This is a genomic window from Rhizobium centroccidentale (genome assembly GCF_030182565.1).
Lineage (GTDB): Bacteria > Pseudomonadota > Alphaproteobacteria > Rhizobiales > Rhizobiaceae > Rhizobium.
Window position 1 is genome coordinate 54,652 of sequence record NZ_JAQJCG010000027.1, and the last position, 55,899, is coordinate 110,550.

Consider the following 55,899-nt stretch of genomic DNA (forward strand, 5'->3'; position numbering starts at 1 on the left):
CGATCAAATCTACGACTATACCGAGGAAAAATGGGGTTACGAGCAAGCGGAGGATTATGTCTTCGCTCTGCGTGATCGTTGTCATGCTTTGGTGAAGGGCATCGCACGCGGTCGCAAGGTCAGCGGCATCGAACGAGATTATCTCGCTCTCGCCTCCGGCTCACATTTCATCATCTATAAGGATGGCGCCCAAACGGTCACGATCGTCCGCATTCTGTATCAGCGGATGAATATCGGCGCTCATCTCTGATGCCGTCCTGAGAGGTCCCGCCGCGCTTCCCCTTGCGCCTCACGATAATCTCGCTAAAAGTTCCGCGATACAGCTTTGCGGGCCTTTCCCCTGGTCCGCCTCGAAACGGAACTTATCATGGCATCACATAAAGACGTGAAGAAAGTCGTTCTCGCCTATTCCGGCGGTCTCGACACCTCGATTATCCTGAAGTGGCTGCAGACGGAGCTTGGCGCCGAAGTCGTCACCTTCACCGCCGATCTCGGCCAGGGCGAAGAGCTGGAGCCGGCGCGCAAGAAGGCCGAAATGCTCGGCATCAAGGAAATCTATATCGAGGACGTGCGCGAGGAATTCGTGCGCGATTTCGTCTTCCCGATGTTCCGCGCCAATGCCGTCTATGAAGGCGTCTACCTGCTCGGCACCTCGATTGCCCGTCCGCTGATCTCCAAGCACCTGATCGAGATCGCCAGGAAGACCGGCGCCGATGCCATCGCGCACGGCGCGACCGGAAAGGGCAACGACCAGGTCCGTTTTGAGCTTTCGGCCTATGCGCTGAACCCGGACATCAAGATCATCGCTCCCTGGCGCGATTGGTCGTTCAAGAGCCGCACCGACCTGCTCGAATTCGCCGAGAAGCACCAGATTCCGGTCGCCAAGGACAAGAAGGGCGAGGCGCCTTTCTCCGTCGACGCCAACCTGCTGCACTCTTCTTCCGAAGGCAAGGTTCTGGAAGATCCGGCCCAGGAAGCACCAGAATATGTGCATATGCGCACCATCTCGCCGGAAGCAGCTCCCGATAAGGCCACCATCATCAAGATCGGCTTCGAGAAGGGTGATGCGGTTTCGATCAATGGCCAGCGCCTGAGCCCGGCAACCTTGCTTGCGAAGCTGAACGATTACGGCCGCGATAACGGCATCGGCCGCCTGGATCTGGTCGAGAACCGTTTCGTCGGCATGAAGTCGCGCGGCGTCTACGAGACCCCCGGCGGCACGATCCTGCTCGCGGCCCACCGCGCCATCGAATCCATCACGCTCGACCGCGGTGCCGCGCATCTCAAGGATGAGCTGATGCCGCGCTATGCCGAGCTGATCTATTACGGTTTCTGGTTCTCGCCGGAGCGCGAAATGCTGCAGGCCCTGATCGACAAGAGCCAGGAGCATGTCGAGGGCGAAGTGACGCTGAAGCTCTACAAGGGCAATGTCATGGTCATCGGCCGCGAAAGCCCGAAATCGCTCTATTCCGACAAGCTGGTCACCTTCGAAGACGACCAGGGCGCCTACGACCAGAAGGATGCGGCTGGCTTCATCAAGCTGAATGCGCTGCGTCTGCGCACGCTCGCCAAGCGCAATCTGTCGAAGTAAGATATTGAAACGAGAGAAGGCCCGCTTCCGGTCGCCGGAGGCGGGCTTCCTTTTGCGAGGATGGGCGGCCTGGAATTAATCCACCGGCCTCAATTCCCGTTCGACTTCTGCAGGTGCTTCGGCCTTCTGAAGATTGCTGCGGAAAGCGCAGAGCGCATCATGCAGTTGCACCTGAAGATCCTCGCCGAAGCCCTGCGTCGCGTTACGCTCGACTTCACAGACTTCCTTATCGATCTGCTTCAGCTTGGCGTCGGCAGCATCGGACAAAACGATACGCTTGGCGCGCCGGTCGAGTGGATCGGGTTGGCGTTCGATCAGGCCGCGTGCCTGCAGCTTGTCCAGAAAAGCGCTGACCGTCATCGGCTCCAACCCCATGCGGGAGGCGATGTCGAGCTGGCGACTGCCATTGATGGCGGCGACCTGCATCAGCGTTCGTGCTTCACCCGCCGTCAGCCCGAGCCCGGCGACAAGGATGCGTCGCTCGAAGGCTGCCCTGATCAGTCGGGCGCAATCGCTCACAAGAAAGGCGAGCGAATCCGTATTAATCCTGCTGTTCATAAGCGCTTCCCTACCTACGCTCTTTGATTTTTTAGGCCCCACTACGTTCTTATTGATTTCATCCCACGAACACAACGGCTTCCTGGAACTTAAAACGGCCAGCTGCTTGACCGGGTTCCACGGATTGCTACTCTCGCGTGATCACCAGCGGGATCACTCATCATGACGCAATCGCTCGTTGTCGGCGCCTTCCTCGCCGCGCTTTTCTACGTGCTTATTCCCGGTCCCGCCTTTCTGGCTCTGCTCGGCATCGGGGCCGGCCAGGGCCGCAAGGCGGGTGCATTCTTCGTCAGCGGCCATCTGCTCGGCGATCTCGTTTGGTCGACTCTGGCCTTGGTCGCCATCGTCGGTGCCAAGACCATCGGCACCTTCGTCTTCGATCTGCTCGGTTTGCTGTGTGGCTTCTATCTCGCCTGGATCGGCTGGAGTGCCGTCACCGCCAAGCCGAAGGGTGACGGCAAGGCGCTCGTCAATGTCGACCGACCGTTCCGTCGCGGCCTGATCTTCGGTGTGACCAATCCGAAGGGATATCCTGTTGCACTGGCGACATTCACGGCTCTTGTTGCGGGCTCCGCCGGCGCGTTGACCTTCAGCGCGCTGCCGCTGCTGCTGACGGTTTCCTTCGCGGGTTTCATAACGGCCGACATTATTCTCATCAGTATCATCGGCGCGGGCGCCGTGCGGCGTTTCTATCGTGCGCATGAGCGGCTGATCGTGCGCTGCTCCGGCGTGCTTTTCATGGGATTTGCGGCGCAGGCGCTCTGGCATGCCACACCCGGCCTGCTCGGCTGGCGCAAAGCCTGATTTCGCCACATCAATTTGTTAGGCTTCCGCCATACCAATTCGGCGGGGCTAGCCTTATATCGTGCTTCGGTCAGATGTCTGTCGAAAGGATGCCCTGCATGTCTTCCCCTACCGCCGTCAATCCCGCGCTCACCGAATGGACCGGACATAAGGGGCTGCCGCGTTTCGATGCGGTGAAGGACACGGATTTTGCTCCCGCCTTCGATGCGGCGCTTATGTCGCATGAGGCCGAGATCGATGCGATTGCCGGCAACAGCGAGGCGCCTACCTTCTCCAATACCGTGACCGCGCTCGAAATCGCCGGCGATGAACTCTCGCGCATCTCGGCGCTGTTCTGGAACAAGGCAGGTGCGCATACGAACGAGACCATCCAGGCGCTGGAGCGCGAGATCGCGCCGAAGATGGCGCGGCACTATTCGAAGATCGGGACGAACGCAGCGCTCTTTGCCCGCCTCGATGCGCTTTGGGAGGGCCGCGACGCCCTTGGGCTGACGCTCGAGGAAACCCGTGTGCTGGAGCGGCACTGGAAGGGCTTCGTCAAGTCGGGCGCCAAGCTGCCGAAGGCAGAGCAAGAGCGGCTTTCTGCAATCAACGAGAAGCTTGCCGGCCTCGGCGCGCAGTTCGGTCAGAACGTCCTGGCGGATGAAAAGAGCTGGGCGCTGCTTTTGTCGGAGGAGGCCGATCTCGTCGGTCTTCCTGACTATCTGCGCGAGGCGATGGCAGCGGCGGCGCGCGAACGCGGCGAGGAAGGCAAATATGCCGTCACCCTCTCGCGCTCCATCATCGAGCCGTTCCTGACGTCTTCCGAACGCCGTGACCTGCGCGAGCAGGCCTTCAATGCCTGGGTGGCGCGTGGCGCCAATGGCGGCAAGACCGACAATCGTGAGATCATTCGCGAGACTTTGACCTTGAGGGCAGAAAAGGCGAAGCTGCTCGGCTATGCCAACTTCGCCGAACTCAAGCTTGACAACACCATGGCGAAGACGCCGGCCGCAGTGAACGATCTACTGATGACCGTGTGGGGCAAGGCGGCGGCGCGCGCAGCAGAGGAAGAAAAGGATATTGCGGCGCTGATCGCCGAAGAAGGCCGCAACCACGAGGTCATGCCCTGGGACTGGCGGCACTATGCCGAGAAGATCCGGACCCGGAAGTTCGATTTCTCCGAAACCGAATTGAAGCCCTATTTGCAGCTCGAAAAGATCATCGCGGCTTGCTTCGATGTCGCCGGCCGCCTGTTCGGCATCAAAGCCGTCGAACAGAAGGGTATTCCAGCCTATCATCCCGATGTGCGCGTCTTCGAGATCCGCGACCGCTCCGACAAGCTCGTCGCTTTGTTCCTCGGCGATTACTTTGCCCGCAGCTCGAAGCGTTCCGGCGCCTGGATGAGCTCGTTCCAGTCGCAGCACAAGCTGCCGCTGAAGAACGGCCATGTCGGCGAGCTGCCGATCATCTACAATGTCTGCAACTTCGCCAAGCCGGCGGAAGGCCGGCCGGCGCTGCTGTCGCTCGACGATGCCCGCACGCTGTTCCACGAGTTCGGCCATGCGCTGCACGGCATGCTTTCGAACGTCACCTATCCCTCGGTTTCGGGCACGGGCGTTTCCCGCGATTTCGTCGAACTGCCGTCGCAGCTCTACGAGCACTGGCTGACGGTTCCTGCCATCCTCAAGGAATATGCCGTGCATTATGAGACCGGCGCTCCGATCCCGCAGGCGCTGCTCGACAAGGTTCTGGCGGCGCGCACCTTCAATGCCGGCTTCAATACGGTCGAATTCACCTCCTCGGCATTGGTCGACATGGCATTCCATACGCGCGGTGTCGTCGAGGATCCGATGGCGGTACAAGCGCAGGTGCTGGCCGAGATCGGCATGCCGAAATCGATCGTCATGCGCCATGCGACGCCGCACTTCCAGCATGTATTTTCCGGCGACGGCTATTCTGCCGGCTACTATTCCTACATGTGGTCGGAAGTGCTCGACGCCGATGCCTTCGCCGCCTTCGAGGAAACCGGCGATGCCTTCAATTCGGACATGGCTGCAAAACTCAAAGGCAACATCTATTCCGTCGGTGGCTCGATCGATCCGGAAGGTGCCTATAGGGCTTTCCGCGGCAAGCTGCCGAGCCCGGATGCGATGCTGAAGAAGAAGGGGCTGGCGGCCTGATCGGGCTGCCAGAGTGAAGCTCCGGATAGCGTATGCCTTGCCTAGTGACCGCCGTTCGTCTCCGGTTCGGGCCAAAGCTGTACGAGATAGCGGTCGTCTCCATGAAGTCCGTCTTCGCTGAGGGTGTCGATACCGGACATACACACCCGTATGCCTAGGAGTCCGGCCTTCACAGCAAGACGCGGGGCGTCGGGCTCGTAATCCGTCAATCCAGCCAAAACGAGTTGACCGGAAGGGCAGTCGAGCGTGGCTTCAGCCACATGCTGGTAGATGTCGAGATCAGTCGCCGGGCGTTGATCATGCCATTCAATTTGCACCGGCACAGCGGTATTGCGCGCCGTATGAAGAATGATCGCATTAGGCCCGACAGCGAGGCGGCGTGCAATCACTTCTTCCGTATAATCTTCAGGCAGGTCGGGATGGGCTTCGTCGCGCAGATATATTTGGAAGTAATCGGCAAAGAGATCGCCCTGATACAGGATCTTAAACATGTGTGTCTCGGCGAGCTGGCGGTTGTTTTCAGGCGGAGTGAAATTCGCATATCGGTTGCCCGAAGGCCAGCTTGCCGATTTATGTGACCGCGTTCGATCTGGGCGGGTTTTGCCTTGCGAGTCAGGATTTGCGAGAAAGCAAAGCTAACAGCTCAGCCAATTGGCGGGCTTGCGCATCGTCCAGCTTATCGCCCACATGGCGTTGAAGTGCTGGGGCATAGGCTGCCCACATGCGGCTGCGCATGGCACTTCCTGCTTCGGTGATGACGACCCAGCGTCCTCGGCCGTCCTCGGAAAATATCTCACGGTGAACAAGGCCGGCCTTTTCCATCCGGTCGAGCAGGCGCGACAGATTATGCTGGGCGAGGAGCGTGCGCTCCTCGATCTCATAGGGCCGCAACTTTCCTTCGGCGGCCTGCGTCAGCTCCCATAGCACGTCGTACCAGCCGAGTGGCGGTAGGCCGGCTGCCTTCAAATCCTTTTCGATCGCCGCGAGGACGATTTGTTGCGTGCGCATGAGGCGCACCCATGCTCGCGTGACGGCAGCGGAGGGTTTCGAAGGTGTGGCATCTGAATAATCGGACATGGATGCAATTACATCTATATTGACCAAGCTGACAAGTCCGGATATAGATGCAATTACATCTATCGCGAAGACCCGGGAGATTTGATCATGTCCGACGCTAAACTGATCCTTGTCAGCCATTACCTTTGTCCTTACGTCCAGCGAGCCGCCATCACGCTTGCTGAAAAGGCCGTGCCATTTGAGATCCGCTATATCGACTTGTCGGCAAAGCCAGACTGGTTTCTCGCTATTTCTCCGCTGGGCAAAGTTCCATTGCTGATCGTACGGCAGGCCGACGGGTCAGAAACGGTATTGTTCGAAAGTTCGGTGATCTGCGAGTATCTCGAGGAAACCCAATCCGGCGCTCGGCTCCACCCGGCCGATCCGCTGGCGCGTGCCCGGCATCGCGGCTGGATGGAGTTCGGTTCTTCCATCCTTTCGGATTTGTGGGGATTCGAGACCGCCAAAGACGAAGGAACCTATGAGGCCAAGCGCAAGGCGCTGATCGGTAAATTTGCTCGTGTCGAGGTGGAATTGAGAAACGGTCCTTTTTTTGCGGGGGAGGCATTCAGCCTGGTCGATGCAGTTTTTGCGCCGATCTTCCGTTACTTCGATGTGTTCGACACCATTACATCGACCGGAGTTTTTGACGGGCTCCCGCGTGTCAGGGCATGGCGCACAGAGTTGGCGTCTCGGCAAAGCGTGCAAGACGCGGTGACACACGACTATCCCGAGCGCCTCAAAGCTTTCCTGGTCAATCACGACGCGTTCTTACTGAAGCATACCGCCTGACGGAACTGCACAAATCCTGATAGAGGCGATTGCCTGCATCTGAATTGGCGACGCGCCGGAAGAGAGTTCGGCTATCCAGGCGTGTAAGGCTGAGGGGTGCGGTACGAAAAGCCAGCTTTCAGCCCCTTTCTTGCCTCCCCCCTTTCGCAATCGCGAAAAAAAGGCTATGAGCGCGCCAAATGCAATTGGCGTGTTATTGAAACACTGCGCCCCAGCCTCAGAGATTAAGACATATGGCACTTCGCAACATCGCGATCATCGCGCACGTTGACCATGGGAAAACCACCCTCGTCGACGAGCTCCTGAAGCAGTCCGGCTCGTTCCGCGAGAACCAGCGCGTTGCCGAACGCGTCATGGATTCCAACGATCTGGAAAAGGAACGCGGCATCACCATTCTCGCCAAGGCGACCTCGGTCGTCTGGAAGGATACGCGCATCAACATCGTCGACACCCCCGGCCACGCCGACTTCGGTGGTGAAGTCGAGCGTATTCTCTCGATGGTGGATGGCGCGATCGTTCTCGTCGATGCTGCCGAAGGCCCGATGCCGCAGACCAAGTTCGTCGTCGGCAAGGCGCTCAAGGTCGGTCTGCGCCCGATCGTTGCGATCAACAAGATCGACCGTCCGGATGCCCGCGCCGACGAAGTCATCAACGAAGTCTTCGACCTCTTCGCCAATCTCGACGCCACCGACGAGCAGCTCGACTTCCCGATCCTCTACGGTTCCGGCCGTAACGGCTGGATGAACTATTCGCCCGATGGCCCGAAGGAAGAAGGCCTCGGCCCGCTTCTCGATCTCGTCGTCAAGCACGTTCCCGAGCCGACCGTCGGCGAAGGTCCGTTCCGCATGATCGGCACGATCCTCGAAGCCAATCCCTTCCTCGGCCGCATCATCACCGGCCGCATTCATTCCGGTTCGATCAAGCCGAACCAGGCCGTCAAGGTTCTGGGTGCAGACGGCAACCTCATCGAAACCGGCCGTATCTCGAAGATCCTCGCCTTCCGCGGCATCGAGCGCCAGCCGATCGAAGAAGCGCAGGCAGGTGATATCGTCGCCATCGCCGGCCTTTCCAAGGGCACGGTCGCCGACACCTTCTGCGACCCGCAGGTCAGCGAGCCGCTGATCGCGCAGCCGATCGATCCGCCGACCGTCACCATGTCCTTCATCGTCAACGACAGCCCCTATGCGGGCACCGAAGGCGACAAGGTCACCTCGCGCGTCATCCGCGACCGCCTTTTCAAGGAAGCCGAAGGCAACGTCGCGCTGAAGATCGAAGAAGCCGAAGGCAAGGATTCGTTCTACGTGTCCGGCCGCGGCGAATTGCAGCTCGCAGTTCTCATCGAAACCATGCGCCGCGAAGGCTTCGAGCTTGCCGTCTCGCGTCCGCGCGTCGTCATGCACAAGGACGAGAGCGGCCAGCTGCTTGAGCCGATCGAAGAAGTCGTCATCGACGTCGATGAAGAGCATTCCGGCATCGTCGTGCAGAAGATGTCCGAGCGTAAGGCTGAAATGGCCGAGCTGCGTCCTTCGGGCGGCAACCGCGTCCGTCTCGTCTTCCTGGCACCCACCCGCGGCCTCATCGGCTATCAGTCGGAACTCCTGACCGATACCCGTGGCACGGCCGTCATGAACCGTCTGTTCCATGACTACCAGCCCTACAAGGGCGAAATCGGCGGCCGCGTGAACGGCGTGCTGCTCGCCAACGAAGCCGGTGAAGCTGTCGCCTACGCCCTGTTCAACCTGGAAGACCGCGGCCCGATGATCATCGATGCCGGCGAGAAGGTCTATGCCGGCATGATCATCGGCATCCACTCCCGCGACAACGACCTCGAAGTCAACGTGCTGAAGGGCAAGAAGCTCACCAACATCCGCGCCGCCGGCAAGGATGAAGCCGTGAAGCTGACCCCGCCGATCCGCATGACGCTCGACCGCGCGCTCTCCTGGATCCAGGACGACGAACTGGTGGAAGTGACGCCGAAGTCGATCCGCCTCCGCAAGATGTATCTCGATCCGAACGAGCGCAAGCGTTACGAGAAAGCCCGTCTGGCTTGATTGCTGTACCGCTTCGATGCATCCGACCCCGGCCATGTGCCGGGGTTTTTATTTGTATGTTCGGTTTTTGAGCTCTTGTCCTAAAGGTTAAAAAGTCGTTAATTTTTATCGATCATCCACGGATAAAGCCTGTGGGCAAGTCTGCCATCTTTATGAATGAGGATGGTTAATTCGCGTTGGTAAGACCAGAGTAGACGTTATGAAGACGTTGTCGATTGATGTTCGGCGGGCAGAACCCCATGATGCTCGAGCCATTTCGGAGGTGCACCGCCAATCCTGGCAGTACACCTATGCCGGCATCATTCCGCATCGCGCTCTCGGCCAGATGATCGAGCGCCGCGGCGAAGCCTGGTGGCGCAAGGCGACCAGCGGTCCGGCAACGCTGCTGGTTCTGGATGTCGCCGGCGAGATCGCAGGCTATGCCACGCTGGGCCTCAATCGTGCCCGCGCGCTGCCGCAGGAAGGCGAGATCTACGAACTCTATCTGCGCCCGCAATATCAGGGCCTCGGCTTGGGCCGCATGCTGTTCGGCGAGGCGCGCCGGCTCTTGAAGTCGCTCGGCTGCAAGGGGCTGGTCGTCTGGTGCCTCGAGGAAAATGAGAATGCCTACCGCTTCTATCGCGGGCAGGGCGGTGCGGATTTCTGCGAGGGCATCGAAACCTTCGATCACAGGCAGCTGCGCAAGATCGGCTTCGTCTGGCCCTGAGCGGCAACTAAATCAACCCTGTTGCCCGATGCGTTGTTGCGTTGCGGGATGATTCCTATTATTTGGCTGGCGGCAACCATCCTTATCTAGGGGACAAGTATGCGTATCGACGCGATTTCCATTGGCAAGAACCCGCCCGAAGACGTCAACGTCATCGTTGAAGTGCCGGTCGGCGGTCATCCGATCAAGTATGAAATGGACAAAGAGGCCGGCACGCTGGTCGTCGACCGTTTCCTCTACACGCCGATGACCTATCCGGGCAATTACGGCTTCGTTCCGCACACGCTCTCCGACGACGGCGACCCGATCGACGTTCTGATCGCCAACACCCGTCCGCTGGTTCCGGGCTGCGTCATCAATGTCCGCCCGATCGGCGTGCTGATGATGGAAGACAATTCCGGCAAGGACGAGAAGATCATCGCCGTTCCCGCGCCGAAGCTGACCATGCGCTATGACAAGGTCAAGGAATATACCGACCTACCCGAGATCACGCTGAAGCAGATCGAGCATTTCTTCGAGCACTACAAGGATCTCGAGCCCGGCAAGTGGGTCAAGATCTTCGGCTGGAAGGGTTCGAAGGAAGCTGGCGAACTCATCGTCGAAGCCATCGAACGGGCCAAGAACACCAAGGCCTGATCAATCGACTTCAGTTACGGCGCAAAGCCTCTTTATCAAATCCTCCGGTTCGCCCTCGATCCGGAGGATTTTTTTGCGCGCAGTGTCGCCACCGATAAGGGCAAGCGTGGATTTGGGGATGCCGAGGCTCTTTGAAAGCAGGGCGATCAGCGCTTTGTTGGCCTTGCCCTTTTCGGGTGCTGCCGAAACGCGCGCCTTCAAATAGCATTCGCCATCGGCGGCGGTTTCCAACCCATCGATCGCATCACGCCCGCCATTGGGCGTGAGCCGCACGGAAAGCCTGAGGTGATCCGGAAAGGCCTGCCAGGCTTTGTTCACCGCAGGAACAAGGGGACGATCGAATTCCACATCAGCGAGCGGATGAAGAAGATGATCAAGAGCAGGATGACCGGCGAGATATCGATGCCGCCGAGGTCAGGCAGAATGCGGCGGATCGGGCGCAGGGCGGGCTCAGTGACCGCATAAAGGAAGTTGCCGATGGAGCTGACGAACTGATTGCTCGAATTGATGACGTTGAACGCATAGAGCCAGGAAAAGATGGCGCTGGCGATCAAGATCCAGGTATAAAGATTCAAAGCCAGATCAATGGTTTGAAATAAGGCGAGCATATCCGTCTCCAATTCGCGGTTGACAGACATGTAGACATTGGCGACTAAACGGGCAAGTCCCATGCTCCGAAGCATGTTGAATCATGTTTAAAAGGCCGGCATTTGCGCTAGCGGCCGCATCGGAAAGTCTCGTCCCATGTCGTTCGCTGCCAGCGGAGACCGGTTTGCCGCCTTCAGGCACGTTGCCTATACTTATTTCTTCTTCGCGCGGTTTTTGACGGCCTTTGCCACGCAGGTCGTCAGCGTCTCCGTCGGCTGGCAGATGTATGAGCACACCGGCCAACCGCTCTATCTCGGTCTGATCGGCCTCGTGCAGTTCCTGCCGTCGCTTCTGCTGATCCTGGTAACGGGCACGGCTGCGGACCGCTACAATAGGCGACGGATTTCCGCGATCTGCATTTTCGTCGGCACCCTTTGTGCGGCTGCCCTGCTGTTCCTGACGGTATCCGGCACCTTCGCGCCGCTGCCCGTATTTCTGATCCTCACGGTCTTCGGCATAGAACGCGCCTTCATGACGCCGGCCATGCAGTCGCTGGCGCCCAACCTGATCCCGCCCGAAGACTTGACGAACGCCATCACATGGAACTCGATGTCATGGGATGCCGCCGCCATCCTCGGCCCCGTTGCCGGCGGCCTGCTTTACGGTGTCGGTGCTAACGTCGCCTATTCCGTGGCCGTGCTTTTCTTTGCGGCTGGCTCGATGCTGACCTTCCTGATCCCGAAGCCGCAGCAGCGGATTGCGCATGAGAGGCGAAGCCTCAACGAGATGCTTGCCGGTTTCCGTTTCATCTGGTCGGAAAAAGTGGTGCTCGGTGCGGTCTCGCTCGATCTTTTTGCCGTACTGCTCGGCGGCGCCGTCGCGCTAATGCCCATCTATGCGCGCGATATCCTGACGCTCGGGCCGTGGGGTCTCGGCATGCTGCGCGCAGCGCCGAGCTTCGGCGCAATTGCCATGGGCCTTTTCCTGGCGACCTATCCTATCCGCAATCGGGCCGGCATCTGCATGTTTGCCGGCGTTGCCATGTTCGGCTTGGGAACCCTGATCTTCGGCATCTCGCACACGCCGTGGCTGTCAATAACAGCTCTCGCCGTCATGGGCGCTTCCGACCTGATCTCTGTCTATGTGCGCGAAACGCTGATCACACTCTGGACGCCGGATCAGGTGCGCGGCCGCGTCAATGCCGTCAACATGGTCTTCGTCGGTGCGTCGAACGAGCTTGGCGAGTTCCGCGCCGGCACCATGGCGCATTATTTCGGCGCGATCCCCGCGGTTGTCATCGGAGGACTCGGTACGCTGACAGTCGCCATCCTATGGGCCACAGGTTTCCCGCAGCTTCGCCGGATCGATAGCCTGAACGCGCCCGACCGCGACGGCGAGCCGCAGCCGGCTTGAAGGTTGCGCGATGATAAGGAAGCCGGATCGGTACAATTCGTTTTCGGTGCTTCGCGAGCATGAAACCGAAGGCGTCGATTATCGCATCCATATCGAGGATCGAGCATCGAATGTCGCCGTCATCGTTCCCCATGGCGGCTTTATCGAGCCTGCCACATCCGAGATCGCGCTGGCGATCGTGGATGAGAGGTTCTCCCTTTATCGTTTCGAAGGGCTCGATGCGGCGAGGCTCCATCATGAGCTGCATGTCACCTCCGAAAATTTCGATGAACCGATAGCAAATGGCTTGGTGGCCAAGTCGTCGATCGTCGTCGCCGTTCATGGGCGCACGGATCGGGATGACCCGCTGACGAGCTGGATCGGCGGTCTCGACACGTCGCTTCGCGACCGGATCGCCAGGGCATTGGCGCTCGACGGTTTTGCAGCGACCGCGAGAGTGAAAGGGGAGGCGCTTGCGGGAGCTTCCGCCGGCAATATCTGCAATCGCGGCAATCGGCAGGCCGGCGTCCAGCTCGAAATTCCGAGAGGCGTCAGGGATATTCTCATGAAAGACGCAGAAAAGATGAAGCGATATGCATCTGCGATCCGTGGCGCGATCGATGAATTCGATCGCGTGCTTTCGTCAGGCGAGGGCCTTTAGGCCGCCATTGCCTGCTTGCCCTCGAAAACGAGATTGAGGAATTCCGACAGCCAGGTCTTGAGTGCGGCGTCGAAGATCATGCGGCCTTCCAGATGCTCGCGGCCCTGCTGGGCGTTCGGCATGCAAAAGCGATGTTCGCCATGCACGACCCAGCGCTGCATCATGGCGCGCGTCAACTCGGCGTGAAATTGCAAGCCCCAGGCATTAGTGCCGTAGCGATAGGCCTGGTTAGGATAGGTCTCAGCCGTTGCCAGCAGGTCGGCGCCATGCGGCAGCTCGAAACCTTCGCGGTGAAAGTGATAGACCATTTGCGGCCAGCGCATCAGGAGGCGCCCCTTTTCCGTTGGCTGTAGTTCATACCAGCCGATCTCGGTCTTGCCGTCGTCACGTGCCTTCACCTTGGCACCGAGATGGCGGGCGAGCAGCTGCGCGCCCAGACAGATGCCGAGATAGGGGCGGTTTTCCTTAAGTGGTACCTTCAGCCAATCGGTCTCGGTCTTGATGAATTCGTCCGGGTCGTTGGCGCTCATCGGGCCGCCGAAGACCACGGCGCCGGCGTGGGCCTCGAGCGTGGAAGGCAAGGTATCGCCGAGGACCGGGCGGCGGATATCGAGATCGTAGCCCTTCTCCAGCAGCATCTGGCCGACGCGGCCGGGGCTGGAGCGTTCCTGGTGCAGAACGATCAATATCGGGCGGCCGGCGCTCTTCGGCGCTTCAATCATCATTGCCTGTCTCCACCCTGGAACCGGGTGCGCGTGCGGCTGCTTCCTGGCGCTTCATGATGCGCTCGCGGTCGGAAATGCCCATGAGGTCGGCGATGCGCCAGATGGCATGATCTTCCATCTCGCTGCGCTCGCCATCGGCATAGACGATATCCCAGAGTATGCCGAGCAGTTCGAGCCGCTGCGTGCTGTCGAGATGGCGCTTCAGGTCCGAGGTAAAGCGATAATAATCGACGGCCTCGCTTTCGGCTTCCTCGCCGGCCGCGATCAACTGATCGAGCTTGCGGCCATCGAGACCATATTGGTCCTTCAGGAGCTTGCGCAGCCGTTTCTTTTCGCTGTTCTCGATCTTGCCGTCCGCCTCCATGACCTGGATACACAGCGCCGCCACCGCGACACGCGGGTCGTCGGGTGCAAAGCCGGATCTGGGGTGGTCCTGGGTCAGGTTATGAAGGAATTCCTGAAAGCGTTCGAACATGCGTCTCCATTCTCAAAATGGGCCGAGCAGGGTTCTTGGGGGACCATGCTCTATCTTTTTATCTTCCCGCAATTCCGGACGTAAAACCGCGGCGCAGTTTTGCCGGAATTGCTCTAAAACAGCTTGAGCCGCGTCTTGGGTTCCGGTTCAAGTTTATGATCCTTCACGCCCGGATCATCAGGCGCACCACCGAAGAAGGGCCGGGGCTCCTCACCCTGCTGCGCCGGTTTTGGCGCGGCTTCGGATGGGCTTGAAGCGGGTTTCGCCACGGTAGGTTCCAATTCCATGACATAGGTATCGGCGGCCGGCGATGCAACTTTCGGTGAACTTGGCTTTGCCGCCGTGGTTGCGAGGGCGGCCTCGCGCACCGGCGGCAGCGATTTCAGCGCCGCATCGACCGACACCGTGGAGCCTTCTTCCACCGGCCCATCGATCTGGCCGAAGGGTGCCTTCCATTCGAAGGCATCGAGACGGCCCGTGATCGGCGACAGCGGCAGCCATTTTTCCGAGACGAAGCCGTCGGCGACCCAGGCCGGATCGCGTGGTGCGCGCAGCGCCTGCGCCATCCAGTGGCGGATGCGGCCCTGATCGCCGGTTTCGGCCTCTTCGATGTCAGCAAGCAGCAGGAAGGCGCCTTCGCGCGCATCGATCCTTGCGGCTGCTTCGGCCTTGGCACGGGCCTTGGCAAAATCGCCGGCATCCATCGCTGCCTTCGCGGTCAACAGCAGGGCTTCGACATTGTTCGGGCGGATCGCCTCCAGCCGCTCGGCGCGCTTCAAACGGTCAAGAACGGAATCGCCACTGCGAGCTCGCACATAGGCCCTGCCGACTTCGGGATGCGGCTGCGCCTTCCAGACCTGCTCGAGGATGGAGGCTGCCTTGCGCACCTTGTCTTCACGGAACAAAGCTTTGGCCGCGATCAGCGCTGCGGGCACGAAATCGTCCACGAGCTTCAATGCCGCCAGAGCATCGTCGCGCGCGCCTGTCGGATCGCTCTCCAGCTTGTCGTTGGCGCGGGCCGTCAGCAGCACTGCGCGTTGACGGTTGGCTGTGGCCTTGTCGACGACATGGGCGACCTTCTGCTGGTCCAGCAGCTTGATGGCATCATCCCAGCGGCCGGCCTGGCTGCGATATTCCAATGTCGCCTGCGCTGCCCAGGGCAGGTAGGGCGCCTGGTCGGCAGCTTTCTCGGCATATTGCCGCGCGGCTTCATGCGCGCCGAGACGCTTGGCTTCGAGAAAGAGGCCGCGCAGGCCGAGCTCGCGTGTTTCCGGATCATTGGCCATCTGCTCGAACTTCTGGCGGGCCTCGTCATGCTTACCTTCGATCAGGGCAGCCTGGGCTTCAAGGAGGTTGATGAGCGGCTCCTGATCGGCGCGGATGAGGCCGCGTGTGCGGGCTGCCATCTTGCGGGCGAGCAGCGAATTGCCGGCACCGGCAGCAATGAGGCCGGTCGACAACGCCTGATAGCCGCGATCGCGCTTGCGGGCGCGGAAGTAGCGGGTGACGGAATAGGGCGAAGTCCAGATCAACCGCACGAACCACCAGACGATCATGACAGCGGCCACGATCGCAATCAGGATCGCGGCGGCGACGATCAGCTTCGTCTGATAAAGCTGCCCTTCCCAAACCAGCGAGAGATCGCCGGGGCGATCCGCGAGCCACGAAAAGCCATAGCCGAGAGCTAGGACGAGAATGGCGAAGATAAGCAGTCTGATCATTGCTACACTCCGTCCTTAGTTCTGTTTCCCAGTATTGGCGATCGCCTTCGACAAGGCATCGCTTACCAGATCCTCGACGCGGATGCGGGCTTCCAGCGACTGCTTGAAGGCGGCCGATGCGGATTTTCCGGCATCGGGCAGGCTGTTCCACTCGGTCACCGCGCCTGGCAGATCGCCGTTCCTGACCTTGTCCTCGAAACGCGCGGCGATGGCATCGATGCTGTCGCCGGGCACATTGCCGACAGCGCGGACCTGCACCAGCGATTTCGCTCCCGACATCAGCCGGCTGCTCCAGCTCTGGTTCGGATCGTCGGTCTGCGCGGTGGCGACGATTGCGGTCGCGACATCGGAAACCTGGCGGATCAGGTCGGCGCGGGAGGGCACGCCGGTCTGGGCGAAATTCTTGAGATCGGCGACCGCTGGATCGTCCGGCGCAACATTGGCAAAGGTGTCGAGCTCGGGCTGGAAGGGACCGCCGCGGTCGATTGCCGCCTTCAACGCTGCAGCTGCGATGGCGCGGGCGACCGCGCTTTCCTGGCTCGGTCCGCTCAGCTTCTTTTCGGCATCGTCAAGACGCTTGTTGACTTCGGCATCTGAGGTTGCCTGGCTCTGCGTTGCCTTGCTGAGATCCGATTTCAGCTGCTCCACCTCGCTGGTGAGCGAAGCGATCTTCTGGTCGGAGGCGGGATTTGCGATGCCGCCCGAGCCATTTACCGGAGCGCCGTTGGCAGCGCTCGCCTCAAGTGCTGCGACGCGGGCCGTCAGTGCTTCGTCCGGCTTTGCAGCTGGCGCGGCGGCGAGATTGGCGACGCTCTGCTTGAGACCGTCGATCTCCGCATTCAGTGCGGCGATCTCAATTGAGTTGTCCTTGCCTGTACGACCGCTAGGCAGGAAGCCCGCATATTGCAAGGCGCCGGCGCAGATGAGGGCGATCAGGCCGCCGGTGATGCCGGCCGCGATAAGGCCTGATGTCGAACCCTCGCGCGACGGCGGGCGCTCGGTATGAGGCGGATGGTCGGCATGGGACGGCGGAGGATCGGCCTGCTGCGCAGCGGCCGCTTGCGGCTCATGCGGTGCGGCGCCGAAGATCGACTCCTGAGCTTCTTCGCGAAATGACTCCTTCTCCGCTTCCAGTGGCATTTCCACTTCATCAGCCGAGGAGCCACCAAGCTCGCCATGGCTGCGCTCAGTCAAATCTTCGGGAGCTGCGTCCTGCGCAGTTTTTTCGGCTTCCAGATCGATCGTGACCGGTTCGTCGTTGGGCTTCGAATGGTTAGGCGTTTTTCGCGATACCATGAGGTTCTCTTTATCATGCGCTGCAACGAAGTTAGACAGACAAGGCGATTATGGAAAGGCCTTACATCAAAATTGCGGCCTTACGCGTGGATCAGAAGCGCCATAAGCCGGTCTTCATTCGGCATGTCGGCAATATCGACATGGGATCGCATCGGCTCCGGAACTGCGCTGGCGATGGTTTGGCTTAGGCAGAGAAATCGTGTTTCGGCAAAGATGTCGGGGTTGTGCCGAACGAATGGCAAGCTGAAAAAGCGTTTCGCCGTCTCGTGGGAATAAAGCAGCACGGCGTCTGCACGGGTCTCGGCGAAAAGCCGGCGAAGAATGTTGTCGTCGGGGACGATATTCTGCATCCGGTAGCATTCGACGGTCAGGAAAGACAGGTGTCGCTCAGCCAGTCCGGCTTCGAAGCCAACCGCTCGCGGAGAACCCGCAAGATAGAGGAGGGGGCCGTCGGTCAGGCCTGAAGGATGGCTGGAGATCATGGCGGCAAGCTCCGTGCCGCCGCCTTCGGATATGGCGATATTGCTGAATCCGAGATCAGCCGCTTCTTTGGCTGTCGCCTGTCCCACGGCAAAGAGGCGGCGACCAAGGTGAGGCGCAAGATCGGAACCCAATAGCGAAAGCGCCCGGATCGCCTCGGCGCTGGTGACGGCGACGGCGCCCTGCGTGGCCAGGAGCGCTCGTCTCGCCTCCTCGACATCGTGGACAGGTTCAGCCAGCGGCAGCAGCAGGGGTTCGTGTCCCATCTGCGCCAGCCGCCGTATGGTGCGCTCACCCGAATGCTGAGGGCGGGTGACGACGACGCGCATCCTTTATCAGGTCCAGTCTTCGAAGAAGGTGCTGCCGGCCTTGGCGCGGATCGCCTGGCCGGCATTGATGCCGAGCGCCTCGGCATCACGGCGGTGGCCCTCGATGGTGGTCGTATGCACTTGGCGGCCATCCGGGGTGAGGATCATGCCGAAGAAGCGCAGATGATCGCCTTCGCAAATTGCGTAGCCGGCTATCGGCGTGCGACAGGAGCCGTCTAGCACCGCCAGGAAGGCACGCTCGCAGGATACGGCGTCGAAAGTCGGCGCGTCATTCACGGCGGCGAGCAGGTCGTTCATCCTGATATCATCGATGCGGCTTTCGATTGCTATGGCGCCCTGTGCGGGCGCTGGAGGGAATTCGTCCGGGTCGAGAATATCGGTGATGACCTCGACCATGCCCAGTCGCTTCAGGCCGGCAAGCGCCAGCAAGGTCGCGTCGGCCTGTCCCTCTTCCAGTTTGCGAAGACGGGTCTGGACCGAGCCGCGGAAGGTAATGACGTTGATATCTGGGCGCAGACGGCGGATCAGCGCCTGGCGGCGCAACGATGCGGAGCCGACCGTTGCGCCATGCGGCAGCTCGATCAGTTTCGGCGCGGTGCGGCCGATGACGGAATCGCGGATATCTTCGCGCGGCAGATAAGCGGTGAGCGCCAGGCCTTGGGGCAGCTTCGTTGCCATATCCTTGGCGGAGTGGACGGCAAAGTCGAGCTCGCCGGAAATCAGCTTCTCTTCCAACTCTTCCGTGAACAGGCCTTTGCCGCCGATTGCCGCGAGCGACCGGTCGGTAATGCGGTCGCCCTTGGTAGTGAGAACGACGATTTCGAACATTTCTTCCGGAAGACCATGGGCCGCCATCAGGCGGTCGCGTGCCTCGTGCGCCTGGGCGAGCGCCAGCGGGCTGCCGCGCGTGCCGATCCGGAAAGGTTTTGTTTGCATCCGCTTTGATCCGTTGTTACCGACAGTTCCCGTAACCATATTTCCGCTTTATCGCAATCGACCTGTAGGCAACGAACTTTCTCCATGGCATCCATTCTTCGCATTCTCGGCATCGAAACAAGCTGCGACGAAACCGCTGCAGCCATTGTCGAGCGCCGGGATGACGGCACGCCTACGGTCCGTTCCGATGTCATCCTCAGCCAGTTGGACGAGCATAGCGCCTATGGCGGCGTCGTGCCGGAAATTGCTGCGCGTGCGCATGTCGAGGCGCTCGATACGCTGATCGACGAAGCATTGAAACGCGCCAATGTGTCGCTTTCAGACGTCGATGCCATTGCCGCCACGTCCGGCCCGGGCCTCATCGGCGGGCTGCTCGTCGGCCTGATGACCGGCAAGGCGATCTCACGTGCCACAGGCAAGCCACTATACGCCATCAACCATCTGGAAGGCCATGCCCTGACGGCGCGGCTGACCGATGGACTTGCGTTTCCCTATCTCATGCTGCTCGTCTCCGGCGGCCATACCCAGCTGATCCTGGTGCGCGGCGTCGGCCAATACGAGCGCTGGGGCACGACCATCGACGATGCGCTCGGCGAAGCCTTCGACAAGACGGCCAAGCTTCTGGGGCTGCCCTATCCCGGCGGCCCTGCCGTGGAGGCAGCCGCGAAAAACGGCAATCCGGACCGCTTCGATCTGCCGCGGCCGCTGGTCGGCGAAACGCGCCTCGATTTTTCCTTTTCCGGCCTGAAGACTGCGGTACGTCAGGCTGCGACGGCGATTGCGCCTGTCACGGAGCAGGATATCGCCGATATCTGCGCCTCCTTCCAGAAGGCAATCTCGCGCACGCTGAAAGATCGCATCGGCCGGGGCCTGCAGCGCTTCAAGACGGAGTTTCCGAAGACTGAGGAAAAGCCGTCGCTTGTCGTGGCAGGTGGCGTTGCCGCCAATCTCGAGCTGCGCCGCACGCTGCAGGAGCTTTGCGATGCCAATGGTTTCCGCTTCATCGCACCGCCATTGAGATTGTGTACGGATAATGCTGTCATGATCGCCTGGGCTGGACTGGAGCGCATGGCGACGGGGGCCGCACCTGACGATCTCGATGTGCAGCCGCGCTCGCGATGGCCGTTGGATCAGAAGGCGGAAACTCTGCTCGGACATGGCAGACGAGGAGCGAAGGCATGAGCGGTAGAGAGCGGATCGCAGTCATCGGTGCCGGCGCTTTCGGCACGGCGCTTGCCGCGGTCATCGCGCTGACCGGTCGTGCCGATGTGGTGCTCGTCGGACGCAACGCAGGGCTGATGACTGACCTTGCCGCCGACCGCATGCATGACGCTGTCCTGCCCGGCATCGATCTTCCGGATTCGCTGCGGTTTTCAGCCGTGCCGGATGCAATTTCCAATGCCGGCATCGTTCTTTTTGCCATGCCTTCACAGGCGCAGGCCGATGCTGCCCGTCATTATGGCCCTTATCTCGCCAAGGATGCCGTCGTCGTTACGTGCGCGAAGGGTATCGACAAGGTCTCCGGCGATCTGCTGACCGATATGCTGGAGCGAGAGTTGCCGCAGCATGCGATCGCCGTGCTCTCAGGCCCGGGCTTTGCCGCCGACATTGCCAAGGGCCTGCCGACGGCCATGGCGATCGCCGCCGCCGATATGGCGGTGGCCGAGAGACTCGCGCAGGCGATTTCCGGCCCGACGTTTCGCCTCTATGCATCGGATGACCGCATCGGCGTGCAGCTCGGAGGCGCGCTGAAGAATGTCCTCGCCATCGCCTGCGGCATCGTCGAGGGCCGGGGTATCGGCGATTCCGCACGCGCGGCGCTGATCAGCCGTGGTCTTGCCGAGATGTCGCGCTTCGTTGCGGCCAAGGGGGGCAAGGCTGAAACCGTGCGCGGCCTATCGGGTCTTGGCGACCTCGTGCTGACGGCGACCAGCCATCAATCCCGTAATCTCAGGTTCGGTATTGCGCTTGGGCAGGGAGAGACCGTTGATCCAACGCATGGCACGCTGGTCGAGGGCGCCTATGCCGCCTCCATCGCCGCGCGGCTTGCTCAAGAGCTCAGCGTCGACATGCCGATCACCGAGGCAGTCTCCGCCATCATTGACGGCAAGCTCGACATAGCCACAGCCATCGGCCAGTTGATGACACGGCCGATCACAACGGAATAGTTTCTGGGAATAATTTCTGAATATCTGAAGGAGCCAAGCAATGCTGTTTGCCTTTGTCTGCAAGGACAAGCCCGGTCACCTGAATGTTCGCATGGAGACGCGCCCGGCGCATCTGGAGCATCTGAACAAGCTCAATGCCGAAGGCACGTTGAAGATGGCCGGTCCATTCCTGGATGCGGACGGCAAGCCGAACGGTAGTCTCGTTGTCGTCAAGGCTGAGAGCGCCGAGGCCGCCAAGGCGATTGCCGATGCCGATCCCTATACGAAGGCCGGTCTGTTCGAGAGTGTCGAGATCAAGCCGTTCAACTGGGTCTTCAACAATCCGGAGGCATGAGATATGGCGCATTGGCTTTATAAATCCGAGCCGTCCTCCTGGTCTTGGCAGCAGCAGAAGGATGCCGGCGCAAAAGGGACCGAATGGACCGGCGTGCGCAACTATCTCGCCCGCAACAACATGCGGGCCATGCAGATCGGCGACAAGGGTTTCTTCTATCACTCCAATGACGGGCTGGAGGTCGTCGGCATCGTCGAGGTCTGCGCGCTGGCGCATCCGGATTCGACCGCCAAGGACGATCCTCGCTGGGAATGTGTCGACATCCGCGCGGTGCGCGATATGCCGAATCCGGTGACCCTCAAGGACATCAAGGCCAATCCGAAGCTTTCGCAAATGGCGCTCGTCACCTCCATGCGGCTTTCGGTGCAGCCGGTGACGGATGATGAATGGCTCGAAGTCTGCCGCATGGGCGGTCTGGACAATCCGCCGGTCTGATTCCGCCTCGTTTGGCAGGGGGGAGATTCATTGAAAACCGATCCGGAAAGCTTCATCCGTGCCAATACCAGCCTCATGGCGCCGCCGCATGTGCCGGAAATCCGGCTGCATCTGGCAAGCGAGGCGCATGAGCTCTGGCTGAAGACGGAAGAGGAGCTGGAAGAGATCGGCCTGCCGCCGCCCTTCTGGGCCTTTGCCTGGGCGGGTGGCCAGGGTCTCGCGCGCTACATCCTCGATCATCCAGAGATCGTTGCCGGCAGAAGCGTCCTGGATTTTGCCAGCGGCTCCGGGCTTGTCGCGATTGCCGCCAAGCGTGCGGGTGCGCGGCATGTGCTCGCCGTCGATATCGATCCATGGGCGGGCACGGCGATCCAGCTCAATGCCGTTGAAAACGATGTGGCCCTGAATTTTTCCAGCGATGATATTATCGGGCAGGCCGTGGATGCGGGCGTCATTCTTGCCGGCGATGTCTTCTATGATCGCGATTTTGCCGCGGGCCTCGTTCCCTGGCTAAGACGTTTGGCGGGCGACGGGAAGACGGTTCTGGTCGGCGATCCCGGCAGAGCCTATCTTCCCAAGGATCGTCTGGAAGAGCAGGCAACCTATCAAGTGCCGGTGACGCGGGCGCTCGAGGACAGCGAAGTCAAGAAAACGACGGTCTGGCGATTTCTCGCCGATTGACAGCCATCAGTGCCGGATGACGCAGACGCCTGCTTCGTATGAGCAGGGATTGCCGGCATAGCGGACATCGATGACCTTCGCCTTCGGCCGCAGCGGCACGGTAGCGGGCTGGGCATAAGGATTGTAGCCGCCATAGCCGATAACATAGGTGCCGCCATCGGCCCGATAGACGTCGGCCGAGCCGGCATAGCTGCCGGCGCTTGCTGCGTCGCGTCGTTCCATGATCACGATCCGGGCGGGTTGCTGCCCCGAACCCTGCGGCTGGGATATCTGGTTGAGGCGCACGATGCCGGAGCGGTCGTGATGGTGCCAGTGGCGATAGTCGCTGGCCGAAGTCGGCGTCGAGGAAAGAGCGGCTGCCGCGAAAACGAGCGCTGCTGCCTTGAAAAGATGCGGGGCCATGATTCGATCCGCTTCGGTTCGTTAATGAAATCTTAACGGCAGATTGCCCGAAGACCGCAGCGAAGTCCATGTCAGGCTTGCCGAAATGGTAAATGGGCCGGAATGGGAGGCTCTTCTCTGCATGCTCGCTAAAGTGCAGTGCGATCCGAATCGATTAAATTCGATGCAGGCATCAATTGTGCTTGTCGATGGGCGTCTCTGTGATTATTGGTCGCAATGATGCAACGCACACTGCACGTCTCTGCGCGCGCGTTGCCCCGGATATCCGGGTTCTAAGCGTACCGTAACGCCGCGAGGTTCTGATGGCGAACGTCACACAAAACCGGCCTCTGTCGCCGCATCTGCAAATCTACAAACCCATCCCCACCATGGTCATGTCGATCGTCCACCGCATCACCGGCGGCGCGCTCTACTTCGGCACACTGCTGGTCGCCTGGTGGCTGATCGCCGCGGCGACGGGTCAGGGCTATTTCGATCTGGTCAACTGGATCATGGGCACGATCATCGGCCGCATCGTCCTGCTCGGCTACACCTGGGCGCTGCTGCACCATATGCTTGGCGGTCTGCGCCATTTCGTGTGGGATCTCGGGCATGGTTTCGATCCCGCCGTTTCGACCAGGATGGCCAAGGCCACACTCATCGCCTCGATCTGTCTGACCGCGCTGGTCTGGATCATCGGCATCGCCATCCGGCTGGGTTGATTGGCATGATCGCTACCGGAAGCGCTTGGGCGCATTTCGGATCATGCTTTAAAGGATATTTCTCATGGATATGCGCACTCCTCTGGGCAAAGTCCGCGGTCTCGGTTCCGCAAAGGAAGGTACCGATCATTTCTGGCGCCAGCGCCTGACCGCCGTTGCCAATGTTCCCCTCTTTCTCTTCTTCGTCATCTTCCTGATGATCTATGCCGGCGCGCCCTACGCTGAAGTCGTGCATGCGATCTCGAACCCGATCGTCGCTGTCATCTTCGGCCTGATGGTGATCTCCGCCCTCATTCATATGAAGATCGGCATGCAGGTCATCATCGAGGACTATGTTCATGGCGAATTCGCCAAGATCGTCCTTCTCATGCTCAACACGTTCTTCGCGATCGTGGTGGCGGGGCTCTGTCTTTTCGCCATTCTGAAGATCGCGTTCGTAGGATAATTGCATCATGGCACCGAACTCATCCGCTCAGAATGGGCCCGCTCAAAACGGGAAAGCCTACAAGTATATCGACCACTCCTATGACGTGATCGTCGTCGGCGCCGGCGGTGCCGGCCTGCGCGCCACGCTCGGCATGGCTGAACAGGGCTTCCGCACCGCCTGCATCACCAAGGTCTTCCCGACCCGCTCGCACACCGTCGCAGCCCAGGGCGGCATCGCCGCCTCGTTGCAGAACATGACGCCGGACAGCTGGCAGTGGCACCTCTACGACACCGTCAAAGGCTCCGACTGGCTCGGCGATGTCGATGCCATGCAGTACATGGTGATGGAAGCGCCGAAGGCTGTCTACGAGCTTGAGCATTACGGCGTGCCCTTCTCGCGCAACGAAGAAGGCAAGATCTATCAGCGCCCGTTCGGCGGCCACATGCAGAATTTCGGCGAGGGACCGCCGGTGCAGCGCACCTGTGCCGCCGCCGACCGTACCGGCCACGCCATCCTGCATACGCTTTACGGCCAGTCGCTGCGCAACAATGCGGAATTCTTCATCGAATATTTCGCGCTCGACCTCATTATGTCCGACGATGGCAGCCGCTGCACCGGCGTCGTTGCCTGGTGCCTCGATGACGGCACGATCCATCGCTTCGCCGCCAAGATGGTGGTACTGGCGACCGGTGGCTACGGCCGCGCCTATTTCTCGGCAACATCCGCCCATACCTGCACCGGCGACGGTGGTGGTATGGTGGCTCGCGCCGGCCTGCCGCTGCAGGACATGGAATTCGTTCAGTTCCACCCGACCGGCATCTACGGCTCCGGCTGCCTGATCACCGAAGGCGCACGCGGCGAAGGCGGTTATCTCGTCAATTCCGAAGGCGAGCGCTTCATGGAACGCTATGCGCCTTCGGCGAAGGACCTTGCTTCGCGTGACGTCGTTTCACGTTGCATGACGCTTGAGATCCGTGAGGGTCGCGGCGTCGGCAAGAACAAGGATCATATCTTCCTGCACCTCGACCATCTCGATCCGGCCGTGCTGCACGAGCGTCTTCCCGGCATTTCCGAAAGCGCACGCATCTTCGCCGGCGTCGATGTGACCCGTGACCCGATCCCCGTCCTGCCGACCGTTCACTACAATATGGGCGGCATTCCGACGAACTATTGGGGCGAAGTGCTGAATGCCGACAGCAACAATCCCGAGCGCGTGCTGCCGGGCCTGATGGCCGTCGGCGAAGCCGGCTGTGCATCGGTGCATGGTGCCAATCGCCTCGGCTCCAACTCGCTGATCGACCTCGTGGTGTTTGGCCGTGCCGCCGCTATCCGTGCCGGGCAGGTCATCGACCGCGTCGGCCCGGTTCCTCCGGTCAACGTTGCGGCCTGCGACAAGATCATGGAACGCTTCGACCGCCTGCGTCACGCCAGCGGCTCGACACCGACGGCAGCACTGCGCGAAAAGATGCAGCGCGCCATGCAGGAAGATGCGGCCGTGTTCCGCACGCAGGAATCGCTGGAATCCGGCTGCCGCCGTCTTTCGGAAATCTGGGGTGAAATGTCCGACATCAAGGTCACCGACCGTTCGCTGATCTGGAATTCCGACCTCGTCGAAACGCTGGAGCTGCATAATCTGATGGCCAACGCCATCACGACGATCTACGGCGCCGAGGCCCGCAAGGAAAGCCGCGGTTCGCATGCCCGCGAAGACTATACAGAGGGCAAGTTCGCCGGCCGCGACGACGAGAACTGGCGCAAGCACACGCTTGCCTGGGTCAACGAGGCGGGCGACGTGAAGCTCGACTATCGTCCGGTTCACACCGACCTGATCGCCGAAGGCATCGATCCGCACAAGATCGAGCCGAAGGCACGCGTGTACTGATCTGAGAGGAACTGACCATGGTTGAACTCGCTCTCCCCAAGAACTCTCAGATGCGCGAAGGCAAGGTCTGGCCGAAGCCGGTCGGCGCCAAGAACACGCGCGAATTCCGCGTCTATCGCTGGAGCCCGGATGACGGCCAGAATCCGAGCATCGACACCTATTATATCGATGTCGACGATTGCGGCCCGATGGTGCTCGACGGTCTGCTCTATATCAAGAACAACATCGACCCGACGTTGACCCTGCGCCGCTCCTGTCGCGAAGGCATTTGCGGCTCCTGCGCGATGAACATCGACGGCACCAACACGCTCGCCTGCACCAAGGGTCTGGACGAGATCAAGGGCACGGTGAAGGTCTATCCGCTGCCGCACATGCCCGTCGTCAAGGACCTCGTGCCGGATCTGACGAACTTCTACGCCCAGCACCGCTCGATCGAACCTTGGCTGAAGACGGTATCGCCGCCGCCGGCCAAGGAATGGAAGCAGAGCCATGAAGACCGCCTCAAGCTCGACGGCCTCTACGAATGCATCCTGTGCGCCTGCTGCTCGACCTCCTGTCCGAGCTACTGGTGGAACGGCGACCGTTACCTGGGGCCGGCCGTTCTGCTGCAGGCCTATCGCTGGCTGATCGACTCCAGAGACGAAGCCAAGGGCGAGCGCCTCGACAACCTCGAGGATCCGTTCCGCCTCTATCGCTGCCATACGATCATGAACTGCGCCCAGACCTGCCCGAAGGGTCTGAACCCGGCCAAGGCGATCGCCGAAATCAAGAAGATGATGGTCGAGCGGCGGGTCTGACCCGCCGTTTCCGGTCATTTGACCGCGAACGAAAGAAAGAATGCTTCGGTAGATTTGCCGAAGCGCCCGAGTGGCCTACAGGCAAGATGATGTATCATTCCGTCTCGGATGGGATCGATCAGGACGGCGAAATTTGCCACTGGCGTCCATTTTGGGTGAGGCTGTCAGAGATTAGCCTTGAAACCACCCGATTCTTGTCCAGCTATCGCCTACGGCAATTTGTAGCGGTATCGACTTGATTAACCAAAGTGAAATACGATAATTCGGACATCATTAAATATCACTTTGCCGATGTCAGCGGTGGACAATCATTTAGGAGTGTGATGATGCAGTTTAGATATGCAGTGACGGCTGCGGCGATTGGTCTGTCGCTTGCCGGTTGCCAGCGCACGGCATACAACAACGACAGTTATTCTTCTCCGCCGCCACTGCAGGCTCAGCCTGTTCCTTCCGTACAATCCAGCCAGCTTCCGCCCGCAGGCGCCGGCAACGGTTCGCAATTCCCTGCCGCTCCAGCGAGCGCGCCGAATGCGGCCAATCCAGCGCAGCAGCAGGCGATGGCGGCTTCGGCCATGGATGTCACGAAGGAATCGATGGTCGGCAGCTGGAAGGTGAGCAACGGCGGATCGAGCTGCGACATGTTCCTGACGCTGACCAACCTCGGCAGCGGCTCGCGCGGCGGCACGCGCGGCTGCGCGGGCGAACTCACCTCGATGGGGTCGTGGGAAGTCTCCGGCAAGCAGGTTCTCCTGAAGAATCGTGACGGTTCGACGATCGGTACGGTCTACAAGACGGCCGATTCGCGTTTTGACGGTTCGACTGCCTCCGGCCAGCCGCTCAGCCTCAGCCGATAAGCTTATTTTGAAAGGGGCAGCACCTTTCGGGTGCGCCCTTGTTTTGCACAGGCGGATATTTCCCCATGCAGCCCATGCCAGATTATTCGATCAGCGTCTGCGAACAGCTGAAGGCGCTGACGGCGTCCGGATCCCTCCAGGTGGATTCGGCGCAGATGGATGTGGCGAAAATGCTGGATCGGGTGCTTGCCGATCTCAAGCGCAAGCGGCCCGCCGCGAAATCCAGCGCGCTCGGCTGGATGTTTGCCGCGCGCAAGAAATCGGCCGAGACGATCAAGGGCCTCTATATTCACGGCAGCGTCGGCCGCGGCAAGACCATGTTGATGGATATGTTCTTCGCGATGGCGCCCTGCCCGAAGAAGCGCCGGGCGCATTTTTTCGAGTTCATGAACGATGTGCACAACCGGATTGCGGCGCAGCGGCTGAAATTCAAGAACGGCGAGACAAAGCAGACCGACCCCATACCGCCTGTTGCCGCCGATCTCTACGCCGAAGCCGAATTGCTGTGCTTCGATGAATTCACGGTCACCGACATTGCCGATGCGATGATCCTCTCGCGGCTATTTTCGGAGCTATTCTCGCTCGGCTGCGTGCTGATCGCCACCTCGAATGTCGAACCTGATAATCTCTACCGTGATGGGCTCAATCGCGGCCTCTTCCTGCCTTTCATCGATCTCCTCAAGAAGCATGTCGATGTGGTGACGCTGGATTCGCCGACCGATTACCGCATGGAGAAGCTGAACAGCCAGCCCGTATATCTGACACCGCTCGATCAGCGCACCGACATGGCGATGGATGCATCCTGGATGCAGGCGTTGCACGGGCGCAAGGCGCAGCCGGCGGAGATCCCGATGAAGGGGCGCTCCATCCACGTCCCGCTCGCCGTCGACCGCATGGCGCGCTTTTCCTTCGCCGATCTCTGCGACGCGCCGCTCGGGCCTGCCGATTTCCTCGCCATCGCCGAACGTTTCGATACGATCTTCCTCGATCGCGTGCCGAAGCTCGGCCCGGACAAGCGCAACCAGACGAAGCGTTTCATCATTCTGATCGACACGCTTTACGACCATAATATCCGCCTTTACGTCTCCGCGGCTGCCATGCCGGAAGATCTCCTCGAGGAGCGGCGGGGGACCGAGGGCTTCGAATTCGACCGCACGGCATCGCGGCTTTTCGAGATGCGCAGTGCCGAATATCTCGCGCAGACTCCGGCCCGGCGCGCTGCCGAGTAACAATTCGGTGACAGAGTTTCTTACGTTTACGTAAGAATTTTTCGATCTAACCGATTGAAATTCCTGATCTCAAAATAATCAATTGCCAATTTCGACCTTTGGGTCTATGCGATTGGCGGCTATTGTGGATGCCTGTCACGGTGTCCCGCCACGGATTTTGATCGCAAAGGATACACCGAAATGGCGCGCAACAAGATCGCACTTATTGGTTCTGGCATGATTGGTGGCACGCTGGCGCATCTCGCCGGCCTGAAGGAACTGGGCGACATCGTCCTGTTCGACATCGCGGACGGCATTCCTCAGGGCAAGGGTCTCGACATCGCCCAGTCCTCTCCCGTCGAGGGCTTCGACGCCAACCTCACCGGCGCCAGCGACTATTCCGCGATCGAGGGCGCTGACGTCTGCATCGTCACCGCCGGCGTTCCCCGCAAGCCGGGCATGAGCCGCGACGATCTCCTCGGCATCAACCTCAAGGTCATGGAGCAGGTCGGCGCCGGCATCAAGAAGTACGCCCCGAACGCTTTCGTGATCTGCATCACCAATCCGCTCGACGCCATGGTCTGGGCGCTGCAGAAGTTCTCGGGCCTGCCGACCAACAAGGTTGTCGGTATGGCTGGCGTGCTCGATAGCTCGCGCTTCCGCCTCTTCCTCGCCAAGGAATTCAACGTATCGGTCGAAGACGTCACGGCTTTCGTCCTCGGCGGCCACGGCGATTCGATGGTGCCGCTTGCTCGCTACTCCACCGTTGCCGGCATTCCGCTGACCGACCTCGTCACCATGGGCTGGCTCACTGCCGAGCGCCTCGAAGAAATCATCCAGCGCACCCGTGATGGTGGCGCCGAGATCGTCGGCCTGCTCAAGACCGGCTCTGCCTATTACGCTCCGGCAGCTTCCGCCATTGCGATGGCCGAATCCTACCTCAAGGACAAGAAGCGCGTTCTGCCTTGCGCCGCTCATCTCGATGGTCAGTACGGCGTGAAGGACATGTATGTCGGCGTTCCCACCGTCATCGGTGCCGGCGGCATCGAGCGCGTCATCGAGATCGACCTGAACAAGGCCGAAAAGGAAGCCTTCGACAAGTCGGTCGCAGCCGTTGCCGGCCTCTGCGAAGCCTGCGCCACCATCGCGCCGTCGCTGAAATAATCTAGCCGTTCCAACAGGGATAAATCCATGAATATTCATGAATACCAGGCCAAGGCGCTGTTGAAGAGCTATGGCGCACCCGTCGCGGACGGCGTTGCCATCTTCTCCGCCGATGAAGCCGCTGCTGCTGCCAAGCAGCTTCCAGGCCCGCTTTACGTCGTCAAGAGCCAGATCCACGCCGGCGGCCGCGGCAAGGGCAAGTTCAAGGAACTCGGCCCGGATGCCAAGGGCGGCGTTCGCCTCGCCAAGTCCGTTGACGATGTTGTCGCCAACGCCAAGGACATGCTCGGCAACACGCTGGTGACCAAGCAGACCGGCCCTGCCGGCAAGCAGGTCAACCGCCTCTACATCGAAGACGGCGCCGACATCGACCGCGAACTCTACCTCTCGATCCTGGTCGACCGTTCCGTCGGTCAGGTCGCTTTCGTCGTTTCGACCGAAGGCGGTATGGACATCGAGACTGTTGCGCACGACACGCCGGAAAAGATCATCACCGTCGCCATCGACCCGTCGACGGGCGTGACGGCTGCCGACACGGCTGCTCTTTCCGACGCGCTGAAGCTCGAGGGTGCTGCCCGCGAAGACGCTGCCAAGCTCTTCCCGATCCTCTACAAGGCCTTCGTCGAAAAGGACATGGCGCTCCTCGAAGTCAACCCGCTGATCGTCATGACCAACGGCCGCCTGCGCGTTCTCGACGCCAAGGTTTCCTTCGACGGTAACGCTCTCTTCCGTCACGAAGACGTCCGCGCGCTGCGCGACGCGTCGGAAGAAGACGAGAAGGAAATCCAGGCGCACGAATATGACCTCGCCTATGTCGCCCTAGACGGCAACATCGGCTGCATGGTCAACGGCGCCGGTCTCGCCATGGCAACCATGGACATCATCAAGCTCTACGGCGCTGAGCCGGCGAACTTCCTCGATGTCGGCGGTGGCGCCACCAAGGAAAAGGTTACGGCCGCCTTCAAGATCATCACTGCCGATCCGGCTGTCCAGGGCATTCTGGTCAACATCTTCGGCGGCATCATGAAGTGCGACGTCATTGCCGAAGGCGTGCTCGCAGCCGTCAAGGAAGTCGGTCTGAAGGTTCCGCTCGTCGTTCGCCTCGAAGGCACCAATGTCGAGCTCGGCAAGAAGATCATCAACGAATCCGGTCTCAACGTCATCTCCGCAGATGACCTGGACGATGCCGCCCAGAAGATCGTGAAGGCAGTCAAGGGCTGATCGGGATGGCTGCTTCCTTCGCTCCAACGGCTGCTCATCTCCGCCTCGGTGCCTTTGCCGGCACCTGGGAAGGGGAAGAGCATGTCGCGGCTTCGGCCTGGACGAAGGAAGGCATGGCAACCGCGCGCCTCACGGCCGAATGTCTGTTCGGCGGTTTTTTCGTCGAACAGCGCTACGTGCAGACGCGGGACGGCAGCACGTCGTTCGAAGCCCGGAACATTCTCGGCTTCGACGCTGCCGATCAGGCCTACAAGCTCTATCAGTTCGATACGGTGGGTTTCGTGCCTGCCGCGCCGGCTTCCGGCGAATGGATCGACGACAAGCTTGTCCTGACTAAGGTCTCGCCGCGCGGTCAGCAACGCACTCTCTTCCAGTTCGAAAATGAAGACTGCTACCGTATGGGCGTCACGTTCTCGCCCGCCGGCAGCGATACATGGCAGGAGGTCGTCAGTGGCTCATATCGCCGCGTTGCCTCCGCGTCTTCCAACCTCTCGTAACAAAGGCCTCGCATGTCTATTCTCATCAACAAAGACACCAAGGTTCTGGTTCAGGGCCTGACCGGCAAGACCGGTACCTTCCACACCGAACAGGCGCTTGCCTATCACGGCACGAAGATGGTCGGCGGCATCCACCCTTCCAAGGGCGGTGAAACCTGGACCGGCAAGGACGGCGAAAAGCTGCCGATCTTCAAGTCCGTCGCCGAAGGCAAGGACGCGACCGGCGCCAACGCCTCGGTCATCTACGTGCCGCCGGCAGGCGCTGCGGCTGCGATCCTCGAAGCGATCGAAGCCGAGATCCCGCTGATCGTCTGCATCACGGAAGGCATTCCGGTTGCCGACATGGTCAAGGTCAAGGACCGCCTGATCAAGTCGAAGTCGCGTCTGATCGGACCGAACTGCCCGGGCGTTCTCACCCCGAACGAATGCAAGATCGGCATCATGCCGGGCTCCATCTTCAAGAAGGGCTCCGTCGGCGTTCTCTCGCGTTCCGGCACGCTGACTTATGAAGCCGTGTTCCAGACCACCAATGAGGGCCTCGGCCAGACGACCGCTGTCGGCATCGGTGGCGACCCGGTCAAGGGCACCGAATTCATCGACATCCTGGAAATGTTCCTCGCCGACGACGAAACCAAGTCGATCATCATGATCGGCGAAATCGGCGGTTCGGCTGAAGAAGAAGCCGCGCAGTTCCTCAAGGACGAAGCCAAGAAGGGCCGCAAGAAGCCGATGGTCGGCTTCATCGCCGGCCGCACGGCACCTCCCGGCCGCACCATGGGCCATGCGGGCGCCGTGATTTCCGGCGGCAAGGGCGGCGCGGAAGACAAGATCGCAGCGATGGAAGCCGCAGGCATCCGCGTGTCGCCGTCGCCGGCGCGTCTCGGCAAGACGCTGGTGGAAGTCCTGAAGGGCTGAGCCTACCTATCGCAATGCCGGACGGGGCGGCAGTCGCCTTGTCCCGTCCGGTTTAGACATTCGTAAGTGCATAGCTGCGGCCTTCATGGCTGTGAACGAATACGGTCGCCGGGAACCCGAAAACCGGCAATGCAAACAAGTTGGGAGACGGGCGAGAGCGCCCGCAGATTCACCATGGCAAGGCAAGAAGCCAACGAGCAATTTCAGATCACCTCGTTCCTGGATGGCGCCAACGCTGCCTATATCGAGCAGCTCTACGCGCGCTACGAGGACGATCCTTCATCGGTTTCCGACGAATGGCGGTCTTTCTTCAAGGCGCTCGAGGATAGTCCCGACGATGTGAAGAAGGCAGCCAAGGGCGCCTCCTGGCAGCGGAAGAACTGGCCGATCCCGGCAAAGGGCGATCTGGTTTCCGCGCTCGATGGCGACTGGGGCGTGGTCGAAAAGGTCATCGAAACCAAGCTGAAGGCGAAGGCGGAAACTGCCGGTACGCCGGCGAGCGCGACCGACGTCCTGCAGGCGACGCGCGACAGCGTCCGCGCCATCATGATGATCCGCGCCTATCGCATGCGCGGCCACCTGCACGCCAAGCTTGACCCGCTCGGCATCGCCGCACCGGTCGAAGACTACAAGGAACTGTCGCCGGAAGCCTACGGCTTCACCGAGGCCGACCTCGACCGCAAGATCTTCATCGACAACGTGCTCGGCCTCGAATTCGCAACCATTCGCGAGATGATCGAGATTCTCGAGCGCACCTACTGCTCCACCCTCGGCGTCGAGTTCATGCACATCTCCAATCCGGAGGAAAAGGCATGGATTCAGGAACGCATCGAAGGGCCGGACAAGGGAATCGCTTTCAATCCCGAACGTAAGAAGGCCATCCTGCAGAAGGTCATCGAAGCCGAAGGCTACGAGCAGTTCCTCGACGTCAAGTTCAAGGGCACCAAGCGTTTCGGCCTCGACGGCGGTGAATCGCTGATCCCGGCGCTCGAACAGATCCTGAAAAGCGGCAGCCAGCTCGGTCTCCGCGAAGCCGTCTTCGGCATGGCCCATCGCGGCCGCCTGAACGTGCTGTCCCAGGTCATGGGCAAGCCGCACCGTGCCATCTTCCACGAGTTCAAGGGCGGTTCCTATGCGCCGGACGAAGTCGAAGGTTCGGGCGACGTGAAGTACCATCTCGGTGCCTCCTCGGACCGCGATTTCGACGGCGCCAAGGTGCACGTCTCGCTGACGGCAAACCCGTCGCACCTCGAAATTGTCAACCCGGTCGTCATGGGCAAGGCCCGCGCCAAGCAGGACATGGGTGCCACGCAGTGGGACGGTGACATCATCCCGCTTTCCGAGCGTGCCAAGGTCGTGCCACTGTTGATCCATGGTGACGCGGCTTTCGCCGGCCAGGGCGTCGTTGCCGAAATCCTCGGCCTTTCCGGTCTGCGCGGCCACCGTGTAGCCGGCACCATGCACGTCATCATCAACAACCAGATCGGCTTCACTACCAATCCGGCCTTCTCGCGCTCGTCGCCCTATCCGTCCGACGTCGCCAAGATGATCGAGGCGCCGATCTTCCACGTCAACGGCGACGATCCGGAAGCCGTCGTCTATGCGGCGAAGATCGCGACCGAATTCCGCATGAAGTTCCACAAGCCCGTTGTGGTTGATCTCTTCTGCTACCGCCGCTACGGCCACAATGAAGGCGATGAGCCGTCCTTCACGCAGCCGAACATGTACAAGGTCATCCGTGCCCACAAGACGGTGCTGCAGATCTATTCGCAGCGGCTGATCAGCGAAGGCGTGCTGACCGAAGGCGAAGTCGAGAAGATGAAGGCCGATTGGCGCGCCCACCTTGAGCAGGAGTTCGAGGCCGGCCAGTCCTACAAGCCGAACAAGGCTGACTGGCTTGACGGCGAGTGGTCCGGCCTGCACACGGCCGACAATGCCGACGAGCAGCGCCGCGGCAAGACCGCCGTTCCGATGAAGTCGCTGAAGGAGATCGGCCGCAAGTTGTCGGAAATCCCGGCCGGCTTCCATGCGCACCGCACCATCCAGCGCTTCATGGAAAATCGCGCCAACATGGTGCAGACGGGCGAGGGCATCGATTGGGCCATGGCGGAAGCTCTGGCATTCGGTTCGCTCGTCGTCGAAGGCCATAAGATCCGCCTGTCCGGTCAGGATTGCGAACGCGGCACCTTCTCGCAGCGTCATTCGGTACTCTACGATCAGGAAACCGAAGAGCGCTATATCCCGCTCGCCAATCTCTCGCCGACTCAGGCCCGCTACGAAGTCATTAACTCGATGCTCTCGGAAGAAGCGGTTCTCGGCTTCGAATACGGTTATTCGCTCGCCCGTCCGAACGCGCTAACCCTCTGGGAAGCCCAGTTCGGCGACTTCGCCAACGGCGCGCAGGTCGTGTTCGACCAGTTCATCTCGTCGGGCGAACGCAAGTGGCTGCGCATGTCCGGTCTCGTCTGCCTGCTGCCGCATGGCTACGAAGGTCAAGGTCCGGAACACTCTTCGGCCCGTCTGGAACGTTATCTGCAGCTCTGCGCCGAAGACAACATGCAGGTCGCCAACGTCACGACGCCGGCGAACTACTTCCATATCCTGCGCCGTCAGCTGAAGCGCGACTTCCGCAAGCCGCTGATCCTGATGACGCCGAAGTCGCTGCTGCGCCACAAGCGCGCCGTATCGACCCTGGCGGAGATGGCCGGCGAAAGCTCCTTCCATCGCCTGCTTTGGGATGATGCGGAGCTGATCAAGGACAGCCCGATCAAGCTGCAGAAGGACAACAAGATCCGTCGCGTCGTCATCTGCTCGGGCAAGGTCTATTACGATCTGCTGGAAGAGCGCGAGAAGCGCGGTATCGACGACATCTACCTGCTGCGCATCGAACAGCTCTATCCGTTCCCGGCCAAGGCGCTCATCAACGAGCTCAGCCGCTTCCGCAATGCGGAGATGGTCTGGTGCCAGGAAGAGCCGAAGAACATGGGCGCATGGTCCTTTATCGATCCGTATCTGGAATGGGTGCTTGCCCATATCGATGCCAAGTACCAGCGCGTTCGCTACACCGGCCGTCCGGCCGCCGCCTCTCCGGCGACGGGCCTGATGTCCAAGCATCTGTCGCAGCTTGCGGCGTTCCTCGAGGACGCGCTCGGCGGTTAAGGGGTTGCGCGATGGCCTATTTCCATCTGAAACTTGTGCCGCCGCGCCCTAGCTTTCCGCATGACGGCACAGAGGAGGAGATGGCCGCCATGCAGCAGCACGCAGCCTATTGGCGAAAACATGCGAGTGCCGGGACGGCAATTGTCGTCGGCCCGGTCTTCGCGGCCGATGGTGCTTTCGGCGTGGCTATCGTCGATGTGGAGCATGCCGATGCCGCCAAATCGCTTGGCGATGCCGATCCCGTCCTTCTCGCCGGGCTCGGTTTCCGTATCGAAATCTCGCCGATGCCCTCACTCATTCTCCGGCCGTCCGTCGCCGGTAATTCTATCTAAGTCATAACGACGAAAAATCAGGATCTGAACAATGGCCACTGAAATCCGCGTTCCTACCCTCGGCGAATCCGTCAGCGAAGCGACCGTCGGTACCTGGTTCAAGAAGGTCGGCGATGCCATCAAGGCCGATGAGCCGCTTCTCGAACTCGAAACCGACAAGGTGACGATCGAAGTTCCGGCGCCTGCTGCCGGCACGCTTTCCGAAATCGTTGTCCAGGCCGGCGAGACCGTAGGTCTTGGCGCGCTGCTCGGCCAGATCTCCGCCGGCAACGGCGCCGCCGCCGCTCCGGCACAAGCTGCCGCACCTGCTGCTGCTCCGGCCCCTGCAGCTGCTGCGCCGGTTGCCGCCCCCGCCGTTTCCGCTCCGGCTTCCTCCATGCCGCCGGCACCGGCTGCCGGTAAGCTGCTTGCTGAAAACAATCTCTCCGCCGATCAGGTCGAAGGCAGCGGCAAGCGCGGCCAGGTCCTGAAGGGCGATGTCATCGCCGCTGTCGCCAAGGCTGCGTCGGCTCCCGCTGCTGCACCGGCAGCACCCGTTGCCGCTCGCGCTCCGACGGCCGTTGAGGACGTCAGCCGCGAAGAGCGCGTCAAGATGACCCGCCTGCGCCAGACGATCGCCAAGCGCCTCAAGGATGCGCAGAACACCGCCGCCATGCTCACCACCTATAACGAGGTGGACATGAAGGCCGTCATGGACCTGCGCAACAAGTACAAGGACGTCTTCGAGAAGAAGCATGGCGTGAAGCTCGGCTTCATGGGCTTCTTCACCAAGGCCGTTACCCACGCGCTGAAGGAACTGCCGGCTGTCAACGCCGAGATCGACGGCACCGACATCATCTACAAGAACTACTGCCATGTCGGCATGGCTGTCGGCACCGACAAGGGCCTTGTCGTTCCCGTGATCCGCGACGCCGACCAGATGTCGATCGCGGAAGTCGAGAAGGAGCTTGGCCGTCTGGCGAAGGCTGCTCGCGACGGTTCGCTGGCGATGGCCGACATGCAGGGCGGCACCTTCACCATTACCAATGGCGGCGTCTATGGTTCGCTGATGTCCTCGCCGATCCTGAATGCGCCGCAGTCGGGCATTCTCGGCATGCACAAGATCCAGGAGCGTCCGGTCGCCATCGGCGGCCAGGTCGTCATCCGCCCGATGATGTATCTGGCGCTCTCCTACGATCATCGCATCGTCGACGGCAAGGAAGCGGTGACCTTCCTCGTGCGCGTCAAGGAAAGCCTGGAAGATCCGGAACGTCTCGTTCTCGATCTCTAAGGGGAGCGTTGGATCATGTCGACATGGCCCATGCGGACGCTGCGCGGATTGCTATGCGCCGTCGCCGCATGGGTGCCATCGTCCGCCAATGCGGGTGAGCTCGACATTTCCAAGCTCAGCAGCAATCTCGATTTGGCGTCGCTTGGCGACGCCGATCTTGCCGCCCGCTCGATCAATGTCCTGCACATCGGCAAGGTGGAACTGACCTCCGGGCGCATCGTCGCCAGCGACCCGCTCGTCGGGCCTGACCGCGCGGCATTTACCCGCTCTGTCTCCCCTGGCGATTATCCTGTCAACTTGTATCAGGCCTTCGGCCGCATCGCTGCGGCCAGCATGCGTTTTGCCGAGGGCAAGCCGGTGCGCTGGGAACTGGCCGTAGTCCCCGACCAGGATATCAATTCGCTGAAGAATGACGAATTCTTCGGCTATCCGGTCGATGCCGGTCTCGGCTGCTACATGGATGCCGATACCTTCGCATTGATCCAGGAGCGCGAAAACAAGATCCGGCTGGAAAAAGCGTCGTCGGATATCAACTACTATGACGATGTTCTGGCGTCCGAGCTGCAGCCGAATAATGACGACTACGTCTTACATCGGCCGATATCGATCAAGCGCGGCAACGTCGCCATCTTCTCGAGCGGCTGGGGTGATGGATTCTATCCGGTGTTCTGGGGGCTGGATGCCGCCGGCAGGCCGCTGGTTCTGTTCACCGATTTCGGCGTGATCGAGAATGCCGACGGCCGGCGCGAGCCGGGAGGAGGCTGAGCATGCCGGCCGAAAGCATGATGGCGCGACTGGCTTCGATGCCTTGGATAATGTTGGCTTGTGCGGTCAATCCCGTGCCTGCCTATGCGGAAGAATGCGTGCAGGAGAAGGCTGTCTATGTCGATATGGACAATGCCTATGAGCTGCGCTTCGAGCCCATGGAAGCGGACTCGTCGGTTAGCAACAGGTTCAAGCTCACAGTGCGCAACACCAATATCGTGGCCGATGGGATCGTGATGCGCACGGACGACCATTTGCGCGCCGATGGACGGATCATGTTCGAATGCCCTGAAGGGGATGTGACCGGGGCCGATCTCAGGGCCTGCACGGTTTGGCAGGGTATGGTCTATGCCTCGGATCTGAAGGGGCATATCCGCGCGCTGCCGGCGGAAGGCGAGAGTGCAGCGGATCGGCTTTTCCTGCCGGCGCTCGGTCCCTCGATCCAGAAATCGTCCCTCTGGGGCAAGGGCAAGGCGACCGTCGCGCCCTGGGATGTCCTTAGTCTGAAAGGATGCAATCAATGATCGGCGATGCACCTGTTCTTCTGGTGACCGGCGGCAGCCGTGGCATCGGTGCTGCCATTTGCCTGGCGGCCGCCCAGCACGGCTGGGCCGTGGCGGTCAATTATGCGTCCAACAAGGATGCGGCCGAGGCCGTGGTGGGGACGATCGTTGACGCCGGCGGCGAGGCGATCGCGATCGCCGGCGATGTCGGTAAGCCCGAGGATATCAAATCCATCTTCGCCAAGGTCGACACGCATTTCGGCCGCATCGACGGGCTCGTCAACAATGCCGGCATTGTCGATGTCATCCAGCGCCTGGATGAAATGACGCCTGAACGGATCGACCGCATGTTCCGCATCAATGTCACCGGTTCGATGCTGGCGGCGGCTGAAGCTGTGCGCCGCATGTCGACCCGGCATGGCGGCAAGGGCGGAGTGATCGTCAACCTCTCCTCCATGGCCGCCACGCTCGGCGGCGGCGGACAATATGTCGATTATGCCGCCTCCAAGGGCGCGATCGATACGTTCACTGTGGGGCTTGCACGCGAGGTGGCGGCGGAAGGCATTCGGGTCAATGCCGTCCGACCGGGAATCATCGATACCGATATCCACGCTGCCGCCGGGCTGCCGGACCGGGCTCGTGATATCGCACCGCAGCTGCCGATGAAACGAGCGGGAACGGCCGACGAGGTCGCTGACGCCATCCTCTACCTTTTGAGCCCGCACGCATCCTATATAACGGGTGCCGTGCTCGACGTGAGCGGCGGTCGCTGATCGGAAAGGGTCGACAAGATGCAGTATATTCTCGAATTTCTCGGCCTGATGGCGGTGTTCTCGATCTTCATCGTCGTTCCCGGCGCCGATTTCGCCGTCATTCTGCGCCAGAGCATCGTGCATGGCCGCCGCGCCGCCATGATGACCGGCCTCGGCATGGGCTTCTCGCTGCTCTTCCACATCAGCTACACCATTCTCGGCCTTGGCCTGATCGTCTCGCAATCGCTTGTCCTGTTCAGCATGATCAAATGGGCCGGCGTTCTCTATCTCGTCTATCTCGGCATCAAATCCTTCCGCCAGGCGGGCTTCCAGGTGAAGGATGTCGAGATCACCGAGGAAGACCGCAAGCCAGTTTCCGTCTGGCGCTGCCTGGCGACGGGCTTCGTCACCAACGCATTGAACCCGAAGCCGGTGCTGTTCTTCCTGTCGCTGTTTTCGACGCTCGTTCATCACGATACGCCGGGGCTCATCCAGTTCAGCTATGGCATCGGCATGGCGGCGGCGCTTGTCGCCTGGTTTGCCGGCGTCTCCACCTTCTTCACCGTCAAGCCGGTGCGCGATCGTTTCATCGCATCGGGCAAATGGTTCAACCGCATCACCGGAGCGGCGCTCGTCGGCTTCGGCATCCGCCTCGCCTTGGCACGGGCGACCGATTAGAGCCGGATGATTTTAGGTCTGTTTGACCTAAAATCTGAATCCGCTCTAGAATCAAAGAAGTAGAGCATGATGTCGTCCGAAAACCGCTCACACTTTTCGGCATCATGCTCTAACAAAGATACAAAACAAGGAAATTAAAACATGTCCTACGATGTGATCATTATCGGAACCGGCCCCGGCGGCTATGTCTGCGCAGTCAAGGCAGCGCAGCTCGGCCTGACGGTAGCGGTCGTCGAAAAGCGCGCGACCTATGGCGGCACCTGCCTCAATGTCGGCTGCATACCGTCCAAGGCTCTGCTGCATGCTTCCGAAGTGTTCCATCATGCCGGCCATGGTATGGATGCGCTCGGCGTCGAAGTCGCTGCACCGAAGCTGAACCTGGGCAAGATGCTGGCGCACAAGGATGCGACGGTTAAGTCGAACGTCGATGGCGTCGCCTTCCTTTTCAAGAAGAACAAGATCGACGCCTTCCAGGGCACCGGCAAGATCGTTTCGGCTGGCAAAGTTGCCGTGACCGCCGATGATGGCAAGATCACCGAGATCGAAGGCAAGAACATCGTTATCGCCACCGGCTCCGATGTTGCCGGCATTCCGGGCGTTCCGCTCGAGATCGACGAGAAGGTCATCATCTCCTCGACCGGCGGCATTGCGCTCGACAAGGTGCCGGGCAAGATGATTGTGGTCGGCGGCGGCGTCATCGGCCTCGAGCTCGGCTCGGTCTGGTCGCGTCTCGGCGCCAAGGTCACCGTCGTCGAATATCTCGACACCATCCTCGGCGGCATGGACGGCGAAGTCTCCAAGCAGTTCCAGCGTATGCTCGCCAAGCAGGGCATCGAGTTCCATCTCGGCGCCAAGGTTGTCGGCGTCGAAAAGTCCGGCAATGGCGCGAAGGTTACCTTCGAGCCGGTCAAGGGCGGCGACAAGGTCGTGCTCGATGCCGATGTCGTTCTCGTTGCCACCGGCCGCAAGCCCTACACAGCAGGCCTCGGCCTCGAAGAAGCCGGCGTCGTGCTCGACAATCGCGGCCGCGTCGAGATCGACGGTCACTTCAAGACCAATGTCGCCGGCATCTATGCCATCGGCGACGTCGTGAAGGGTCCGATGCTCGCGCATAAGGCGGAAGACGAGGGAGTGGCGCTTGCCGAAATCCTCGCAGGCCAGGCTGGTCACGTAAACTACGATGTCATTCCGAGCGTCGTCTACACCCAGCCGGAAGTCGCCTCCGTCGGCAAGACCGAGGAAGAGCTGAAGGCCGCAGGCATCGCCTACAAGGTCGGCAAGTTCCCGTTCTCCGCCAACGGCCGCGCCCGCGCCATGCTAGCAACGGACGGCTTCGTCAAGATCCTCGCCGACAAGGAAACGGACCGCGTTCTCGGCGGTCATATCGTCGGCTTCGGTGCCGGCGAGATGATCCACGAGATTGCCGTGCTGATGGAATTCGGCGGTTCTTCGGAAGATCTCGGCCGCACCTGCCATGCGCATCCCACAATGTCGGAAGCCGTCAAGGAAGCCGCGCTAGCGACCTTCTTCAAGCCGATCCATATGTAAGGTCGGACCGTCCCGGCGTGGCAAGCGCCGGGATTGCAATGCTTGCCTGATGATGCGATGTACGGGGCTCCGTGCATCGCATCGTTCAATCGTTTTCGCCAACAAAGCAAGCATGTCGCGTCAAAACCCACCCGGTCGTCTATCCCTAAAACTCTTCGTTGCGACAACGCTCGCGCTCCTCGTTACCGTTGCGGCTCCTGCCCATGCGGAAACGCCTGTCGCCAGCTGGCCTCAGGCGACAAGCGACCTGCCTGTGGAGCAAGGAATTCGCTTTGGGACCTTGCCGAACGGCATGCGCTATGCCGTCATGCACAATGCGACCCCGGCCGGTCAGGTGGCGATCCGATTCCGCATCGGCGCCGGCTCGTTGCAGGAGCGCGATGACCAGCAAGGTTTGGCGCATTTCCTCGAGCATATGGCCTTCAAGGGCTCGGCCCATGTACCGGAAGGCGAGATGATACGCACCCTTCAGCGTCTGGGCCTGGCTTTCGGCGCGGATACCAATGCGTCCACGAGCTATGGCGAAACGGTCTATGCGCTGGATCTGCCGGAAGCCAATCCGGAGACGGTTTCGACCGGCCTGATGCTGATGCGCGAGACGGCAAGCGAGCTAACGCTCGATGCCGGCGCCTTCGATCGCGAGCGCGGTGTCATTCTTTCGGAAGAGAAGCTGCGCGACACGCCGCAATATCGCGGCGGGACCGGTTTCCTCGCTCAACTGCTGCCGGGGCAGCGGGTGCCGGAGCGCCCGCCGATCGGGAAGACCGATATTATCAGCAACGCGCCGGTCGACCTGTTGCGGGACTTCTATCGCACCTATTATCGCCCCGATCGCACTACCCTGATCGTGGTGGGGGATATCGATGCGGCCGCCATCGAAGCCGATATCCGCAACCGCTTCGGCAATTGGGCCGCCGCCGCACCTGCACCCGCAGACCCTGATCTCGGCACTCTCCAAAACCATGGAGAGCGCGTCGGCACGGTCATCGTGCCGGGTGGTGCGACCCGCGTGCAGCTTGCCTGGACGCGCCCCTACGATGCTTCGCCGGATAGGACTGCCAAGCGCCGGGCGCAATTGGTCGAGGATATCGGCCTGGCAGTCCTGAACCGGCGCTTGTCGGTTCTGGCACAGCAGCCCAATCCACCCTTCGTCAGCGCGCAGGCCGGCGCCCAGGATCTGCTGAAATCGGCGCATGTCGCGATGGTTGCCGCCGATAGCGATCCTGCGAAGTGGCAGGGGGCCCTGGCAGCCATCGATCAGGAACAGCGCCGCATAGCGCAGTTTGGTGCCGACCAAAGCGAGATCGACCGCGAAATTGCCGAATATCGTTCGACCCTGCAGGCGGCCGCGAGCGGGGCTGCGACGCGCGCCAGCCCGGATATTGCCAGTTCCCTGAACTGGAGCGTCGGCGAAAACATGGTCTTTACCTCGCCTGCGGACGATCTGGCACTGTTTGATGCCGCGATGAAGGACCTGCATGCGGGAGAGGTCAACAATGCTCTTCAGCACGTCTTTGCCGGCAATGGACCGCAGCTGGTGCTGCAGATCCCCCAAATGCCCGAGGGCGGCGACTCTGCTGTCGAGAAGGCCTATGCCGATTCGCGCGTCGTGGCGGTGAAGGCGCTGGAACAGACGGCTTCGGTCGCATGGCCCTACACCGATTTCGGCAAGCCCGGCGATATCGTCGAACGCCGGACGGTCGATGATCTCGGCGTGACCATGGTGCGTTTCGCCAATGGCGTTCGCCTGACCGTCAAGCCGACGAAGTATCGCGCCGACGAGGTTTTGGTGCGCGCCGAGGTCGGCCATGGCCGGCTGGCGCTGCCGAACGACCGTCCACTGCCGATCTGGGCGGCGCCCGCGCTGCCGCTATCCGGTGTGAAGGCCATCAGCTATGACGATATTCAGAAGGCCTTTGCCGCGAAGGTCGTGAGCATCGATTTTGCCATTCAGGATGCCGCCTTCAAATACGAGGGCACGACGCAGCCGCGCGATCTGCAGACGCAATTGCAGCTGCTGACCGCTTATGTCTCCGATCCGGCCTATCGTCCGGATGTCTTCAAGCGGGTCCAGCAGGCCTATCTGAACATGCTTCCCCAGCTTCAGGCGACGCCGGGCAGTGTGGTCGGCCGCGACCTTTCCGGCCTCTTGCATTCCGGCGATCCGCGTTGGTCATTCCCTGACCGGACACAGTTGCTCGATGCGAAGCCGGAAGATTTCGAGGGCCTCCTGCAGCCCGCTCTTTCGAAGGGGCCGGTCGAAGTTATCATCGCCGGCGACGTCGGGGTCGATGACGCCATTCGTTTGACGGCGCAAACTTTCGGCGCCTTGCCGGTTCGCGGCGACGGAGAGAAACAGGGCGATGGTTCCGGCGTGCATTTTCCCGCGCCGACGACCGATCCCGTCGTGCGGCTTCATGACGGGCGCAGCGACAGCGCCGGTGCCGCCGTCGCCATGCCGATCGGCGATTTCCTTTCCGATCTGCCGAGGGCGGCGGCCGCCAATGTCGCCGGGGCGATCCTTCAGAACCGCCTGGTCGACCAGTTCCGCATCGCCGAGGGCGCTACCTACAGCCCTCAGGGCGAAGTTGACCTATCGAGATCGATCCCTGGCTATGGCTTCGCCTATCTCTATGTCGAAACCACGCCCGCCAAGGTGGATCACTTCTTCGAGCTGGTGGACAAGATCGCCGCCGATCTCGGTCATGGAGACGTTTCGCCCGATGAGCTGACGCGGGCCAAGGTTCCGATCATCGAAGCTGTGAAGCGCTCGCAGCAGACCAACGGCTATTGGGTCCAGAATCTTCGCGATGCTCAGGCCGATCCGCGACGCCTCGATCGCATCCGCAGGAGCATCAGCGGCTACGAGGCCGTGACCGCCGAGGATGTCCGCGCCATTGCAACGACCTATCTGAAGCCAAACACATCCTGGCGGCTGAAGATATTGCCGGCCAACGGATCGGCAGTTCGCTAGTTTGTCATCTGCCGGCCAAATTGCCGCAGCCCAAGTTTGCCGATCGGGTAGCATCGCAATGCGTGGTAGCTTGCAGACGTCGAATAAAGGCGGATGAAACCATGTCTGCAAGGCCGTTGATGGTGAAGCCCCTTATGCCGCATCCGGCGTTGCCGGATGCCGATTGGGCTGATTGCTACGAACTGAATATCCCGAACTCGGATCTGACGGCGATTGCCGCCGCGCAAACGATGCTCAGCCGCTTTCCGTTTTGGGTGCGGCTGTTGCTACGCGTGCGCGATGCGGTAACAGGCCTGTTCGGTTTGAGATCCAGCAGCGACCTTCGGGCGGAGGAGTGGGAGAAGATCGGCTTCTTTCCCGTCGTCAGCAAGTCCGACAATCAGGTCGTGCTCGGGTTCGACGATCGGCATCTCGATTTCAGGGTCGTCATCGACGTGCGTGATGATGATCAGGGGCGTCGGCTGGTCGACGCCACGACGCTCGTCCGGCGGAACATATTGCTTGGCCGGATCTATCTCGCCATCATCACGCCATTCCACCGCCTGATCGTCGCGACGATGCTTGCCGATCTCGGCAAGCGGATGCAAGCGATCAGTTCACCGCCGTCACTGTAAAGCCCTGCTTGCGCAGCAGCGTCACGAGGCCCTGATCGCCGACGAGGTGAAGCGCGCCGACGGCGATGAAAGCGTTGCCCTTGTCGAGAACGGGCGCGGCGCGCTCGGCCATGACCTTGTTGCGATCAAGGATGATGCGCTGCTCGAAAGCGGCGGTATCGGCATCCGTGATCTTCTGGTCCGGCTCGATCACCTTCAGCATCGGGATCATCGCGCCAATATTGCCGTCGATATAGAGCTCCGTCATCGTTTCGTTGACGTCGTTGATCTTGTCGCCCAGTTCGAGCGTCTGCATCAACGATTTCAGGTGCAGGGCGACGGGCAGATCACTCATGGCCTTGGCCTGCTCGGCCAGCGTTTCGAGACCGACGACCTTCTTGCCCTCGGCCGCGGCGTCGCTCGCTAGCTTCTGGTCGAGGAATTTTGCGCCGGCCGTCTTGCGCCGAACCTCGCAACCCGTCATCTCGAAAGAGCTCGAGATCAGCCAGGGCTGCATGCGGGAAACGGCAGCGAGCGCGATGCCGCGCGCTTTCAGGCCTGCTTCCAGCCGGGCATTGTCTTCGGGCGACAGATGCTGGCTGATGGTCGAGCCGTCGGTGAGCATGGTGAGTGAGGGATTGGCGAAGAGGGCAGCGGCGGCTTTCTTGTCGTCGAGGATCTCATCGGATTCGACGATGATCGTATCGGCTGATGCAACGGCGTCTGCAGCGCCCTTCGGCAAGGCGAGCACGCGCGAATCCGAGACATGCATGCTGCCTAGCAGCCATGACGGCTTCAAGCCGGGCTTTTCGATCTTCCAGAAGATGCCCTTTCCATTCTCCACCTTTTCGCCGGCGGCGATGATGGAGGCGTATCTTGCAGGATCGTTCTTCTGAAGTTCGGCCATCAGATCCTTGCCGCCGCAGCTATCGGACACAGCACCTTCGGCATGGGCCGGCTGCAACGTCAGCATAGTCGCAATCAACAGCACAGCAAGCATCAGCGGAAAGGCGGTTGCAAGCCAGAGCAGCATATCGTCCAGCGTCGGCTTCATCGACCGCATCGTCCTGGATCCGAGGGCAGAAATCATCAGAATCTTCCGTTCGCAGAGAGCATGACCGCCAACGCCGGAAAGCGGCTTTCGGGAGGCATGCCGAGACAAGGTTCTGCTTTACGCGAACGAGACGGAAATTCCCTTAACGCGAGAGGTTAATCTTTTCTTATGCGCGGGGATGGGCGCGGTCGTAGACCTCGAGCAGGCGCGAGGAATCGACGCCGGTGTAGACCTGCGTCGTCGAGAGGCTGGCGTGGCCGAGCAGTTCCTGAATGGTGCGCAGATCGCCGCCACCGGCCAGGAGGTGAGTGGCGAAGGAATGGCGAAGCGCGTGCGGTGTTGCCGTATCCGGCAGCCCGAAGGCGCCGCGCAGTTTCTGCATGCCGTGCTGGATGATACCCGGCTGCAGCTTGCCGCCGCGCGCGCCGCGAAAGAGGGCGTCATCGGCTTCGAGATGATAGGGGCAGAGCTTGCGATATTGATCGACCGCTTGCGTGACGATCGGCAGCAGCGGCACCAGCCGTGTCTTGTTGCCTTTACCGGTAATGCGCAGTGAGGTTGCGCCCGGTGGAAAATCCTGCGGCTTCAGATCCAGTGCTTCGGAGATGCGCAGGCCGCAGCCATAGAGCAGGGTCAGCACCGCCGCATCGCGCGCGGCTATCCATGGTTCTTCGTGCAGCTGCGCCTCGTCACTGACGACGGTAATCGCCTGCTTGTCGGAAAGAGGCTTCGGCAGCGATTTCGGTTGTTTCGGCGAACGCACCGCGGCTGCACCCGCAGCATTCACCAGGCCCTTCTTTTCGAGATAGCGCAGCAGCGAGCGAAGGCCGGCTAGATTGCGTCCGAGCGAACGCGCACCGGCGCCGTCTTTTCGGCGTGCGGCCAGAAAGGCGCGAAAATCGGCAGGGCGCAGCGCATGAATATCCTCGATCGTCGCCGGACCGCCAAGATGCCCGGTGAGGAAGGTCAGAAACTGCCGCGTATCGCGTTCATAGGCATTCAGCGTATGGGCGGCAAGCCGCCGCTCCTGGCCAAGCGCTAGGAGCCAGCGGTTGCGTTCCGCCATCAACCTGGAGTCGGCGATAACAAGCAATTCGTTCAGTGGAAAACCCCTTGAAATTCGGATTCCTTCTGCCACTTTGAAGGAAGGAAGGTTATGGAATCGCTAATTTTCCCGCTGCTTCCGGTGCGTTTTCCCTTCGTGCTGCGGGGCACATCTGGATTTCAATGAAACTGCATATGGGTCGATTCCGGATCTCGGATGGTTCGCCTTCCATATGCGAGGCGCTTGTCATGCTTCGATCATATTCGATTGCGATAGAATATATCCCAACCATTCAGGACACTTCATGGCGCGCCGCGGCTCGATAACTGCATTGGGACAACTTGCAGAAGCGATCGCTTTGGTGTCTCAGGGTCAGCCCGGACATATTGTCGATACTCTGATCGCCGAGCGCGGGCAGAAGATTGTCCGAAATCCGCTCTGGCCGCTCATGCGCCCCTTTCTCTACACGCTGCTGCGCTACAACAAGGCGATCGAGTTCGCCGATGATGTCGCCAAACTTTCGGGCTTCCAGTGCTTCGAATATATGAGCGATCTGCTGAGGCTCGATATCGGCGTCACTCATGCCGATCGTATTCCGGCTAAGGGCGGCTTCATTCTCGTCAGCAATCATCCCACAGGCATCGCCGATGGCGTCGCCGTCTTCGACCTCCTGAAGTCGCGCCGGCCCGACATGATGATCTTTGCCAATCGCGATGCGGTGCGCGTCAACCCGCGCTTTGCCGAGATGATCATTCCAGTCGAATGGCGCGAGGAATATAAGAGCAAGCCGAAGACGCGCGAGACGTTGCAACTGACCAATCGCGCCGTGGCGGAAGGCAAGGTCACCGTGCTCTTCCCGTCCGGCCGCATCGCCTATTGGGCGAACGGCAAGCTGAACGAGCGGCCGTGGAAGACCTCTGCCGTGGGCCTAGCGCGCAAATACAATCTGCCGATCCTGCCGGTGCACCTGACGGCGCGCAATTCCGGCCTGTTCTATTGGTTCGCCAAATGGTCGACCGAGCTGCGTGACATGACCGTCTTCCACGAGCTGCTCAACAAGCGCGGCGACCGGTTCGATTTCCTCGTCGGCAATCTCATTCCCGTCGAACATCTGGATGGCGACGTCAACGAGGTGACGAAGGCGCTGGAAAAGCACACGGTCGTCGACCTTGCGGCCGACGGCAATGCGTCGTTCTCGCCGCTTGTTTCGCCCGAGCGGGACGAGCCCCTGGTTTCGCATTCTCTTTGATAGGGGAATCGGCTAAACCGCGTGGCATGCAGCTACGCTCCATGTTTGCCCGGAATTATCGCTCCCTGCGCTCGATCCGCATGGATCTTGCCGACGTCAATCTGTTCATCGGCGAAAATGGGGTGGGCAAATCCAACCTCTATCGTTCGCTGCAGCTCGTGCAGGCGGCGGTTCGCGGCCGGCTGGCGCATGAGATTTCCGGTGAGGGTGGCATGTTCTCGGCCATGTGGTCGGGCAAGCGGCGTTCGCATGAGTCTGCCCGCATCCGCTTCGATGTCGAGTTGCTCGACATCGAGCGGGCGGCGACCTTCCGCTACTGGATCGAGGCGGGCATGCGGCCGCCTTGTGCTTCCGCCGGCTTTCCACTGGAGCCGCAGGTCAAGGCCGAGGAGCTTTCGGTCGAAACCGGGCGCAGGCCGGTGACGATGATGAAGCGCGATGGCCCCGGCATTTCCGTACGCGGCGAGAGCGGCCGCATGCAGGCCCATCCCGAGAACGCTCTGACATCCGAAACTGCGATCGCATTGCTGGGCGATGCCGGCTATTTTCCGGAGGTCGGCACCTTCCGCCGAGCCGTCGATGCCTGGCGATTCTACCACGGCTTCCGCACCGATCGCGGCTCGCCGCTGCGTGCGCCTTGCCTTGCCGTGACGTCGCCCATGCTGGACGAGGACGGCGCCAATATCGCCGCCGTTTTCGCAACCCTTGTCCATACGCGTGAAGATACCGTCGAGCTGGACCGGGTTCTTGCCGCAGCGCTCGGCGGTGCCCGGCTTGTTGTGCCTGAACCGCAGGAAACTGCGGATTTCGGGCTGATGCTGCCCGAATTTCCCAACCGCGTCTTCCAGCCCCGCGAATTGTCGGACGGCCAAATCCGGTTTCTCGGTCTCGCCGCCGCCTTGATGTCCTACCGCCTACCGCCGCTGATCGCGCTCAACGAGCCGGAGGCTAGCCTGCATCCGGATATGCTGCCGCCGCTTGCCGACATGATCGCTGAGGCCGCAAAGACCAGCCAAATCTGGATCGTGACCCACTCGGAACGTCTGGCCGAGGCCGTGCGCGAGCGCTGCGGCGCGAAGCCGCGCCGGGTGATCCGCGAAGACGGCTCCACCTGGATCGACGGTATGCGGCTGACCGGCGAGATTGATGACGAGGATGAATAGCGATCTGACAAAACGGGATTGGCAATATGACGTCTTCGCGTAAAGCCGATGGTGCGGTCTTCGTTGAGACCCCCGAGTATGTCTCCGAACAATGCGGCATAGATCGCGACACCACACTGCTGAAAGGAGCAGAGGGTACCCGCCACCTCTATGCCGATCGATATCGGCCCGCCTTTGCTCGTGAAAGCCTGACCGCGCCGCTCTTTCCGCCGCTCCGATTATCAACAACGACGATCTCGATCGGCGGGCGATTCGGCTGCGTGAGACTGGTAGGCTGGCTGCTGTGTCGGGAAGGTTTTGATGCTTACAGGATGCGTTGTAGGTGCGATCAGCTTGCGGAGCCGTTCGCGGAAGCTTGCGCTAAAGGCAGTATTTATAGTCATCCGGGCAATGGTTGCTATCAATTGAGCTTAGTAAAATTGAATCGGATTCATTGTGGACACCCGCTTTCCATTCACTAACCGTAGTTTCCTTGGGTGCTAGAGATGCTACCAAGATCTATGGTAAAGTCGGAGGAAAATCTAGGTGAGCGCCACAAGCGATCAGAAAGTAATTCTCGAGTACCTGTATCGCCGTTTGGCTAGTGGAGACACCCGGTACTGCACTATTCCCACAATCAGAAAGAACACAGGGCTCGAGAGCTCCAACCAATATTTATTAGCTCTGACTGATGACTTAGAGACTGCGGGATTTGTAATAACCCGCCAAGCATACCAAATGTCCGGTGGCCGGCTATTCCAAATTACTGCCGCAGGTTTTGATGCCGTGGAAAAGGGAGATATCCCCGTCAGGGTGGATAGCGCAGCTTGGACCGGGCGCTTCGATCTATCCGAGCATCAGAAGTCCGAGCTTCGGAGAATTCTCAATGAGATGCGAGCGATTATTGAAACGGCTAAGTTGTCAAACGCTCGTAAAGTCAATGCTATGGCTCTAATAGAATCTGCCGAGAAGCTGGTCGAAACGCCAGATCCGCTCTGGCCGGAGATCATGCGTCTTTTACGTTCTCCCACACTCGCCGGTGTGACAGGAATCGCGAGCCTATTGATAACCTTCGTGCAGATTGTCATCGCTGCCGCGAGTTCATAGCCGCGCTTTTCCGCAGTGGAGTCGACGTCCATTTCGAGGTGATCGTGGTCGTTAATGATATCGGCGCCTCTGTAATCGTCCCCATTTTGCAGCTGCCGCACACTCCTCCCGGGTTTCCTTTTCTGTCCGTCCGGGGCATGGTCTGGCGCAATGAGTAAAGATTCTTCCGATTTGTTCGGTGCGCTTTTCGAGGCCGCGCCCACGAAGTCTGTGATGAGCCGTACCGTGCCCGTTCTCGTGCCGATGCCGGCGCCGAGGGCCTATTCCTATGCCGTGCCGGAGGGCATGGCGGTCGAGCCGGGTTCGGTCGTGCAGGTGCCGCTCGGGCCGCGACAGGTCATCGGCGTCGTCTGGGACGGCGATGATGATGGCGGTGTCGATCCGAAGAAGCTTCGGCCGATCAGCCATGTGTTTGATTGCCCACCGCTCGGCAAGCATATGCGCGATTTCATCGATTGGGTTGCGACCTATACGCTGTCGCCGCCGGGGCTTGTGGCGCGCATGGCGCTTCGAGCGCCGGCCGCCTTCGATCCCGAACCGATGGTCGAGGGACTGCGATTCATCGGCGGCCAGCCGGAACGGATGACGCCGGCCCGCGCCAAGGTGATGGAAATCGCTGCCGATGGGCTGTCGTGGACACGGCTTGGTCTGGCGCATGCGGCCGGCGTTTCGACCAGCGTCGTCGACGGATTGATCTCGCAGGGCATTTTCGAAACCATCTTCCTGCCGCCGCCGCCTGTCGTCGCCAAGCCTGATCCGGAATTCGCCGCGTCGCGGCTGCAAGGGCCGCAGAGGCAAGCGGCCGACGAAATCCTGGCCGACGTGCGCAAGGGCGAGTTCGCGGTTTCCCTGATCGACGGCGTCACCGGCTCCGGCAAGACGGAGGTCTATTTCGAGGCGATTGCCGAAACGCTGAGGCGTGGCAAACAAGTGTTGATCCTGCTGCCGGAGATCGCACTGACGGCCAGCTTCCTGGAGCGCTTTCAGGATCGCTTCGGCGCCAAGCCGGCCGAATGGCATTCCGATCTCGCGCCGAAAATGCGGGAAAAAGTCTGGCGCCAGGCGGTCACGGGCGAAGTCAGGGTCGTGGCCGGTGCTCGCTCGGCGCTCTTCCTGCCCTTCCAGGATCTCGGGCTGATCGTTGTCGACGAAGAGCATGATCCGGCATATAAGCAGGAGGACCGCGTCTATTATAATGCGCGCGACATGGCTGTGGTGCGCGGCCGCATCGGTGATTTTCCCGTCGTGCTGGTATCGGCGACGCCATCGGTCGAGAGCCAGGTCAACGGCCAGAGCGGGCGCTACACCAAAATCCATCTGCCGACTCGCTTCGGCGATGCGGCGCTTCCAGACCTGCATCTGATCGATATGCGCCGGCATGCGCCGGAGCGCGGCGGCTTTCTTTCGCCCGTCATGATCCGCGCGATCGGCAAGACGGTCGCCAAGGGCGAGCAGGCACTCTTGTTCCTCAATAGACGCGGCTATGCGCCGCTGACGCTTTGTCGGGTCTGCGGCCATCGGTTCCAATGCCCGCAATGTTCGAGCTGGCTGGTGGAGCACCGCTTCCGCAACCAGATTCAGTGTCATCAATGCGGCTATGCGGAGCGCACGCCGGAGGCCTGCCCCGAATGCGGCACGCTCGACCATCTCGTCGCCTGCGGGCCGGGAGTGGAACGCATCGCCGAGGAGGTGGAGCGGCATTTCCCCGAGGCGCGGACGATCGTGCTCTCCTCCGACATCATGGGGGGCGTCAAGCGGCTGAGGCTGGAGCTCGACGCGATCGCCAAGGGCGAGGCCGACATCGTCATCGGCACACAGCTTGTCGCCAAGGGGCATAATTTCCCGCTGATGACGCTGGTCGGCATCGTCGATGCCGATCTCGGCCTCGCGAATGGCGATCCGCGTGCTGCCGAACGGACGTTCCAGCTCCTGTCACAGGTGACGGGACGCGCCGGGCGAACGGGTCTCGAGAGCCACGGATTGCTGCAAACCTACCAGCCGCAGCATCCCGTCATGCAAGCGATCGTATCCGGCGATGCCAGCGCCTTTTATGAGCGCGAGATTTCAGAGCGGGAGAGGGCCGTCTTGCCGCCTTTCGGCCGGCTCGCGTCGATCATCGTTTCCGCCGATACAAGGCAGGATGCCGAGACCCATGCACGCGGCATGCGCAATGCCGCGCCGCAGGTTTCGGGTATTTCTGTGCTTGGTCCGGCAGAGGCGCCGATCGCGCTGGTGCGCGGCCGCCATCGCTTCCGCCTGCTCGTACATGGCCGGCGCAATTCCGACATGCAGGGCTTTCTTCGGGCCATGCTGGCGCAATCACCTAGGGAGCGCGGCTCTGTGCAGGTGCAGCTCGACATCGATCCGCAAAGCTTTCTGTGATTGGCGGGGTAGATATCCAGGCTGCACCTTTCCCTTGCAATGCGGATCATGCCATAAGTCGGCCGTCTCACTTGACGTGATTTGCGTGCGGTTGATTTTGAGGGCGACGATGGAGCTTTATTTTCCGACCGAATTCGGCGAGCGGCTTGCCTACTGTTCGGCTGCCATTACGGCGCTGATCGGCATCTTCCTGATGTTCGCGCCAGGTTACACCTATCGCTTCCTCAAGCTGCAGGTGAAGGAAGGCCGTTCGGAAGCCTATGCCGAGGCGCGCTCGGCTGGCGGCTTCATGATCGGCTTCGGGCTGGTCGCGATCCTGCTGGCGCAGCCGATGATCTATCTCGCGCTCGGTGCCGCCTTCGGCGTTGCGGCGTTCGGCCGCATCCTGTCGCTTATGTCCGATCGGGGCAGCGTATTTTTGAACCTTCTCCTTCTGGTTGTGCAGGCGATTCTTGCTGCGCTACCTTTTCTCTATGGTCTCGGCTATATTTGAGCGGAAAACGGCTCGGCGCGGCCATTTTTGCCTGCGGTATCCCCATGCTTTTCGAATTTTGCCATCATAAATTCGCCCGAATGGCGTATTCGTCGAATACGCGTGTTGCGAGTCTCAATATCCTATGTTAGACGAACCCCGAATTTCGGATGAGGCAGGAGCGCGCTCCCGCTGATTTCTGGGGGAAATCAAAACGAATTCAAGGACATATCGCTTCCGTCACCCGGAAGTTTGGTTCTTGGGTTGAAATCAGGGAATTTTGTGCCCGTGGCAGACACATCCCAGCATGTTTCTGGTGTCGCAGAACGATATGCCTCGTCGCTGTTCGAATTGGCCCTTGAAGAGGGTGTCGTACCGGCAGTGACCGCCGATCTCGATCGGTTCCAAGCCATGCTCGACGAAAGCGATGATCTGAAGCGCTTCGTCCTCAGCCCGGTCTTTTCGGCTGAAGAGCAGGTCGGCGCGATTGAAGCGCTGGCGAAAAAGGCTGGCTTCGGCGCCTATGTCACCAATTTTCTGAAGCTTGTGGCCAGCAACCGGCGCCTTTTTGCGCTGCCGGGCATGATCAAGGCTTTCCGCATCATTGCCGCCCAGCACCGCGGCGAGATTTCCGCCGAGGTCACCTCGGCCCATGCGCTGACCCTAGCGCAGGAAGATGAATTGAAGGCGGCGCTGAAGGGCGTCACCGGCAAGGACGTGGCGATTGCCGTCACCGTCGATCCGTCGATCCTCGGCGGCCTGATCGTCAAGGTCGGGTCGCGTCAGATCGATACGTCCCTTCGCACCAAACTCTCCACCCTTAAGCTTGCATTGAAAGAGGTCGGCTGATGGATATCCGCGCCGCGGAAATTTCCGCAATTCTGAAAGATCAGATCAAAAACTTCGGCAAGGAAGCTGAAGTCTCCGAAGTCGGCCAGGTTCTCTCCGTCGGTGACGGTATCGCCCGCGTCTACGGTCTGGACAATGTTCAGGCCGGCGAAATGGTCGAATTCCCCGGCGGTATCCGCGGTATGGCGCTGAACCTCGAAGCCGACAATGTCGGCGTGGTTATCTTCGGCTCCGACCGCGACATCAAGGAAGGCGACACCGTCAAGCGCACCGGCGCGATCGTTGACGTTCCGGTCGGTCCGGAACTGCTCGGCCGCGTTGTCGACGCGCTCGGCAACCCGATCGACGGCAAGGGCCCGATCAACGCGACCCGCCGTTCGCGCGTCGACGTCAAGGCTCCGGGCATCATTCCGCGCAAGTCGGTTCATGAGCCGATGTCGACCGGCCTCAAGGCCATCGACGCTCTGATCCCGGTTGGTCGCGGTCAGCGCGAGTTGGTCATCGGCGACCGCCAGACCGGCAAGACCGCCATCATCCTCGACACGATCCTGAACCAGAAGTCCATTCAGGATAACGGTCCGGACAGCGAAAAGCTCTTCTGCGTCTACGTCGCCGTCGGCCAGAAGCGTTCGACCGTTGCGCAGTTCGTGAAGGTTCTCGAAGAACGCGGCGCTCTGAAGTATTCGATCATCGTTGCTGCGACGGCTTCCGATCCGGCTCCGATGCAGTTCCTGGCTCCGTTTGCCGGCTGCGCCATGGGCGAATATTTCCGTGACAACGCCCAGCACGCCCTGATCGGCTATGACGACCTGTCCAAGCAGGCCGTTGCCTACCGTCAGATGTCGCTGCTGCTGCGCCGCCCGCCGGGCCGCGAAGCTTATCCGGGCGACGTCTTCTACCTGCACTCGCGTCTCCTCGAGCGCGCCGCAAAGATGAACGACGAGAAGGGTGCTGGCTCGCTCACCGCTCTCCCGGTCATCGAAACGCAGGGTAACGACGTTTCGGCCTTCATTCCGACCAACGTGATCTCGATCACCGATGGCCAGATCTTCCTTGAAACCGACCTGTTCTATCAGGGTATCCGTCCGGCCGTTAACGTCGGTCTGTCGGTCTCGCGCGTCGGCTCGTCTGCTCAGATCAAGGCGATGAAGCAGGTTGCAGGCTCGATCAAGGGCGAACTCGCCCAGTATCGTGAAATGGCCGCCTTCGCCCAGTTCGGTTCCGACCTCGATGCCGCAACGCAGCGCCTGCTGAACCGCGGTGCTCGCCTGACCGAACTCCTGAAGCAGCCGCAGTTCTCGCCGCTGAAGACGGAAGAGCAGGTTGCTGTGATCTTCGCCGGCGTCAACGGCTACCTCGACAAGCTGCCTGTTGCTCAGG

General features: G+C 60.8%; 57 protein-coding genes (2 of these 57 cut by a window edge). 43 read left to right on the forward strand and 14 right to left on the reverse strand.

Annotation, left to right across the window (positions count from 1 at the left end; translation table 11 throughout):
- On the forward strand, positions 1–250 hold the 3' portion of the coding sequence (locus PH562_RS26635; RefSeq protein ID WP_285176702.1) for a type II toxin-antitoxin system RelE/ParE family toxin. 80 nt of this gene lie to the left of the window's left edge; the window shows 250 of its 330 coding nt (coding positions 81–330); its start codon lies off the left edge, out of view; the stop codon is at positions 248–250.
- A 117-nt stretch (positions 251–367) separates the two neighbouring features.
- Entirely contained in the window at positions 368–1,591 is a 1,224-nt protein-coding gene (locus PH562_RS26640; RefSeq protein WP_285176703.1) for an argininosuccinate synthase, read from the forward strand.
- 75 nt (positions 1,592–1,666) lie between these two features.
- Here the strand turns inward: PH562_RS26640 and PH562_RS26645 are convergent, their stop codons facing one another.
- The gene (locus PH562_RS26645) at positions 1,667–2,149 is read right to left on the reverse strand and encodes a MarR family winged helix-turn-helix transcriptional regulator (RefSeq protein WP_285176704.1); all 483 of its coding nucleotides are present in this window, start codon (positions 2,147–2,149) and stop codon (positions 1,667–1,669) included.
- A gap of 162 nt (positions 2,150–2,311) precedes the next feature.
- Between PH562_RS26645 and PH562_RS26650 the strand changes: the two genes are divergently transcribed.
- Both PH562_RS26650 and PH562_RS26655 read left to right on the forward strand, forming a co-directional pair.
- Entirely contained in the window at positions 2,312–2,953 is a 642-nt protein-coding gene (locus PH562_RS26650; protein ID WP_113330723.1) for a LysE family translocator, read from the forward strand.
- Positions 2,954–3,051: 98 nt separating this feature from the next.
- Entirely contained in the window at positions 3,052–5,115 is a 2,064-nt protein-coding gene (locus PH562_RS26655) for a M3 family metallopeptidase (protein ID WP_285176705.1), read from the forward strand.
- Between the two features lie 41 nt (positions 5,116–5,156).
- Here the strand turns inward: PH562_RS26655 and PH562_RS26660 are convergent, their stop codons facing one another.
- Positions 5,157–5,606, reverse strand: coding sequence for a hypothetical protein (locus PH562_RS26660; RefSeq protein WP_285176706.1), 450 nt, complete (start codon positions 5,604–5,606; stop codon positions 5,157–5,159).
- Positions 5,607–5,727: 121 nt separating this feature from the next.
- A complete protein-coding gene (locus PH562_RS26665) occupies positions 5,728–6,192 on the reverse strand; it encodes a MarR family winged helix-turn-helix transcriptional regulator (RefSeq protein ID WP_285176753.1) in 465 nt (154 codons plus the stop codon).
- 87 nt (positions 6,193–6,279) lie between these two features.
- Here PH562_RS26665 and PH562_RS26670 point away from each other — a divergent pair, with 87 nt between their 5' ends.
- The 4 genes from PH562_RS26670 (at position 6,280) to ppa (ending at position 10,356) form a co-directional block, all read left to right on the forward strand.
- Positions 6,280–6,963: a glutathione S-transferase family protein gene (locus PH562_RS26670; protein ID WP_285176707.1), complete on the forward strand. Its 684-nt coding sequence runs from the start codon at positions 6,280–6,282 to the stop codon at positions 6,961–6,963.
- 233 nt (positions 6,964–7,196) lie between these two features.
- The gene (gene typA, locus PH562_RS26675) at positions 7,197–9,014 is read left to right on the forward strand and encodes a translational GTPase TypA (RefSeq protein ID WP_285176708.1); all 1,818 of its coding nucleotides are present in this window, start codon (positions 7,197–7,199) and stop codon (positions 9,012–9,014) included.
- 199 nt (positions 9,015–9,213) lie between these two features.
- On the forward strand, positions 9,214–9,720 hold the full coding sequence (locus PH562_RS26680) for a GNAT family N-acetyltransferase (RefSeq protein WP_069613362.1): 507 nt from the start codon (positions 9,214–9,216) through the stop codon (positions 9,718–9,720).
- A gap of 99 nt (positions 9,721–9,819) precedes the next feature.
- Positions 9,820–10,356: an inorganic diphosphatase gene (gene ppa, locus PH562_RS26685; RefSeq protein ID WP_069613363.1), complete on the forward strand. Its 537-nt coding sequence runs from the start codon at positions 9,820–9,822 to the stop codon at positions 10,354–10,356.
- Here ppa and PH562_RS26690 read toward each other — a convergent pair whose 3' ends face one another.
- The gene (locus PH562_RS26690) at positions 10,357–10,674 is read right to left on the reverse strand and encodes a DUF167 domain-containing protein (protein WP_285176709.1); all 318 of its coding nucleotides are present in this window, start codon (positions 10,672–10,674) and stop codon (positions 10,357–10,359) included.
- Positions 10,671–10,994, reverse strand: a complete 324-nt coding sequence (locus PH562_RS26695) for a YggT family protein (protein ID WP_092717410.1) — start codon at positions 10,992–10,994, stop codon at positions 10,671–10,673. Before PH562_RS26695 ends, PH562_RS26690 begins: the two co-directional genes overlap by 4 nt.
- A 106-nt stretch (positions 10,995–11,100) precedes the next feature.
- Here PH562_RS26695 and PH562_RS26700 point away from each other — a divergent pair, with 106 nt between their 5' ends.
- Positions 11,101–12,357, forward strand: a complete 1,257-nt coding sequence (locus PH562_RS26700; RefSeq protein WP_285176710.1) for an MFS transporter — start codon at positions 11,101–11,103, stop codon at positions 12,355–12,357.
- 10 nt (positions 12,358–12,367) lie between these two features.
- The gene (locus PH562_RS26705; RefSeq protein ID WP_285176711.1) at positions 12,368–12,997 is read left to right on the forward strand and encodes a poly-gamma-glutamate hydrolase family protein; all 630 of its coding nucleotides are present in this window, start codon (positions 12,368–12,370) and stop codon (positions 12,995–12,997) included.
- Here PH562_RS26705 and PH562_RS26710 read toward each other — a convergent pair.
- The 6 genes from PH562_RS26710 to hemC all read right to left on the reverse strand — a co-directional run bounded on the left by PH562_RS26710 (position 12,994) and on the right by hemC (position 18,959).
- A complete protein-coding gene (locus tag PH562_RS26710) occupies positions 12,994–13,719 on the reverse strand; it encodes a glutamine amidotransferase (RefSeq protein WP_285176754.1) in 726 nt (241 codons plus the stop codon). The genes PH562_RS26705 and PH562_RS26710 overlap by 4 nt on opposite strands.
- A complete protein-coding gene (locus PH562_RS26715; RefSeq protein ID WP_285176712.1) occupies positions 13,712–14,197 on the reverse strand; it encodes a tellurite resistance TerB family protein in 486 nt (161 codons plus the stop codon). Before PH562_RS26715 ends, PH562_RS26710 begins: the two co-directional genes overlap by 8 nt.
- Before the next feature lie 113 nt (positions 14,198–14,310).
- Complete coding sequence (locus tag PH562_RS26720) at positions 14,311–15,918, reverse strand: heme biosynthesis protein HemY (RefSeq protein WP_113407837.1); 1,608 nt, start codon at positions 15,916–15,918, stop codon at positions 14,311–14,313.
- A gap of 15 nt (positions 15,919–15,933) precedes the next feature.
- Positions 15,934–17,214: a COG4223 family protein gene (locus PH562_RS26725; protein WP_285176713.1), complete on the reverse strand. Its 1,281-nt coding sequence runs from the start codon at positions 17,212–17,214 to the stop codon at positions 15,934–15,936.
- 80 nt (positions 17,215–17,294) lie between these two features.
- Positions 17,295–18,023 carry a uroporphyrinogen-III synthase gene (locus PH562_RS26730; RefSeq protein ID WP_285176714.1) on the reverse strand — a complete coding sequence of 243 codons (729 nt, stop codon included), beginning with the start codon at positions 18,021–18,023 and terminating at the stop codon, positions 17,295–17,297.
- A 6-nt stretch (positions 18,024–18,029) separates the two neighbouring features.
- Complete coding sequence (hemC, locus tag PH562_RS26735) at positions 18,030–18,959, reverse strand: hydroxymethylbilane synthase (RefSeq protein ID WP_285176715.1); 930 nt, start codon at positions 18,957–18,959, stop codon at positions 18,030–18,032.
- An 84-nt stretch (positions 18,960–19,043) separates the two neighbouring features.
- Here hemC and tsaD point away from each other — a divergent pair, with 84 nt between their 5' ends.
- Genes tsaD through PH562_RS26760 form a run of 5 tightly spaced genes read left to right on the forward strand, consistent with a single transcriptional unit; the run spans position 19,044 to position 22,577 of the window.
- Positions 19,044–20,141 carry a tRNA (adenosine(37)-N6)-threonylcarbamoyltransferase complex transferase subunit TsaD gene (gene tsaD, locus PH562_RS26740; protein WP_285176716.1) on the forward strand — a complete coding sequence of 366 codons (1,098 nt, stop codon included), beginning with the start codon at positions 19,044–19,046 and terminating at the stop codon, positions 20,139–20,141.
- On the forward strand, positions 20,138–21,127 hold the full coding sequence (locus tag PH562_RS26745) for an NAD(P)H-dependent glycerol-3-phosphate dehydrogenase (protein ID WP_285176717.1): 990 nt from the start codon (positions 20,138–20,140) through the stop codon (positions 21,125–21,127). The genes tsaD and PH562_RS26745 overlap by 4 nt, the downstream gene beginning before the upstream one ends.
- A 40-nt stretch (positions 21,128–21,167) precedes the next feature.
- Positions 21,168–21,461, forward strand: coding sequence for a YciI-like protein (locus PH562_RS26750; RefSeq protein ID WP_015341422.1), 294 nt, complete (start codon positions 21,168–21,170; stop codon positions 21,459–21,461).
- Positions 21,462–21,464: 3 nt separating this feature from the next.
- A complete protein-coding gene (locus tag PH562_RS26755) occupies positions 21,465–21,896 on the forward strand; it encodes an EVE domain-containing protein (RefSeq protein ID WP_113231516.1) in 432 nt (143 codons plus the stop codon).
- 30 nt (positions 21,897–21,926) lie between these two features.
- Positions 21,927–22,577, forward strand: coding sequence for a class I SAM-dependent methyltransferase (locus tag PH562_RS26760; RefSeq protein ID WP_285176718.1), 651 nt, complete (start codon positions 21,927–21,929; stop codon positions 22,575–22,577).
- Between the two features lie 6 nt (positions 22,578–22,583).
- On the opposite strand, the gene PH562_RS26765 is transcribed toward PH562_RS26760, so the two are convergent.
- Positions 22,584–22,979: a hypothetical protein gene (locus tag PH562_RS26765; RefSeq protein WP_285176719.1), complete on the reverse strand. Its 396-nt coding sequence runs from the start codon at positions 22,977–22,979 to the stop codon at positions 22,584–22,586.
- A gap of 302 nt (positions 22,980–23,281) precedes the next feature.
- Between PH562_RS26765 and sdhC the strand changes: the two genes are divergently transcribed.
- The 20 genes from sdhC to PH562_RS26865 all read left to right on the forward strand — a co-directional run bounded on the left by sdhC (position 23,282) and on the right by PH562_RS26865 (position 45,240).
- Positions 23,282–23,680, forward strand: a complete 399-nt coding sequence (gene sdhC / locus PH562_RS26770; RefSeq protein WP_113231519.1) for a succinate dehydrogenase, cytochrome b556 subunit — start codon at positions 23,282–23,284, stop codon at positions 23,678–23,680.
- Positions 23,681–23,744: 64 nt separating this feature from the next.
- On the forward strand, positions 23,745–24,125 hold the full coding sequence (gene sdhD, locus PH562_RS26775) for a succinate dehydrogenase, hydrophobic membrane anchor protein (RefSeq protein WP_069613381.1): 381 nt from the start codon (positions 23,745–23,747) through the stop codon (positions 24,123–24,125).
- 7 nt (positions 24,126–24,132) lie between these two features.
- The gene (gene sdhA / locus PH562_RS26780) at positions 24,133–25,989 is read left to right on the forward strand and encodes a succinate dehydrogenase flavoprotein subunit (RefSeq protein WP_285176720.1); all 1,857 of its coding nucleotides are present in this window, start codon (positions 24,133–24,135) and stop codon (positions 25,987–25,989) included.
- Positions 25,990–26,006: 17 nt separating this feature from the next.
- Positions 26,007–26,786 (forward strand): succinate dehydrogenase iron-sulfur subunit, encoded by a 780-nt coding sequence (locus tag PH562_RS26785; RefSeq protein WP_112607823.1) that lies wholly within the window; start codon positions 26,007–26,009, stop codon positions 26,784–26,786.
- A gap of 326 nt (positions 26,787–27,112) precedes the next feature.
- Positions 27,113–27,640, forward strand: a complete 528-nt coding sequence (locus PH562_RS26790; protein WP_113231665.1) for a protease inhibitor Inh/omp19 family protein — start codon at positions 27,113–27,115, stop codon at positions 27,638–27,640.
- Between the two features lie 65 nt (positions 27,641–27,705).
- Complete coding sequence (zapE, locus tag PH562_RS26795) at positions 27,706–28,869, forward strand: cell division protein ZapE (RefSeq protein ID WP_285176721.1); 1,164 nt, start codon at positions 27,706–27,708, stop codon at positions 28,867–28,869.
- Between the two features lie 180 nt (positions 28,870–29,049).
- The gene (mdh, locus tag PH562_RS26800; protein ID WP_015341411.1) at positions 29,050–30,012 is read left to right on the forward strand and encodes a malate dehydrogenase; all 963 of its coding nucleotides are present in this window, start codon (positions 29,050–29,052) and stop codon (positions 30,010–30,012) included.
- A 27-nt stretch (positions 30,013–30,039) separates the two neighbouring features.
- Positions 30,040–31,233, forward strand: coding sequence for an ADP-forming succinate--CoA ligase subunit beta (sucC, locus tag PH562_RS26805; protein WP_285176723.1), 1,194 nt, complete (start codon positions 30,040–30,042; stop codon positions 31,231–31,233).
- Between the two features lie 5 nt (positions 31,234–31,238).
- Positions 31,239–31,730 (forward strand): DUF1579 family protein, encoded by a 492-nt coding sequence (locus PH562_RS26810; protein ID WP_285176724.1) that lies wholly within the window; start codon positions 31,239–31,241, stop codon positions 31,728–31,730.
- A 12-nt stretch (positions 31,731–31,742) separates the two neighbouring features.
- Entirely contained in the window at positions 31,743–32,645 is a 903-nt protein-coding gene (gene sucD / locus PH562_RS26815) for a succinate--CoA ligase subunit alpha (protein ID WP_068388874.1), read from the forward strand.
- A gap of 174 nt (positions 32,646–32,819) precedes the next feature.
- A complete protein-coding gene (locus PH562_RS26820; protein WP_113231526.1) occupies positions 32,820–35,804 on the forward strand; it encodes a 2-oxoglutarate dehydrogenase E1 component in 2,985 nt (994 codons plus the stop codon).
- An 11-nt stretch (positions 35,805–35,815) separates the two neighbouring features.
- Positions 35,816–36,136, forward strand: coding sequence for a YciI family protein (locus PH562_RS26825; RefSeq protein ID WP_285176725.1), 321 nt, complete (start codon positions 35,816–35,818; stop codon positions 36,134–36,136).
- Positions 36,137–36,167: 31 nt separating this feature from the next.
- Positions 36,168–37,406 (forward strand): 2-oxoglutarate dehydrogenase complex dihydrolipoyllysine-residue succinyltransferase, encoded by a 1,239-nt coding sequence (gene odhB / locus PH562_RS26830; protein ID WP_113231528.1) that lies wholly within the window; start codon positions 36,168–36,170, stop codon positions 37,404–37,406.
- Between the two features lie 15 nt (positions 37,407–37,421).
- The gene (locus PH562_RS26835; RefSeq protein WP_285176726.1) at positions 37,422–38,171 is read left to right on the forward strand and encodes a DUF4241 domain-containing protein; all 750 of its coding nucleotides are present in this window, start codon (positions 37,422–37,424) and stop codon (positions 38,169–38,171) included.
- Between the two features lie 2 nt (positions 38,172–38,173).
- Positions 38,174–38,695 carry a hypothetical protein gene (locus PH562_RS26840; protein WP_285176727.1) on the forward strand — a complete coding sequence of 174 codons (522 nt, stop codon included), beginning with the start codon at positions 38,174–38,176 and terminating at the stop codon, positions 38,693–38,695.
- Entirely contained in the window at positions 38,695–39,447 is a 753-nt protein-coding gene (locus PH562_RS26845; RefSeq protein WP_285176755.1) for an SDR family oxidoreductase, read from the forward strand. Before PH562_RS26840 ends, PH562_RS26845 begins: the two co-directional genes overlap by 1 nt.
- A gap of 18 nt (positions 39,448–39,465) precedes the next feature.
- On the forward strand, positions 39,466–40,104 hold the full coding sequence (locus PH562_RS26850) for a LysE family translocator (RefSeq protein ID WP_285176728.1): 639 nt from the start codon (positions 39,466–39,468) through the stop codon (positions 40,102–40,104).
- 141 nt (positions 40,105–40,245) lie between these two features.
- Entirely contained in the window at positions 40,246–41,652 is a 1,407-nt protein-coding gene (gene lpdA / locus PH562_RS26855; protein WP_285176730.1) for a dihydrolipoyl dehydrogenase, read from the forward strand.
- Positions 41,653–41,764: 112 nt separating this feature from the next.
- Positions 41,765–44,626, forward strand: coding sequence for a M16 family metallopeptidase (locus tag PH562_RS26860; protein ID WP_285176731.1), 2,862 nt, complete (start codon positions 41,765–41,767; stop codon positions 44,624–44,626).
- A 101-nt stretch (positions 44,627–44,727) separates the two neighbouring features.
- Complete coding sequence (locus PH562_RS26865; RefSeq protein WP_285176732.1) at positions 44,728–45,240, forward strand: DUF2867 domain-containing protein; 513 nt, start codon at positions 44,728–44,730, stop codon at positions 45,238–45,240.
- Here the strand turns inward: PH562_RS26865 and PH562_RS26870 are convergent.
- Entirely contained in the window at positions 45,218–46,309 is a 1,092-nt protein-coding gene (locus PH562_RS26870) for a TraB/GumN family protein (RefSeq protein ID WP_285176733.1), read from the reverse strand. The two genes, PH562_RS26865 and PH562_RS26870, sit on opposite strands and share 23 nt — an antisense overlap.
- Positions 46,310–46,439: 130 nt before the next feature.
- Entirely contained in the window at positions 46,440–47,375 is a 936-nt protein-coding gene (locus PH562_RS26875) for a tyrosine recombinase XerC (RefSeq protein ID WP_285176756.1), read from the reverse strand.
- Between the two features lie 247 nt (positions 47,376–47,622).
- Between PH562_RS26875 and PH562_RS26880 the strand changes: the two genes are divergently transcribed.
- The 8 genes from PH562_RS26880 to atpA all read left to right on the forward strand — a co-directional run.
- A complete protein-coding gene (locus PH562_RS26880; RefSeq protein WP_113231535.1) occupies positions 47,623–48,567 on the forward strand; it encodes a GNAT family N-acetyltransferase in 945 nt (314 codons plus the stop codon).
- Positions 48,568–48,593: 26 nt separating this feature from the next.
- Entirely contained in the window at positions 48,594–49,730 is a 1,137-nt protein-coding gene (locus PH562_RS26885) for an AAA family ATPase (protein ID WP_285176734.1), read from the forward strand.
- Between the two features lie 26 nt (positions 49,731–49,756).
- Positions 49,757–50,191 carry a hypothetical protein gene (locus PH562_RS26890; protein ID WP_285176735.1) on the forward strand — a complete coding sequence of 145 codons (435 nt, stop codon included), beginning with the start codon at positions 49,757–49,759 and terminating at the stop codon, positions 50,189–50,191.
- 64 nt (positions 50,192–50,255) lie between these two features.
- Entirely contained in the window at positions 50,256–50,816 is a 561-nt protein-coding gene (locus tag PH562_RS26895; protein WP_285176736.1) for a hypothetical protein, read from the forward strand.
- Between the two features lie 150 nt (positions 50,817–50,966).
- Positions 50,967–53,198, forward strand: coding sequence for a primosomal protein N' (locus tag PH562_RS26900; protein WP_285176737.1), 2,232 nt, complete (start codon positions 50,967–50,969; stop codon positions 53,196–53,198).
- 109 nt (positions 53,199–53,307) lie between these two features.
- Entirely contained in the window at positions 53,308–53,691 is a 384-nt protein-coding gene (locus tag PH562_RS26905) for an AGROH133_08824 family phage infection protein (RefSeq protein ID WP_285176738.1), read from the forward strand.
- A gap of 261 nt (positions 53,692–53,952) precedes the next feature.
- On the forward strand, positions 53,953–54,519 hold the full coding sequence (locus tag PH562_RS26910; protein ID WP_285176739.1) for a F0F1 ATP synthase subunit delta: 567 nt from the start codon (positions 53,953–53,955) through the stop codon (positions 54,517–54,519).
- Positions 54,519–55,899 carry the 5' portion of a F0F1 ATP synthase subunit alpha gene (gene atpA / locus PH562_RS26915; RefSeq protein WP_113231542.1) on the forward strand. Its footprint extends 149 nt past the window's final position, so 1,381 of the gene's 1,530 nt are visible here — the first part of the coding sequence; it begins with the start codon at positions 54,519–54,521; its stop codon lies off the right edge, out of view. The genes PH562_RS26910 and atpA overlap by 1 nt, the downstream gene beginning before the upstream one ends.

Excerpts from the sequence above, each read along its gene's own strand:
- PH562_RS26655 (WP_285176705.1), top strand. The coding sequence starts at position 3,052 with ATGTCTTCCCCTACCGCCGTCAATCCCGCGCTCACCGAATGGACCGGA.
- PH562_RS26850 (WP_285176728.1), top strand. The coding sequence starts at position 39,466 with ATGCAGTATATTCTCGAATTTCTCGGCCTGATGGCGGTGTTCTCGATC.
- PH562_RS26790 (WP_113231665.1), top strand. The coding sequence starts at position 27,113 with ATGCAGTTTAGATATGCAGTGACGGCTGCGGCGATTGGTCTGTCGCTT.
- PH562_RS26755 (WP_113231516.1), top strand. The coding sequence starts at position 21,465 with ATGGCGCATTGGCTTTATAAATCCGAGCCGTCCTCCTGGTCTTGGCAG.
- PH562_RS26660 (WP_285176706.1), bottom strand. The coding sequence starts at position 5,606 with ATGTTTAAGATCCTGTATCAGGGCGATCTCTTTGCCGATTACTTCCAA.
- sucD (WP_068388874.1), top strand. The coding sequence starts at position 31,743 with ATGTCTATTCTCATCAACAAAGACACCAAGGTTCTGGTTCAGGGCCTG.
- PH562_RS26680 (WP_069613362.1), top strand. The coding sequence starts at position 9,214 with ATGAAGACGTTGTCGATTGATGTTCGGCGGGCAGAACCCCATGATGCT.
- PH562_RS26670 (WP_285176707.1), top strand. The coding sequence starts at position 6,280 with ATGTCCGACGCTAAACTGATCCTTGTCAGCCATTACCTTTGTCCTTAC.
- PH562_RS26870 (WP_285176733.1), bottom strand. The coding sequence starts at position 46,309 with ATGATTTCTGCCCTCGGATCCAGGACGATGCGGTCGATGAAGCCGACG.
- PH562_RS26650 (WP_113330723.1), top strand. The coding sequence starts at position 2,312 with ATGACGCAATCGCTCGTTGTCGGCGCCTTCCTCGCCGCGCTTTTCTAC.
- PH562_RS26835 (WP_285176726.1), top strand. The coding sequence starts at position 37,422 with ATGTCGACATGGCCCATGCGGACGCTGCGCGGATTGCTATGCGCCGTC.
- PH562_RS26905 (WP_285176738.1), top strand. The coding sequence starts at position 53,308 with ATGGAGCTTTATTTTCCGACCGAATTCGGCGAGCGGCTTGCCTACTGT.
- PH562_RS26705 (WP_285176711.1), top strand. The coding sequence starts at position 12,368 with ATGATAAGGAAGCCGGATCGGTACAATTCGTTTTCGGTGCTTCGCGAG.
- PH562_RS26765 (WP_285176719.1), bottom strand. The coding sequence starts at position 22,979 with ATGGCCCCGCATCTTTTCAAGGCAGCAGCGCTCGTTTTCGCGGCAGCC.
- PH562_RS26730 (WP_285176714.1), bottom strand. The coding sequence starts at position 18,023 with ATGCGCGTCGTCGTCACCCGCCCTCAGCATTCGGGTGAGCGCACCATA.
- PH562_RS26810 (WP_285176724.1), top strand. The coding sequence starts at position 31,239 with ATGGCTGCTTCCTTCGCTCCAACGGCTGCTCATCTCCGCCTCGGTGCC.
- PH562_RS26880 (WP_113231535.1), top strand. The coding sequence starts at position 47,623 with ATGGCGCGCCGCGGCTCGATAACTGCATTGGGACAACTTGCAGAAGCG.
- PH562_RS26865 (WP_285176732.1), top strand. The coding sequence starts at position 44,728 with ATGTCTGCAAGGCCGTTGATGGTGAAGCCCCTTATGCCGCATCCGGCG.
- PH562_RS26885 (WP_285176734.1), top strand. The coding sequence starts at position 48,594 with ATGCAGCTACGCTCCATGTTTGCCCGGAATTATCGCTCCCTGCGCTCG.
- sucC (WP_285176723.1), top strand. The coding sequence starts at position 30,040 with ATGAATATTCATGAATACCAGGCCAAGGCGCTGTTGAAGAGCTATGGC.
- lpdA (WP_285176730.1), top strand. The coding sequence starts at position 40,246 with ATGTCCTACGATGTGATCATTATCGGAACCGGCCCCGGCGGCTATGTC.
- zapE (WP_285176721.1), top strand. The coding sequence starts at position 27,706 with ATGCAGCCCATGCCAGATTATTCGATCAGCGTCTGCGAACAGCTGAAG.
- PH562_RS26840 (WP_285176727.1), top strand. The coding sequence starts at position 38,174 with ATGCCGGCCGAAAGCATGATGGCGCGACTGGCTTCGATGCCTTGGATA.
- mdh (WP_015341411.1), top strand. The coding sequence starts at position 29,050 with ATGGCGCGCAACAAGATCGCACTTATTGGTTCTGGCATGATTGGTGGC.
- hemC (WP_285176715.1), bottom strand. The coding sequence starts at position 18,959 with ATGCAAACAAAACCTTTCCGGATCGGCACGCGCGGCAGCCCGCTGGCG.
- PH562_RS26665 (WP_285176753.1), bottom strand. The coding sequence starts at position 6,192 with ATGTCCGATTATTCAGATGCCACACCTTCGAAACCCTCCGCTGCCGTC.
- PH562_RS26785 (WP_112607823.1), top strand. The coding sequence starts at position 26,007 with ATGGTTGAACTCGCTCTCCCCAAGAACTCTCAGATGCGCGAAGGCAAG.
- tsaD (WP_285176716.1), top strand. The coding sequence starts at position 19,044 with ATGGCATCCATTCTTCGCATTCTCGGCATCGAAACAAGCTGCGACGAA.
- sdhC (WP_113231519.1), top strand. The coding sequence starts at position 23,282 with ATGGCGAACGTCACACAAAACCGGCCTCTGTCGCCGCATCTGCAAATC.
- PH562_RS26750 (WP_015341422.1), top strand. The coding sequence starts at position 21,168 with ATGCTGTTTGCCTTTGTCTGCAAGGACAAGCCCGGTCACCTGAATGTT.
- PH562_RS26745 (WP_285176717.1), top strand. The coding sequence starts at position 20,138 with ATGAGCGGTAGAGAGCGGATCGCAGTCATCGGTGCCGGCGCTTTCGGC.
- PH562_RS26695 (WP_092717410.1), bottom strand. The coding sequence starts at position 10,994 with ATGTCTGTCAACCGCGAATTGGAGACGGATATGCTCGCCTTATTTCAA.
- PH562_RS26645 (WP_285176704.1), bottom strand. The coding sequence starts at position 2,149 with ATGAACAGCAGGATTAATACGGATTCGCTCGCCTTTCTTGTGAGCGAT.
- sdhD (WP_069613381.1), top strand. The coding sequence starts at position 23,745 with ATGGATATGCGCACTCCTCTGGGCAAAGTCCGCGGTCTCGGTTCCGCA.
- PH562_RS26825 (WP_285176725.1), top strand. The coding sequence starts at position 35,816 with ATGGCCTATTTCCATCTGAAACTTGTGCCGCCGCGCCCTAGCTTTCCG.
- ppa (WP_069613363.1), top strand. The coding sequence starts at position 9,820 with ATGCGTATCGACGCGATTTCCATTGGCAAGAACCCGCCCGAAGACGTC.
- PH562_RS26710 (WP_285176754.1), bottom strand. The coding sequence starts at position 13,719 with ATGATTGAAGCGCCGAAGAGCGCCGGCCGCCCGATATTGATCGTTCTG.
- PH562_RS26720 (WP_113407837.1), bottom strand. The coding sequence starts at position 15,918 with ATGATCAGACTGCTTATCTTCGCCATTCTCGTCCTAGCTCTCGGCTAT.
- typA (WP_285176708.1), top strand. The coding sequence starts at position 7,197 with ATGGCACTTCGCAACATCGCGATCATCGCGCACGTTGACCATGGGAAA.
- PH562_RS26725 (WP_285176713.1), bottom strand. The coding sequence starts at position 17,214 with ATGGTATCGCGAAAAACGCCTAACCATTCGAAGCCCAACGACGAACCG.
- PH562_RS26900 (WP_285176737.1), top strand. The coding sequence starts at position 50,967 with ATGAGTAAAGATTCTTCCGATTTGTTCGGTGCGCTTTTCGAGGCCGCG.
- PH562_RS26860 (WP_285176731.1), top strand. The coding sequence starts at position 41,765 with ATGTCGCGTCAAAACCCACCCGGTCGTCTATCCCTAAAACTCTTCGTT.
- odhB (WP_113231528.1), top strand. The coding sequence starts at position 36,168 with ATGGCCACTGAAATCCGCGTTCCTACCCTCGGCGAATCCGTCAGCGAA.
- PH562_RS26890 (WP_285176735.1), top strand. The coding sequence starts at position 49,757 with ATGACGTCTTCGCGTAAAGCCGATGGTGCGGTCTTCGTTGAGACCCCC.
- PH562_RS26700 (WP_285176710.1), top strand. The coding sequence starts at position 11,101 with ATGTCGTTCGCTGCCAGCGGAGACCGGTTTGCCGCCTTCAGGCACGTT.
- PH562_RS26715 (WP_285176712.1), bottom strand. The coding sequence starts at position 14,197 with ATGTTCGAACGCTTTCAGGAATTCCTTCATAACCTGACCCAGGACCAC.
- sdhA (WP_285176720.1), top strand. The coding sequence starts at position 24,133 with ATGGCACCGAACTCATCCGCTCAGAATGGGCCCGCTCAAAACGGGAAA.
- PH562_RS26640 (WP_285176703.1), top strand. The coding sequence starts at position 368 with ATGGCATCACATAAAGACGTGAAGAAAGTCGTTCTCGCCTATTCCGGC.
- PH562_RS26820 (WP_113231526.1), top strand. The coding sequence starts at position 32,820 with ATGGCAAGGCAAGAAGCCAACGAGCAATTTCAGATCACCTCGTTCCTG.